43 protein-coding genes and 2 pseudogenes (1 of these 45 running past the window's edge) are annotated in these 57,671 nt (G+C 61.0%); 32 read left to right on the top strand and 13 right to left on the bottom strand.

The genetic code is table 11. The features are described 5' to 3' along the window. Positions 1–183 precede the first annotated feature (183 nt). A complete protein-coding gene (locus ORS3428_RS18595; RefSeq protein ID WP_071099765.1) occupies positions 184–1,191 on the bottom strand; it encodes a LysR family transcriptional regulator in 1,008 nt (335 codons plus the stop codon). A gap of 231 nt (positions 1,192–1,422) precedes the next feature. On the opposite strand from ORS3428_RS18595, the gene ORS3428_RS18600 reads away from it, so the two are divergent. The 6 genes from ORS3428_RS18600 (at position 1,423) to ORS3428_RS18625 (ending at position 7,143) form a co-directional block, all read left to right on the top strand. Beyond that, a complete protein-coding gene (locus ORS3428_RS18600) occupies positions 1,423–2,265 on the top strand; it encodes a transporter substrate-binding domain-containing protein (protein ID WP_201788330.1) in 843 nt (280 codons plus the stop codon). Between the two features lie 126 nt (positions 2,266–2,391). Next, the gene (locus ORS3428_RS18605; RefSeq protein ID WP_071099766.1) at positions 2,392–3,141 is read left to right on the top strand and encodes an amino acid ABC transporter permease; all 750 of its coding nucleotides are present in this window, start codon (positions 2,392–2,394) and stop codon (positions 3,139–3,141) included. Positions 3,142–3,155: 14 nt separating this feature from the next. Next, positions 3,156–3,842: an amino acid ABC transporter permease gene (locus ORS3428_RS18610; protein WP_201788331.1), complete on the top strand. Its 687-nt coding sequence runs from the start codon at positions 3,156–3,158 to the stop codon at positions 3,840–3,842. Between the two features lie 9 nt (positions 3,843–3,851). Continuing rightward, entirely contained in the window at positions 3,852–4,601 is a 750-nt protein-coding gene (locus ORS3428_RS18615; RefSeq protein ID WP_071099767.1) for an amino acid ABC transporter ATP-binding protein, read from the top strand. Positions 4,602–4,636: 35 nt separating this feature from the next. After that, entirely contained in the window at positions 4,637–6,142 is a 1,506-nt protein-coding gene (locus ORS3428_RS18620; RefSeq protein WP_071099768.1) for an aspartate ammonia-lyase, read from the top strand. After that, complete coding sequence (locus ORS3428_RS18625) at positions 6,139–7,143, top strand: asparaginase (protein ID WP_071099769.1); 1,005 nt, start codon at positions 6,139–6,141, stop codon at positions 7,141–7,143. The genes ORS3428_RS18620 and ORS3428_RS18625 overlap by 4 nt, the downstream gene beginning before the upstream one ends. A 283-nt stretch (positions 7,144–7,426) precedes the next feature. On the opposite strand, the gene ORS3428_RS18630 is transcribed toward ORS3428_RS18625, so the two are convergent. Both ORS3428_RS18630 and ORS3428_RS31630 read right to left on the bottom strand, forming a co-directional pair. Beyond that, positions 7,427–8,653 carry a tyrosine-type recombinase/integrase gene (locus ORS3428_RS18630; protein WP_244508029.1) on the bottom strand — a complete coding sequence of 409 codons (1,227 nt, stop codon included), beginning with the start codon at positions 8,651–8,653 and terminating at the stop codon, positions 7,427–7,429. Positions 8,654–8,665: 12 nt separating this feature from the next. Further along, the gene (locus ORS3428_RS31630) at positions 8,666–8,914 is read right to left on the bottom strand and encodes a hypothetical protein (protein WP_083355207.1); all 249 of its coding nucleotides are present in this window, start codon (positions 8,912–8,914) and stop codon (positions 8,666–8,668) included. A gap of 644 nt (positions 8,915–9,558) precedes the next feature. Here ORS3428_RS31630 and ORS3428_RS18635 point away from each other — a divergent pair. Beyond that, a complete protein-coding gene (locus ORS3428_RS18635; protein WP_071099770.1) occupies positions 9,559–11,763 on the top strand; it encodes a CHASE2 domain-containing protein in 2,205 nt (734 codons plus the stop codon). 173 nt (positions 11,764–11,936) lie between these two features. Here ORS3428_RS18635 and ORS3428_RS18640 read toward each other — a convergent pair whose 3' ends face one another. Further along, a complete protein-coding gene (locus tag ORS3428_RS18640) occupies positions 11,937–12,803 on the bottom strand; it encodes a FecR family protein (protein ID WP_071099771.1) in 867 nt (288 codons plus the stop codon). 671 nt (positions 12,804–13,474) lie between these two features. Between ORS3428_RS18640 and ORS3428_RS18645 the strand changes: the two genes are divergently transcribed. The 3 genes from ORS3428_RS18645 to ORS3428_RS18655 are packed head-to-tail and all read left to right on the top strand — an operon-like array spanning position 13,475 to position 17,128. Beyond that, entirely contained in the window at positions 13,475–14,689 is a 1,215-nt protein-coding gene (locus tag ORS3428_RS18645) for a glycosyltransferase family protein (protein ID WP_071099772.1), read from the top strand. 1 nt (position 14,690) lies between these two features. After that, complete coding sequence (locus ORS3428_RS18650; protein ID WP_071099773.1) at positions 14,691–15,935, top strand: glycosyltransferase; 1,245 nt, start codon at positions 14,691–14,693, stop codon at positions 15,933–15,935. Continuing rightward, positions 15,932–17,128, top strand: a complete 1,197-nt coding sequence (locus tag ORS3428_RS18655; RefSeq protein WP_071099774.1) for a glycosyltransferase family protein — start codon at positions 15,932–15,934, stop codon at positions 17,126–17,128. Before ORS3428_RS18650 ends, ORS3428_RS18655 begins: the two co-directional genes overlap by 4 nt. A 97-nt stretch (positions 17,129–17,225) precedes the next feature. Here the strand turns inward: ORS3428_RS18655 and ORS3428_RS18660 are convergent, their stop codons facing one another. Further along, a complete protein-coding gene (locus ORS3428_RS18660) occupies positions 17,226–17,900 on the bottom strand; it encodes a class I SAM-dependent methyltransferase (RefSeq protein ID WP_071099806.1) in 675 nt (224 codons plus the stop codon). Between the two features lie 80 nt (positions 17,901–17,980). Between ORS3428_RS18660 and ORS3428_RS18665 the strand changes: the two genes are divergently transcribed. From ORS3428_RS18665 to ORS3428_RS18680, 4 genes are all read left to right on the top strand, one after another. Then, the gene (locus tag ORS3428_RS18665) at positions 17,981–18,346 is read left to right on the top strand and encodes a hypothetical protein (protein WP_083355204.1); all 366 of its coding nucleotides are present in this window, start codon (positions 17,981–17,983) and stop codon (positions 18,344–18,346) included. A gap of 17 nt (positions 18,347–18,363) precedes the next feature. After that, positions 18,364–21,078: an ABC transporter transmembrane domain-containing protein gene (locus ORS3428_RS18670; RefSeq protein WP_071099776.1), complete on the top strand. Its 2,715-nt coding sequence runs from the start codon at positions 18,364–18,366 to the stop codon at positions 21,076–21,078. Positions 21,079–21,179: 101 nt separating this feature from the next. After that, the gene (locus tag ORS3428_RS18675; protein WP_071099777.1) at positions 21,180–21,629 is read left to right on the top strand and encodes a cyclic nucleotide-binding domain-containing protein; all 450 of its coding nucleotides are present in this window, start codon (positions 21,180–21,182) and stop codon (positions 21,627–21,629) included. 75 nt (positions 21,630–21,704) lie between these two features. Then, a complete protein-coding gene (locus ORS3428_RS18680; protein ID WP_071099778.1) occupies positions 21,705–22,553 on the top strand; it encodes an MBL fold metallo-hydrolase in 849 nt (282 codons plus the stop codon). A gap of 7 nt (positions 22,554–22,560) precedes the next feature. On the opposite strand, the gene ORS3428_RS18685 is transcribed toward ORS3428_RS18680, so the two are convergent. Further along, positions 22,561–23,325, bottom strand: a complete 765-nt coding sequence (locus ORS3428_RS18685) for a polysaccharide deacetylase family protein (RefSeq protein WP_071099779.1) — start codon at positions 23,323–23,325, stop codon at positions 22,561–22,563. Beyond that, on the bottom strand, positions 23,322–24,410 hold the full coding sequence (locus tag ORS3428_RS18690) for a glycosyltransferase family 4 protein (protein WP_071099780.1): 1,089 nt from the start codon (positions 24,408–24,410) through the stop codon (positions 23,322–23,324). The genes ORS3428_RS18685 and ORS3428_RS18690 overlap by 4 nt, the downstream gene beginning before the upstream one ends. A gap of 92 nt (positions 24,411–24,502) precedes the next feature. On the opposite strand from ORS3428_RS18690, the gene ORS3428_RS18695 reads away from it, so the two are divergent. From ORS3428_RS18695 to ORS3428_RS18735, 8 genes and pseudogenes are all read left to right on the top strand, one after another. Next, a complete protein-coding gene (locus ORS3428_RS18695; protein ID WP_071099807.1) occupies positions 24,503–25,663 on the top strand; it encodes a DUF3095 domain-containing protein in 1,161 nt (386 codons plus the stop codon). Positions 25,664–25,730: 67 nt separating this feature from the next. Then, positions 25,731–27,113, top strand: coding sequence for a nucleotide sugar dehydrogenase (locus tag ORS3428_RS18700; RefSeq protein WP_172833702.1), 1,383 nt, complete (start codon positions 25,731–25,733; stop codon positions 27,111–27,113). Positions 27,114–27,400: 287 nt separating this feature from the next. Further along, positions 27,401–28,740, top strand: a pseudogene (locus ORS3428_RS18710) (adenylate/guanylate cyclase domain-containing protein). A gap of 144 nt (positions 28,741–28,884) precedes the next feature. After that, entirely contained in the window at positions 28,885–30,780 is a 1,896-nt protein-coding gene (locus ORS3428_RS18715; RefSeq protein ID WP_071099783.1) for an ABC transporter ATP-binding protein, read from the top strand. Next, positions 30,777–32,675 carry an ABC transporter substrate-binding protein gene (locus ORS3428_RS18720; RefSeq protein WP_071099784.1) on the top strand — a complete coding sequence of 633 codons (1,899 nt, stop codon included), beginning with the start codon at positions 30,777–30,779 and terminating at the stop codon, positions 32,673–32,675. The genes ORS3428_RS18715 and ORS3428_RS18720 overlap by 4 nt, the downstream gene beginning before the upstream one ends. A 2-nt stretch (positions 32,676–32,677) precedes the next feature. Continuing rightward, positions 32,678–33,676, top strand: coding sequence for an ABC transporter permease (locus ORS3428_RS18725; RefSeq protein ID WP_071099785.1), 999 nt, complete (start codon positions 32,678–32,680; stop codon positions 33,674–33,676). Further along, positions 33,673–34,854: an ABC transporter permease gene (locus ORS3428_RS18730; RefSeq protein WP_071099786.1), complete on the top strand. Its 1,182-nt coding sequence runs from the start codon at positions 33,673–33,675 to the stop codon at positions 34,852–34,854. The genes ORS3428_RS18725 and ORS3428_RS18730 overlap by 4 nt, the downstream gene beginning before the upstream one ends. A 183-nt stretch (positions 34,855–35,037) precedes the next feature. Continuing rightward, complete coding sequence (locus ORS3428_RS18735; protein WP_071099787.1) at positions 35,038–35,517, top strand: class I SAM-dependent methyltransferase; 480 nt, start codon at positions 35,038–35,040, stop codon at positions 35,515–35,517. A 21-nt stretch (positions 35,518–35,538) separates the two neighbouring features. On the opposite strand, the gene ORS3428_RS18740 is transcribed toward ORS3428_RS18735, so the two are convergent. Then, entirely contained in the window at positions 35,539–36,954 is a 1,416-nt protein-coding gene (locus ORS3428_RS18740; RefSeq protein ID WP_071099788.1) for an adenylate/guanylate cyclase domain-containing protein, read from the bottom strand. A 304-nt stretch (positions 36,955–37,258) separates the two neighbouring features. Between ORS3428_RS18740 and ORS3428_RS18745 the strand changes: the two genes are divergently transcribed. From ORS3428_RS18745 to ORS3428_RS18755, 3 genes are all read left to right on the top strand, one after another. Continuing rightward, entirely contained in the window at positions 37,259–37,981 is a 723-nt protein-coding gene (locus tag ORS3428_RS18745; RefSeq protein ID WP_244508030.1) for a hypothetical protein, read from the top strand. 63 nt (positions 37,982–38,044) lie between these two features. Beyond that, on the top strand, positions 38,045–38,563 hold the full coding sequence (locus ORS3428_RS18750) for a GNAT family N-acetyltransferase (protein ID WP_071099809.1): 519 nt from the start codon (positions 38,045–38,047) through the stop codon (positions 38,561–38,563). A gap of 240 nt (positions 38,564–38,803) precedes the next feature. Continuing rightward, positions 38,804–40,138 (top strand): hypothetical protein, encoded by a 1,335-nt coding sequence (locus ORS3428_RS18755; RefSeq protein WP_244508031.1) that lies wholly within the window; start codon positions 38,804–38,806, stop codon positions 40,136–40,138. A 78-nt stretch (positions 40,139–40,216) separates the two neighbouring features. On the opposite strand, the gene ORS3428_RS18760 is transcribed toward ORS3428_RS18755, so the two are convergent. Further along, on the bottom strand, positions 40,217–41,989 hold the full coding sequence (locus ORS3428_RS18760) for an adenylate/guanylate cyclase domain-containing protein (RefSeq protein ID WP_071099790.1): 1,773 nt from the start codon (positions 41,987–41,989) through the stop codon (positions 40,217–40,219). 243 nt (positions 41,990–42,232) lie between these two features. On the opposite strand from ORS3428_RS18760, the gene ORS3428_RS18765 reads away from it, so the two are divergent. Both ORS3428_RS18765 and ORS3428_RS18770 read left to right on the top strand, forming a co-directional pair. Beyond that, positions 42,233–45,526 carry an adenylate/guanylate cyclase domain-containing protein gene (locus ORS3428_RS18765; protein WP_071099791.1) on the top strand — a complete coding sequence of 1,098 codons (3,294 nt, stop codon included), beginning with the start codon at positions 42,233–42,235 and terminating at the stop codon, positions 45,524–45,526. Between the two features lie 19 nt (positions 45,527–45,545). Further along, positions 45,546–46,226, top strand: coding sequence for a redoxin family protein (locus ORS3428_RS18770; RefSeq protein WP_071099792.1), 681 nt, complete (start codon positions 45,546–45,548; stop codon positions 46,224–46,226). Positions 46,227–46,360: 134 nt separating this feature from the next. Here the strand turns inward: ORS3428_RS18770 and ORS3428_RS18775 are convergent, their stop codons facing one another. Continuing rightward, positions 46,361–49,291: a trifunctional glycosyltransferase/class I SAM-dependent methyltransferase/polysaccharide deacetylase gene (locus ORS3428_RS18775; protein WP_071099793.1), complete on the bottom strand. Its 2,931-nt coding sequence runs from the start codon at positions 49,289–49,291 to the stop codon at positions 46,361–46,363. Between the two features lie 243 nt (positions 49,292–49,534). On the opposite strand from ORS3428_RS18775, the gene ORS3428_RS18780 reads away from it, so the two are divergent. From ORS3428_RS18780 to ORS3428_RS18805, 5 genes and pseudogenes are all read left to right on the top strand, one after another. Beyond that, the gene (locus ORS3428_RS18780) at positions 49,535–50,629 is read left to right on the top strand and encodes a branched-chain amino acid ABC transporter substrate-binding protein (protein WP_071099794.1); all 1,095 of its coding nucleotides are present in this window, start codon (positions 49,535–49,537) and stop codon (positions 50,627–50,629) included. Positions 50,630–50,707: 78 nt separating this feature from the next. Continuing rightward, positions 50,708–53,179, top strand: coding sequence for an adenylate/guanylate cyclase domain-containing protein (locus ORS3428_RS18785; protein ID WP_071099795.1), 2,472 nt, complete (start codon positions 50,708–50,710; stop codon positions 53,177–53,179). Between the two features lie 180 nt (positions 53,180–53,359). Further along, positions 53,360–53,738: pseudogene (locus ORS3428_RS31635) on the top strand (DUF5939 domain-containing protein); the annotation flags it as partial. Between the two features lie 194 nt (positions 53,739–53,932). Further along, entirely contained in the window at positions 53,933–55,060 is a 1,128-nt protein-coding gene (locus ORS3428_RS18800) for a threonine synthase (RefSeq protein ID WP_071099798.1), read from the top strand. 46 nt (positions 55,061–55,106) lie between these two features. Beyond that, positions 55,107–55,496: a RidA family protein gene (locus ORS3428_RS18805; RefSeq protein WP_071099799.1), complete on the top strand. Its 390-nt coding sequence runs from the start codon at positions 55,107–55,109 to the stop codon at positions 55,494–55,496. Between the two features lie 49 nt (positions 55,497–55,545). On the opposite strand, the gene ORS3428_RS18810 is transcribed toward ORS3428_RS18805, so the two are convergent. From ORS3428_RS18810 to ORS3428_RS18820, 3 genes are all read right to left on the bottom strand, one after another. Further along, the gene (locus ORS3428_RS18810) at positions 55,546–56,475 is read right to left on the bottom strand and encodes an asparaginase domain-containing protein (protein WP_071099800.1); all 930 of its coding nucleotides are present in this window, start codon (positions 56,473–56,475) and stop codon (positions 55,546–55,548) included. Between the two features lie 65 nt (positions 56,476–56,540). Next, positions 56,541–57,461, bottom strand: coding sequence for an ornithine cyclodeaminase family protein (locus ORS3428_RS18815; RefSeq protein WP_071099801.1), 921 nt, complete (start codon positions 57,459–57,461; stop codon positions 56,541–56,543). Positions 57,462–57,501: 40 nt separating this feature from the next. Beyond that, a protein-coding gene (locus tag ORS3428_RS18820) for a helix-turn-helix transcriptional regulator (protein WP_071099802.1) crosses the window boundary here: on the bottom strand, positions 57,502–57,671 show its end. It continues 487 nt past the right edge of the window; 170 of the gene's 657 nt are visible here — the last part of the coding sequence; the start codon falls outside the window, past its right edge; the stop codon is at positions 57,502–57,504.

Consider the following 57,671-nt stretch of genomic DNA (forward strand, 5'->3'; position numbering starts at 1 on the left):
GTAAAAAATAGATCACGGACGTTTACTAGGGCGTGGACTTATCGATGCCAAGCTTTTTGCAACGTTACTGACCCGCTAGGCTGCATCGAATTCCCAGCATTGACGTAAGCGCCGGCGAGGCGCCTCAGACTTGAACCGTGGTTGGCCGAATGTTTCGAAGAAAACTTCGACTACCTAACCAGATTACTCGAACCTGGCTGGTTCAGGATTGCTGTCGGAGCCTARCATCATCCACTCCACCTTGGAATCGAGCCAGGGAGCCAGCTTGAGAAACCGTGGCAATGCCCTCGCTTTGACAAGGGCTCGGGTGAGATCCGCGATGCGCGGCCCGAGCGTTGCAAACTCCTCGCGGCGGGTAACGAAGGTCAGCTCGCGCGAGAACCCCGGTCCCGGCAACGGCATCACCTCGACGCCGTCGATATAGGCAGCGCCCTGGAGCAGGCAGAGCGGCGTCGTGACGGCGACACCGACGCCAGTCGCCACCATGGCGACGAGCGCATCGGAGGTGTCAAATTCGAGCATGCGCGGCGGCTCCAGGCCGAGCCGACGCAGATGCCGCTCAATTTGCGTGCCGCTATGCGAGCGCGCACTGTGTCGAATAAGCTGATGGCGAGAGAATATTTCGCGCAGGTCGTGGTCCCGGCAATCGGGACCAAGGTTTTTCGGGACTAACAAAAGATAGGGGTCGCGAAACAGCGGATAGCGGATGACGTCGTCGAGGCCTTCCATAGGGTCGGAAGTGACGGCGGCATCGATCGCATGGCGCATCAGCGCCTCGGTATGGGAGAAGGCGAGGCCCGACCATGCGGTCAGCCRCAGGGCGAGCGATCCATCCATCAGTTCCTTGACCAGATAGGCGCCTATCGTTCCTGCAAACGAATCGACCAGACCGAGACGCAAGTCCAGGCGCTCTGGCATCGCCGCCGCCGACCGCACCGCGTCGACTGCCCGGCCAACCCGCTGGAGAACCTCCTGGACCTGGACAGCCAGCACGCGTCCCGCATGGGTCGGAGTCAGCGGCCGGCGGTCACGGTGCAGAAGCTTGGCGCCGATCTCCTTCTCGAGACGGAGCATGGCTTGCGACACCGCGGATTGGGTCAGGCCGAGTCGCGCTCCGGCCGCACTCATGCTGCCGCTTTCAATCGCCACTGCCGCAATTTCAAGCATTCTGAGGTCAATGCCGCCCTTCATCGGAAGCCCTCCATCCATTAATCGAGATCATACAATCCATTAATCTGGATACTTATGCTGAAAAGCAATTGCGGCCAATGGCCCGCGGCGTCATTCATGTCCGTGAAGGCCGCGACCAAGGCAGCAACCGAAAGAGGCCTTCGAGAAACAACAGACAAAAAAGAAAAGCGCCTGCGAAGCCGTCGCTTCGCGGAAGCGAGGGATATTGAACACTCAATGACGGAGATGACGATGAACGCTTTGAAGACTTTCGCAATCGGGCTGGCCCTCGGGCTTGGCGTGGCCGTCGCGCATGCCGAGACGCTCGACTGCGGCGACGATACCTTGTGCAAGATCGAGGCGACGAAGGTACTGAAGGTCGGCACCAAGGACGACTACAAGCCGTGGTCCTACCGGGCGGCCGATGGAAGCTTCGCCGGCATGGAAGTGGACCTCGCTAACGCGCTGGGCCAGCTCCTCGGCGCCAAGGTCGAGATCGTCAAGGTCAACTCGGCCAACCGCTTCGAATTCCTCGCCCAGGGGCAGATCGACATCATGATCGCCTCGGCGACCGATACTGCCGAACGCCGCCAGGTCGTCGGCTTCGTCCATCCGAACTACTATTCGTCGGGCTACAACATCCTGCTGCCGAAGAAAGTGAAGGCGACGAAGTGGGATGAAATGGCCGGCCAGACCATCTGCGCTATCCAGGGCGCCTGGTACAACAAGCCCGCGCAGGAGAAATTCAAGCTCGAATTGCTCGCCTTTGCCGGCACCGCGGAGGTCGAAAGCGCCTTGCAGCAGGGACGCTGCATCGGCGTGCTATCCGATGACAATCTGATCAATGTGCAACTCGCCGATCCGAAATGGGCGGACTATCACATGCCGCTGCCGACCCAGGACGATGCGCCCTGGGGCATCGCCGTCCGCAAGGCCGATCTCGACAAGCCGTGGGGCGTGCTGGTCGCCGGCGCGATCGCCAACTGGCACCGCTCGGGCAAGCTGCTTGAGCTGGAGAAGGCCAATGGCATCGCCGAATCCGCCTATCTGCGCAAGATGCACGAGGCCCTGAAGGATCACCTCGCCACGCAGTGAGCGGCAATTCCTTCAGGCCACGAATGACGTTCCGAAAGTCGCGTCAGTCTCGTCGCTCATGGTTCTGATCGCGCCGGTTCCTCAAGCGGGAACCGGCAACCGGCCACCTCTTCACCGGAGCGGGCAATGCTCGAACTCTTTCGTCAATTCGCACTCGACCTGAAGGCGTCTGGCATCAACCTGACGATCCTCTACGACGCCTTCGATTTTGAGCGCTTCGTGTTAGGGCTCGCCACCACCTGCGCGTTGGTCGTCATCTGCACGTTCTTCAGCATCCTGATCGGCGCCGCCGGTGCCGCCACACTGGGTCTGACCAGGGGACCGGCAGCGATGCTGGTGCGCGCTTATGTGGCGCTCATCCGCAACACGCCACTCCTTGTGCAGATGTACTTCTTCTATTTCGCGGTGGGCAGCYTGATGCCGGTCGGACAGAACGCCATCGGCCTCCCGGTGCCGATGATTGGAAACTTCACCTGGGCGGTGATCGCGCTCTCGCTCTACGCCGGCGCCTTCAACGTCGAGACCTTCCGATCCGGCATCAGTGCCGTGCACGGCTCTTACGAAGAAGCGGCGCTGGCGCTCGGCTACTCGCGCTTCAAAGCATTCCGTTACATCGTCGCGCCGCTCGGATTGCGCTTCTCCTTCGCCTCGCTCGCCAACAATCTGGTCGATCTCACAAAGTCGACGACGGTTGCCTATGCGATCGGCGTCGCGGAACTGCTCTACGTGTCCAACCAGATCTGGTCGGACTCCCTCAACACTTTCGAGATGATGAACGTGATGCTCGCCATCTATCTGGTGCTGACCGGGATCGTGGTGTGGATCATCGGCCGCGTGCAGGCGGCGATGCGCCTGCCCGGCTTCGGCGCGAATTGAACGGAGCGCGCGCTGTGCCCGAGACTTCGATCTTCACCGATGTTTTCCGTTGGCTGCCCTTCGTGCTCTGGGGCTTCGGGCTCAATGTGCTGATGAGCATTCTCGCGATCGCGCTCGGCACGACGGCAGGGGTGTTCCTCGGGCTTGGCCAGGTTTCGCATACCCGCCTGGTCGGCGGCACCTCGCGCCTTGCCACACAGCTGTTCCGCAACGCGCCCTGGCTGGTGTTGCTGTTCTACTGCATCTTCCTGATGCCCTATTCGATCGTGATTTCCGGCTTCACCTACAACGTGCCGAGCTGGCTGCGCGCAACGCTCGGCTTCAGCGTACCGGTAGCGGCGAACTTTTCCGAGATCGTGCGCGGCGCGATCGGCTCTGTCCCGAAGGGGCAATGGGAAGCCGCCGAGGCACTCGGCTATTCCCGATCCGTCACCCTGTTCCRCATAATCCTGCCACAATGCATCACGCGCATGTTGCCGCCGTGGATGAACCTTTATGCGCTGCTCATCACAGCGACGCCGCTGGCCTCGATCGTCGGCGTCGAGGAAGCGCTGGCCCGCACCCAGGCAGCCGTTCAATCGGAAGCGCAGGCTAGCTTCCTGATCCCGATGTACCTCACCCTGCTCGTGATGTTCTTCCTCTACACCTATCCGATTTCCCGCATCAGCAATGCGCTCGAGCGGCGCTTCCGAACCGTCTGAGGAGTTCTCATGCGAACCGCGATTGAAGGTCGAACCCTGGTCTCGCTGAAAGGCGTGCGCAAGGCTTTCGGAAGCTTTGAGGTGTTGCGCGGCGTCGAACTTGGCGTCGCCAAGGGCGAGGTCGCGGCCATCATCGGCCCGTCCGGCTCCGGCAAGTCGACGATCCTTAGGACGATCAACGGCCTGACGCCGGTCGATCACGGTATCATCCAAGTCGGCGACATAACGGTGACCGACCCCAAGGTCGACAAGGTGGCGCTTCGGCATCGCGTCGGCATGGTGTTCCAGCAGTACAATCTGTTTCCGCACAAGACCGTGCTGGAGAACGTCGCCATGGCGCCGATCCAAGTGCTCAGGGAACGGCGCAAGGAAGTCGAGGAACGGGCACGCGACCTTCTTGCTGGGATGCGGCTGCCGGAGAAGGCGCTCTCTTATCCGGGCGAATTGTCGGGCGGTCAGCAGCAGCGCGTGGCGATTGCCCGCGCGCTTTGCATGCAGCCGGAAGTGATCCTGTTCGACGAGGTGACGGCGGCACTCGATCCCGAGATGGTCAAGGAAGTGCTGGGTGCTGTCAGGAAAGTCGCCGAGGACGGCATGACCTGCATCCTGGTCACCCACGAGATGCGGTTTGCGCGCGAGGCAGCCAACCGCATCTATTTCACCGACAAGGGCGTGATCGTCGAACAGGGCGAGCCCAAGGCATTTTTCGCCAACCCTCAGGATTCGCGGACCAAAGAGTTCCTGGACAAGGTYCTCTGACGCGGCGGCCGTCATCCAAACCAAGGAAATTCGACATGAACCAGACTACGCCCCGGTCGGCGGGCATCGCCGGCGAGCGCACCGAGACGGACGCGCTGGGCAGCCGGCGCATCGACAACGCTCACTACTACGGCATCCAGACGGTCCGCGCGCTTGAGAATTTTTCGATCTCGGGCAAGACGATCGCTGACATTCCTGGATTCACCGAGAGCGTCATCCGCATAAAGCAGGCCGCCGCGCTCGCCAATCTGGCGTCTGGCGGGCTGCCCAGGGAGATCGCGGAGGCGATCGTCGCGGCCGGCGAACATTGTCTGGAAAACTTCGAGCCCTCGCAGTTCCGGGTCGATATCTATCACGGCGGTGGCGGCACCGCCGCCAACATGAACGTCAACGAGGTTCTGGCGAACCGGGCCAATGAAGCGCTGACCGGCCGCAAGGGTTACGACCGTGTGCATCCCAATACGGATGTGAACATGGCGCAATCGACCAACGACGTGATTCCGTCGGCGATGAAGCTCGCCGTGCATGGATTGTTGGGCCAGCTCGAGGGCACCGTGTCGATCCTCGTCGAGGCGTTGGCCGCCAAGGAGACGGAGTTCGCCGGTATGATAAAACTATCGCGGACCTGCTTTCAGGACGCGCTGCCGATCACGCTCGGCCAGCAATTGTCGGGCTACCGGCATGCCTTCCTGCGCGCACTGCTCGAGTTGAAGACCATGAAGAAGAAGTGCCTCAGCCTACCTCTCGGCGCGACCGCTGTCGGCACCGAATTCGGGGCGCTCGCCGGCTACAAAACGGCGATTTACGTGGAGCTCAGCCGCATCACAGGACTCRCGTTGGAGCCGGACGAGAACTTCTTCGAYGGACTRCAGAACGCAGACCAATGGATATCGATCTCCGGCGCGCTGAAATCGTTGGCGCTGTCGATGGCAAAAATGTGCACCGACTTGCGACTGATGTCATCGGGCCCGCGCGCCGGCCTTTCCGAGGTCACGCTGCCGGCAGTCCAGCCGGGCTCGTCCATCATGCCAGGCAAGATCAACCCGGTCATTCCGGAGATGGCCATCCAGGTCTATTTCCGTGTCCTCGGCAACGACRCCACCGTCACCCGCGCCTGCGAGGGCGAACTCGACCTCAATGTCTGGGAATCGATCATCCTGAACGCAGTTACCGAGTCGATCGTGCTGCTCGACCGGGCGATCCCCTTACTCGTTTCAAAGTGYATCGACGGGCTCACGGCCAATGAGGCGGAATGCCGGAAGGCTRCGGAGGGGTCGCTGGCATTGTCCAYGGCAATCGCGGCAGTCTTCGACTATCCCAAAGCCGGATCAGTGGCGCGCTTTGCCTCCGAGCGGGGCCTGCTGGTCAAGGATGCGGCGGTCGAGATGGCGCTTCTGTCCCGGCAGGAGGCCGAAGAGCTTTTTGAGGTCTCGCTTTTCGCCGATCCTTTGCGCTATCAAACGGTGATCCAGAAATATCGCCTCCTGGCGCAGAAAGGTGCGCTCGGCAGCCCTTCCGATGGAACTACCGGCAGCACATGACAACAGCAGTCCCCGAGGTGGCATTCATCGGAACCGGCGGGACAATCGCCTCAATCGGCAAGGATGCATTCGATATACTGGATTACGGGAACAACGATCATAGACTTCATGCCGACGATATCATCGCGGCGCTGCCGTCATTGGACACTCTGGCCCGCGTAACGCCGGTTCGCTTCAATACGATCGAGAGCACGGCAGTGACCGCCGGAGACTGGCGGGATCTGGCGCTGCTTTGTGCCAAGCTCGCCGGAGACAAGCCGGAACTCGCCGGCATTGTCATCGGCCACGGTACTGCCACGCTGGAGGAAACCGCCTACTGTCTCTCGCTGACGCTCAAGCTAAAAATTCCTGTGGTCGTTGTTGGGTCGCAACGGCCGCTGAACGGCATTTCGTCGGACGCGCAGGCGAACCTGGTCAATGCGATCAAGGTAGCGGTATCGCCTGATACAAGTGGCCGCGGCGTCCTGGTTGTGCTGAACGACGAAATCCATGCCGCGCGCGACGTTAGCAAGCGGTCGACTTTCCGCTTGCATGCCTTCCAGTCTCCGGATTTCGGCATGCTTGGCCAGGTCGACGGCGAAGCGGTCCGCTACTATCGCCGAACGGAACGATTACACACGCTGGACAGCGAGTTTTCGGATGCCGACATCGCGGCAATGCCACGCGTCGACGTCGCTTACAGTTATGCGGGCTCGGACGGAACAGCGATACGCGCTTTCGCGGCAGCGGGCGCCAAAGGCATCGTGCTCGCCGGCTTCGCGCCGGGTATGGGCACTCCGGAAGAAGTCGCGGCACTCGAAGAGGTGATTTCGAAAGGCGTCGTTGCCTTGCAGTCATCCCGCGTCGGAAGCGGCGGGGCGCTGGACAGCGCCAGGCATCGTTCCATCGGGATATTGGCGGCGGACAACCTTACCCCACAGAAAGCTCGAATTCTGCTTGGTCTCGCGCTGGCAAGAACGAGTGATCTAGGCGAACTGAAGAGAATATTCGAGACCTATTGAATGATGCGCAACAGGTGGAAGCGCCGGCTGTTCACGTAAAGCGGTCGGGTTTCTAGCCTAGCCACTCGAAAGCCGACAGGCGGCTCTCGGCCCCAATTCGGACATCCGCCGATGCACCAAGCAGCGGCAGCTACCGCACCAGTACGCCGCCCGGTCAGGGATGGCTTGGGCGCGCCATCTGCCAGACACCAGCAGGTTCGTCTGAGAATTGGGTTCGAGCGAATGAGCGGCGGAACCATACGGGACGATACGGGAAAGGTCTCGATTTCTGCCCACGAAAAGCTTAAACAAAATCAAAGATTTGAGGTCGTCCTCCGGGCCCACCATTGTCGTTATTTATCAATGCTTTATAGGGTGGTTCGCCACGAGGTTCGCCAACAGGTTCGCCAAGCATCGGCTTGCGCGTGACCAGACGCACGACTCGATCCATCCCCCGCACCGCCAGCCGAACCTGCGACGCCTCGCGCGAATAGAGCTCGGCATGATCGATATCGTCGTGACCGAGTACGTCCATGAGCTGTCTGGTTGAGGCCTCTGCCTCGGCCAGATAAACGCCAAGCGACTTCCGCAGCCCGTGCAAGGTCAGGCCTTTCGGTAGGCCGGCGAACTTGCACCAATGCGCCATCATCCCAGTCAGCGACTTGGCGGAGAGCGGCTCGCCATAGCCGTTGACTAGAACAGTTTCGGCACGCCTGTCGGCCGCATCCAGGATCTCGGACAGCATCGGTGTGATCGGCACGAAAAGCCGCTTGCCGCCCGTTCGTCCCTTGTTCTTGGCCTGAACGATATCAAACCCGTCGAAGCGACGTTCGACGCCATCGATAAAGACGCGGCGCGTGATCCTCTGGTCCCAACGCAGCCCGGCAACGTCGCCACGACGATTGCCAAGCCACAGCGCCAGCCCGTAGCAGGTGCGCGCCGCGGTGCCGAGCGGCCAACGGTTTTCGAATTGCGCCATCGCTTCGCGCGACCAGGCTTTCCAGCCGGTATAAGCGGGCCGCCATTCGACCGCAGCTGTCGGATCGATTTCGAGCCAGTCTTGACGTAGTGCGACATAGACCAGCTTGCGTATGCCTACTAACAGATGCTTGGCCTTATGGGGCGTGGCGATGAAGCGGCCAAGAAGCTCTTCAACGTGGATGCGTCTAAGATTCTTAACTGGTGCGTTGCGCCAGATGAGCGGGTGATCAGGGACCACCCGCAGTTCTAGAAACTCTTCGATCAGCCGCGAGTTCTTGCGCTTGCTTGCCTCATCAAGAGCCAGYCACCTCACAGAAATCTTCAACCGTTGAAAGGCGGCTCCAAACGTGCCGGGCAGGGCAGCTCCGGGCATCTGGACGACGGGGGCCTTGGGGACTTTCCGGCCCTCGACCGCTGCCAGATAAGCCTCCTTGAAACCTGGTTRATTAGGAGCCAGCAGGCTAACCACACGCTCCTTCGTCCGATCGCGCCAGCGACGTTTTCCATGGCGATCGGTGTAGGAGGAGAGGCCGGGATATTTGTCGGTCATGGCAGAATGAATCTATTCCCTGCGACGATTCCCTTGCAACAGGAAGTCGACGATATTCTCTTCATCGTCTCCAGGTAGTTCGGTAAACGCGGCTTCGAGTTTCAGGCGATCCCAGATCACGCGGCTGTCAACCTTCTTCGGCTTTGGCATGCGGCCGTCTGCAACCATTTGGTCAAATTTGGTCAGGCCCACGCCAACATACCGGGCGGCTTCCTCGCGTGAGAGACCCCGGGGAGGGTAGGAGAGGGAGTCGCTTTTCATGACCACGCCCACCTGCAGTGCCCGCGACTTGGCGGGTGGATTTCTGTGCACCGATCAGGATCTAGATCGTGGCAGCGACCTCCGAAGAGAGGTGAGCCGAACTGTGCGGTGAATTGTGGCCGAGGCGTATGAGCGGGATCGTTTGGCCGTCCTTTATGTGGCTTCGGGGGGTAGAGTCGGAGGACCGCTACATCGTGAGACGCACTATCGATGAGGCGCTCTTCCATTTTCGGCGAAGTTCAGCGTGAGCGCAGACGTCGCCAAATCAGACGAGCTGCGTTCTGAAGATAGAGGCATGTGCCCTGCGTGAAAGCCGCAACTTAACGCGCCTTTAAAGGTAAGCGCTTGTTTTCATTGAAAGCCGTTACCGGGCCRTTCGCGCGCATCAACAGACGCGCGTCGGTGAAGCTGCGCGATCAAATCTCAATTGATGCCCTTCGCGCCCGACTGTCGACCGTGTGGAGCTGAGTGAGTTCTTCGTGGCTACGCAAATCGCCAGCGCTGGAGCTGCGCTACTCCGTTGGGYGGTTGGCGATTGCACATTTGCTGGGAACAATGCAGCCTAGCCTTGGGGCTCGAAAAGCTAACTCCAGGAGCGGGGCCATGCACGAAGGATACGAGCCACAGTTACTGGTGCAGAAGTCATGAGACGCGCCCAGTTGGCCGGCGTCATCCTCGGTTTGTCGCTGGTAGCGGTGCTTACCATTGTCAGGGCGAGCGACCCGCAGTTGTTGAGACTCGCCCGCGAAGCGACGTTCGACCAATATCAGAGGCTGGCACCTCGCAGGTTCGAGGCGATGCCCGTCCGCGTGGTCGACATCGACGAGGCCTCATTGCAGCAGTTCGGGCAGTGGCCGTGGCCTAGGGATCGCATGGCGGCTCTGGTCGAAAAACTGACGAAGCTTGGTGCGGCAGTCATCGCATTCGACATCCTTTTCGCCGAGCCGGATCGTCTGTCGCCTCGCAGTGTTGTCCGCGACGTGCCAGGCATCGATCCGGCCCTGCTCGGCCGCCTACCCGACAACGACGAAATTTTCTCCCGATCGATCGCCGGCAAGCCAGTTATCCTGGGTTACGGCATCTCCAACGAAGGGAACTATCGGCCGCAAATCAAGGCTGGCATTGCCTTTACGGGCGAGAGCCCGGTCGCTGCTCCTCCCTATATCAGGGCAGCCACACCGCTGCGGCCGCAGCTTGAGGCCAATGCAGCCGGCATCGGACACATCAGCCTCAATCCGGGCAGATCGACGGCTGTGGTGAGGGCAGCCCCACTCTTTCTGACTGATGGCGAGCAACTTTATCCGGATCTTGCCCTCGAAGCCATAAGGGTTGCGCAGGGCGCCTCCACCTACCTCATTGCCGGCGTGCCGGATCGGCGGGGCATAATGACCTCCGTCAAGATCGGCGACTTCGTTATCCCGGTGACCTCGGCCGGTGAACTCTGGCTCTATGTCAGTCCCGACAGGGCGGAACGGTATGTTTCGGCGAAGGACGTGCTCGCACCCAGCGGCGTCTCGCCCGAAACAAGAGCCGCGATCGAGGGCAGCATCGCGTTTGTCGGCACTTCGGCCGCCGGGCTGCAGGATATTCGTGTCACGGCACTTGGTGAGAACGTGCCCGGCGTCTCGATCCACGCGCAGATCGTTGAACAGATACTGTCCGGCCACTATCTGTCGCGGCCCGATTGGGCAAACGGGCTAGAAATCGCGTCTTTCGCGATGCTGGGCAGCCTTCTGGTGATTCTCACGATTTTCGTAAGCCCCGCGATTGCCCTCGCCTGCGGCCTGGCGATCACGGGCCTGGCGCTCGTCGCATCATGGCTTGCCTTTTCGCTTGCGGGACTGCTGTTCGACCCGTTTGCGCCGATTCTCATGGGCACGATCACGCATTTCGCGACAACCTCTTTCCGCTTCCTGGTGACTGATCGGGAGCGGCGCGCGATCCGGCGGGCCTTCGGCCAATATTTGTCGCCATCGCTTCTCTACCGCATCGAACACACGCGCAACGCGCTTCGTCTTGGCGGAGACGACCGAGAGCTGACCGTGATGTTTGTCGATGTGCGAAACTTCACCGAGATCAGCGAAAGACTGCCGCCTACCGCTGTCGTGYGGTTTCTGAACACGCTTCTCGACGCGCTTAGCCGTCATGTCACCGCCAATGAAGRCACACTCGACAAGTTCATCGGCGATTCGATCATGGCCTTTTGGAATGCCCCGCTCGATGTCACCGATCATCCTGCCAAGGCCGTACGCGCGGCATTGGCCATGCGCGAGACGATTGCTCGCCTCAACGAAAGCGATGCGTTCGGATTCGGGGCCGGGCAGACGGTTCGCATCGGTATCGGTATCCATACCGGCGTCGCCTGCGTCGGAAACATGGGTGCGGAGTCGCGATTCAACTATTCGGCCGTTGGCGACGCGGTGAACATCGCAGCGCGTATAGAGACAGCGTGCAAGGCGGTTAGTTTCGATATCCTCGCGTCCGACGACACAGTACGATCGTTGGCAGACTGGGCCTTGCTCGACGCGGGATCGCTGGAACTCAAGGGAAAGAGCGCGAGGACGAGAATCAATGCCGTCGTCGGCGATGAAAATGTTGCGTCGTCRCCGGATTTTGCGGAATTGCGGCTTCTCCACGRCAAGCTCGTCGAGGCGTTRCAATCGCGCTTGCCAAGCACCCGAAAGATCATCGYGGYGGCCAAAGCCAAGGCCGCAGGCCTGCCGGCAGGCTTGCAGGACTTCTACGGCCGGATAGCTCGTAGATCGGACGATTTTGTTGCCAAACGGGCGGGAGCGGCGGTGGAAGTGAATGCCGGCTATGCGGAGCGACAATTCGGCTCCGGTTCCTGACCTGCATTCATACAGGGCAGTCGACTGCCCGAATCACTGCTGTTCAAGGGCAATGATTTCGTCCATCCCGACGTAGAAGCGAATTAGCCCCAACCGGCCTGCGAAGTCGAATACCCGATGCGCCAAGAAAAGAGCGGCTATCTGCTGCTCCTGCCGCTGCCACAAACCTTGCCCTATCCTTTGCTAGGGCCATTGGATTTTCCGGGATTACTGCGATCGTGCTTACCCGGATCATTGCCGTGGCCGTTGTTGCCGTCATCCATATCGCCCTGGGATGGCGGGCTCGGCGGATTGGGCGTGCCCGGACTGGGTGGACTGGGCGCCGGTGAGTTGCGCTGCTGCGGCCGCGCCRTATGCTCCTGCTGAATGGCAGCCGTAAGCCCGCAGCCGATTGCGTCAAAGCCTCCCGAAAGCTGCWGATTGCCGGTCAGAAACGGCAATGCCCGCGGGGTGYCGAGTGTGGTGAGCACAGATCGATTGACCTTGGTAACGTTGGTCATTGCGCCTGATGGCGTCGCGACCACACAATCGCAGCGCCGCTTCAGTTCCCTGCATCCGCCGCCGCTGCAGAATCGGGCCGACCCTCTCAGCAGCACGACCGCAGTTTTGCCGCTGGGCGCGATGTGGACATCGAATGCTGTTCCCCGCACACCTATCGTGCCGGCTGGCGTCACGATCTGGTAGGCCGACGAAGGYGAGCTTCCGCTTATCCAGCGAAACGTTCCCTTGGCAGCGCGGATGGTAAGGTTCTTCACCGAATTCTCATCGTTGAAGACGTACYTGTCGATAACGACGGAAGAACCCCACCCTACCGCCAGCTTGGAGCCATCCAGGAAGACGAATTGGCCAAGGCCGGTATTGGATGTTCTTATACGTTCGTCCCGATGAACGGGTGCGCTGACCACCAGCGGCCCGGTTGCGCCGGTAACGGCAGTCTTGATCAAGACTGCCTGGCCCACTGCTTCAGCGGCTATGGTCGGCGTCGCGTTGTTGAGAGTTGCGGCAAGCGCGGCAATAGCAGCCCACCTCAACGACGGCATAGCATCCTCCTGAAAATGCCTTTATTAGCACATGCTTGAAAGGCTGTCCCTTCGGAGGCATACCTCAATTTGAGTAGAACATAGCTCTTCGCTCAGGCGACGCGCGAAGGCACAATCGTCGACGGTAAGTTCTGCGCTTGGRCCACGCGGGTTGACCCCTCGCGCATCGAGTCGGAGGTGGGATACCGTCAATACATTGCTGTTACTGAATTCGTCTGCTGAGGGACAAGGTGATGATTTGCGTGGCCGATGCAAGAGCGCCAGCACCTGAGGGCATCGATAGTGGTTCGTCTCGGAGCGCTGTCTTCGAGATTTTCAGCCCGTTCTTGGGCGRCTTAGCCGCGTCGGCCATGGGGCCGGAGCGCCATCGGCCTGGCTGCATTCGGAAAGCAAGAACTTCGGCCAGCCCGCGATCTGTCTGGAGACAAGTGCATTTATGCGCCGTGATCCATGTACAGCGCACGAGTCCGACGAGACCCATGCGCTGGGCGTCGCATCTGATGGGCATGGCAGCTGAGCAGGCGCAGCTCAGCATATGGACCCTCTTGGGTAATACAATTGAAAAGATTGCTCCCTCATGTTTCAAAACAGGTCGATAGACCTGCGAGAGTGGCTTCGAATACTGCGGGCGCCCACGGTCTTCAAGGCGAAGTTCTGAAAGACGTTCAACGATGACCCAGCACGTACAGAACGCTCGAATTCTCATGTACAGCCACGACACGTTCGGRCTCGGCYACTTGCAGYGCTGCCGGACAATCGCGCATTCGCTGGTCGAGGATTTCCACGGACTYCAGGTGCTTATCATTTCGGGTGCGCCCATCGCCGGTGCCTTCGACTACCGCGCCCGCGTCGACTTCGTGAAGATCCCCAGCGTCATCAAGCTGCGCAACGGCGAATACACCTCGCTGGAAAAGGATATCGATCTGCATGAGACGCTAAGAATGCGCCAGTCGATCATTCGCCACACAGCCGAGAGTTTCCGGCCGGATATCTTCATCGTCGACAAGGAACCGCTCGGCCTGCGCGGTGAGATCGAGGACACGCTGTCCTACCTCAAGACGCGAGGCACCACGCTCGTGCTTGGCCTGCGCGAGGTGATGGACGCGCCTCAACTGCTCGAAGCAGAGTGGGCATTGAGGGATGTGATGCGCAAGATAGGCCTGTTCTACGACAAGGTCTGGGCCTATGGTCCGCCGGATTTTTACGATCCGTTGACCGGCTTGGATGTGCTGCCGGCTGTCRGGGCAAAGATAAAGTTCGTCGGTTTCCTGCAACGGAGCCTACCGCAGAACGAGTTGCCYGGCCATCGGCCTGAGGGCGACTATATCCTCGTTACCACAGGTGGCGGCGGTGATGGCGCCGAACTGATCCACAATGTCATCGACGCTTATCAGCAGGACACGCAATTGCAACATAGGGCGCTGATCGTACTTGGGCCTTACATGCCGGCGCGTAAGCGCAACAAGCTGCGCAAGAAGGGGGCCAAAATCCCCTATATCAAGATCATCGACTTCGACAACCGCATGGAAGAGCTGATTGCCGGCGCCAGGGCGGTAGTGGCGATGGGCGGTTACAACACCTATTGCGAGATACTGTCGTTCGACAAGCCGGCGCTGATCGTGCCGCGCGTCGAGCCCCGCCAGGAACAACTGATCCGAGCACGACGCGCAGCCGAACTGGGCCTCATCGAGATGCTTTTGCCGGAGGAAGCCGAGGATTCCCGGCGGTTTGCCGATGCACTGAAGGTGCTGCCGGATCGGCCCCGCCCATCGCAGAGCAATCCGCACCTGACGCTGGAAGGGCTGCCTCATATTTCCGCAATCGTGGYAGAACTGCTCGACCGGCGGGCCGGCCATCACCTTTCGGTCATTGAAGGCATGAACTGAGTTGCAGCGTCGCAAGATCGTCGTGGTTCTGAAGGGCTATCCGCGGCTGTCGGAAACCTTCATCGCGCAGGAACTGCTTGGGCTGGAGCGTGCGGGGTTCGAACTGATACTCGTCGCGCTCAGGCGGCCGACCGACGCAAAACGCCATCCGGTGCATAACGAGATCAAAGCGCCCGTCCATTATCTGCCGGAATATCTGCATGAAGAACCACTGCGCGTGCTTCGCTCGCTGTTTGCTTGTCTGYTGCGGCCGGGCTTCTGGCGCGCGCTCGGATCGCTGGCCACCGATATCCCCCGCGACTTTACGCGCAATCGCGCGCGCCGCTTCGGGCAAGCGCTCGTGCTGGCRGCCGAATGGCCGAAAGACGCGGGCTGGCTGTATGCACATTTCGCGCACACACCGGCATCGGTGGCGCGCTATGCCAGCCAGCTTCGTGGCCTGCCTTGGAGCTGCTCGGCCCATGCCAAGGACATCTGGACTTCGGCGGACTGGGATCTGGCTGGAAAGCTTTCCTCGGCGCGCTGGACGGTCACTTGCACGAAAACCGGCTTCGACCGTCTGAAAAAACTCGCCAACGGCAACTCGTCAGTGCATCTGAGCTATCATGGGCTCGACCTCAATCGCTTCGGCAGTTTTGGCGAAGCGCGGAAACAGCATGACGGCTCGGGGCCGGACGAACCGGTTATCGTTCTGAGTGTCGGGCGCGCCGTTGAAAAGAAGGGTTACGATATCTTGCTGGAGGCTCTTGCCCTCTTGCCTGGTGATTTGGCGTGGCGTTTCGAGCATATCGGCGGCGGCGAGGAACTGGAACGGTTCAAGGCGCTGGCGCAAAAGCTCGGCCTGGATGGTCGCGTCTCCTGGAAAGGCGCGCTTGCGCAGGAGGAGGTGCTTGAGCACTACCGCAGCGCCGACATCTTCGCCCTGGCCTGCAGGATCACCGCAAATGGCGATCGGGACGGTCTGCCGAATGTTCTGGTGGAGGYGGCTAGCCAAGGGCTTGCCTGCGTGTCGACCGATATTTCCGGCGTGCCGGAGCTTTTATCGCCGGATGAAACCGGGCTGCTGGTCCCGACGGAAAACCCAATTGCCCTGGCACAGGCGCTGGAGCGCCTGATCCGTGATCCCGTGCTGCGCGCCCGCCTCGGCGACGCCGCAGAGCGGCGCGTGCGCGGCAATTTCGATCATATGGCAAGCATTGGACAGCTCAAGGAACTGTTCGAGCGGGAGTGGCGGGCCGGCGAATGAAGCGGCTGCGCGCTTTCTTCTATGTCCAGCATCTCCTCGGTATCGGCCATCTCGCGCGCGCCAGCCGCATTGCGGCGGCTCTGGTCGATGACGGGTTTGATGTAACCGTGGTGACCGGCGGAGCGCCGATCGCGGGGTTTCCAGGACTGGGTGTAAAWTCTGTAGCCCTGCCACCCGTCACCTCCGGTGATGAAGGATTTTCCGGACTTGTCGATCTGCGGGGCCAACCCATCGACGATGCTTTCAAGAAATACCGTTCAGAAATGCTGCTGCAGGCATTCAGGGATTGTAGRCCCGATATCGTGATCGTCGAGGCGTTTCCATTTGGACGCAGGCAGATGCGTTTCGAACTCTTGCCACTGATAGAGGCCATCGACGCGACGTCACCCAGACCGCTGCTGGCGACGTCCGTGCGTGATATCCTTCAGGAGCGCGTCAAGCCGGGCCGAAACGAGGAAACGGTAGATCTCATCAACAGGCATTTCGACCTGGTCATGGTCCACGGTGATCCGGCTTTCGCGACGATCGACAAGACATTTCCACTGGCTGGGGCCATCAGGGCCGAGGTTGCCTACACAGGGCTCGTTGCCGCGCCGCCATCGCCCGCAGCTTCCGAACGCTTCGACGTTCTGGTGTCGGTTGGCGGCGGGGCTGCTGGAAAGAGCCTTGTCAGTGCCACTATTGCAGCGGCGCGGAATGCCAACAGCGCCTGGAAATGGTGTTTGATCACCGGTCCAAACCTGCCGAAAAACGAGTTTGACGCGATCGCACGCGATGCCACGCCGGCCCTGTCCATCTTCCGGTTCCGCGAGGATTTCGCCAGCCTGCTGACCGGCGCCCGCCTGTCAGTTTCGCAGGCGGGTTACAACACGGTCTGCGACGTCCTGRGCGCGGGTTGTCGCTCCCTGCTCGTCCCATTTGCAGCCGGCGCGGAAACCGAACAGACGGTTCGCGCGCTGATGCTCGAAGAACTCGGTCTTGCAACAGTGCTGAAGGAAAAGGACCTAACGCCCGAAGGTTTGGCGCAAGCGATCGAACAGGCGCTTGTAGGACCGACGCCATCCGCGCATCGTCTCGACCTGGAAGGCGCGCGTCGATCGGCGCAAATCCTGCGCGAGCGATATCGAGCATGGTCCCTAAAAGTGGGCCCGGTTTTCGGAAAAGTTCATGATCAGACAGACGATAGATGCTAACGCGCGTCGCATGTGGTGATGATCGCGCGACCTCCTTAAAGTCCTTGTTTCATGCATGTCGCCGTCCCAAAACCGCTACGCACTTTGGCGAAATGCATCAAACAGTTCCAATCAGCATGAAGCGCGTATAGTTTTTTGTCGGCAGTTCGCCGGAGAACCGCACGTCCCGCAGCGCCGCCATTGCTTCGAAGGCYGCCAGTGAAGCCACGCAGTTGATGTGCGTGGGCTCGCTGAAATAATCGTTCGATTGCAGCAGTACATTCGTGTCCCGTGGAAGCAGCGCAAGCCAGGCGCGCAGATCGGGTATGTGTTCGCAGCTCGTATTGAGCACCAGGTCGGGCCGCCCGGCCGCATAGTCGAGCGCGTACATATCTGCCGTCATCGCCCGGAACCGGTCGCCGGCTTCCCGGTTGAGGGTCCGGGCGACCAGYGCGACTTCGGGATCGATGTCGATGCTATCAATCGCCGCGATGTCGAAGCGAGCGTCGTTGAAAAGCATTGCCGGCAATACGCCGTACCATCCACCCAGAACCCACATGCGCCCGAACCGGCCGCCGTAGCTGTCGAACAGCCTGTCGAGCGCCCACTTTTTGCAGGCGACCTGCTTGTGGTTGAAGGCGTTGGCGATATCGGCCTTCGGATGCTTGGCGATGACGCGCGCCAGCCCTGCCACGAGAGGGCAGTTGACATAGGCAGCTATTCCCCTCGTGAGGTCCAAGGCTTGCTCGCGCCAGTCCATGCCCGCATTGCGTGGTTGCGTGACATCCATCATATTCGTCTTGTATGYTGGGATTTCGGGCGACACAACGCAATCTTGCCTCCCGCAAGGCTGGTTGGTTCGCGGACGTGATCATGCTGCAAGCCGCTTCGCCATTGCCCGGTGCCGGAGAGAGGCTGTTGCATCTGTCGGAACCATCGGCGTTCATCCGCCAGCATYAGCAGCGCAGCTGTCGCCTCGTGCCGCTCGACTGTTCGCCAAAACCCTACGGAAGCCGCGAACCGTTTGGCCAGCTGCTTTCTTCGCTGATCAACAATGCCCATGTCGTGGTCATCGACCATGCGCCGGAACTGGATCGCGCCGCCTCGCAGGTGCCTTTCATCGTTGAGCGCAGGACAATCTCCGTGCACTGTGGCCTCGAGCTTGTTGTTGGCGACGAAGAATTTGCTGATACGCCATTAGCCAGCAGGTGCTTCTACATCCTGCRACCTTCCAATTGAACGGTACATAATCGGATATGGAACCAAGTCTAGCCCGCTATATCTGGACGCACACCAAGAAGCAGCAGCTCTGGATATTGATGATCGTCCTGCTTTCGATGATCCCGTATTTCATATCCTTCGACCTGCCGAAGCTGATCGTCAACGGCCCGATCCAAGGTAAGGGTTTCKGCCAACCCGGCGCGACCCAGCCGTTTATGAGGCTACACTATGACCTGCCGTTCATTGGAGAGGTTCAGTTCTTCTCCGGTTTTCAGCTCGACCGCACGTCGACGCTGTTCGCCCTTAGCATTGTCTTCCTCTTGCTAGTCATCATCAACGGCCTGTTCAAACTCTACATCAACACCTACAAAGGCCGCCTCGGCGAACGCATGCTGCGGCGTATTCGTTTCGATCTGGTCGATCGCGTGCTGCGGTTTCCGCCGACTTACTTCAAACGCGTGAAATCCGCCGAAGTGGCGACCATGGTGAAGGACGAGGTGGAGCCGTTGGGTGGCTTCATCGGCGATGCCTTCCTGCAGCCGGTGCTGCTCGGCGGTCAGGCACTAACGGCCATGCTGTTCATCATGGTCCAGAACTTCTGGCTCGGAATGATTGCGGTCGTGATCGTGGTGATCCAGATCGTGCTCATCCCGCGAATGCGGCGGCGGCTGATCGTGCTCGGGCGCGAACGGCAGTTGWCGGCGCGCGCGCTTTCGGGCCGGGTTGGCGAAATCGTCGACGGCATCGGCTCGGTTCACGTCCACGATACATCAAACTACGAGCGCGCCGACATAGCTGCCCGRCTCGGGCTCATCTTCAAGATACGCTTCGATCTTTACCAATGGAAATTCATGGTGAAGTTCCTCAACAATTTTCTCGCGCAGCTTACGCCCTTTCTGTTCTACATGATCGGCGGGTATCTGGTCCTCCAGGGGCGGCTGGACGTCGGCCAACTCGTGGCCGTGATCAGCGCCTACAAGGACCTGCCCGGACCGATGAAGGAACTGATCGACTGGGACCAGGCGCGGCAGGATGTCCAGGTCAAATATCAGCAGGTCGTTGAACAATTCACCGTCGAGGGTCTCATTGCGCCGAAGATCGGAGCGTTGACGATCGACGATCCCGATCCGATGACAGGCCCCTTGTCGGCGATCAGTCTGTCCATAGCAGACGATGGCGGTGCAATGCTCCTCGACCGTATCTCCCTGCAGGTCAAGCCGGGCGAGACGGTGGCGCTGGTCAGTACCGCAACAGGTGGAGCGGAGGCGCTTGCAGAAGCCTTCGCGCGGCTGAGCTGGCCGGACAGCGGAAAGATCGTTTCGGGCGCCGACGACCTGCTTGAACTCCCCGAAGCCGTGACCGGCCGGCGCATGTCCTATGCCTCGTCGGATGTTTTTCTGTTCCATGCAAGCCTCCGCGATAACCTGCTCTACGGGTTGAAGCATGCGCCGCTGAGATCGGTGCCTTATGACGGTGCTGCGGCAGAGCAGAACCGCTGGAACGTCCACGAGGCGCGCCGGTCGGGCAATCCGGATCTTGATATCAACAGCGACTGGATCGACTATGCGTCCGCCGGCGCCACGGGCCCGCATGACCTTTTTGAAGCGGTGCGCCGGGTGCTCGACGCGGTTCTTCTGTCACGCGACATTCTGGATCTTGGCTTTCGCTCTTCGGCTGACCTCACACGTCACACGGAGCTCGCCAGGCGGATCGTCGAACTGCGGGTGGCGCTGCGAACCCGGCTGGGACACGAAGGGCTGAGCGAACTTGTGGTTCCTTTCGAACCGGGTGCCTACAATAAGGAAGCAACGATCGGCCAAAACCTGCTCTTCGGCGCTGCTGCCGGCCCCGAACTGGCCGACAAGGCTCTAGCGGCCAATCCCTATTTTGCTTCTGTGCTGAGGGAAGCCGGTCTCGACCGCACGCTCTACGAAATGGGCATGGAGATCGCCGAACAGGCGATCGAGCTGTTTGCCGACCTGCCGCCCGATCATCAGTTCTTCCAGCAGCTCGCCTTCATGAGCGCCGAGGAGATACCCGCCTACGAAACCTTGCTGCAACGGCTCAACAACCGTCCCTACGAGGCGGTTTCGGAGAGCGATCGCGCCATGATCGTGACCTTGAGCTTTGCCTATATCGAGCCTCGGCACCGCTTCGGCCTTCTGAGCGACGAGCTGATGAGCAAAATCGTCGCTGCGCGCAACCGGTTCTATGAAAACCTGCCGCCCGAGCTGCAAAATGCGATCGAACGGTATGATCCTGCCAAATACATTGCCGCGGCCACCGTCATGGATAATGTTCTTTTCGGGCGTGTGGGCAACAACCATCCCGACGCGCCGGACCGCATACGCTCCATCGTCTATGAAATTCTGGACGAACTGGGGCTTTATGCCGAACTTCTGGATGTCGGCCTGGACTTCAACGTCGGCGCCGGCGGCAGGCGGCTGACCGCTGGACAGCGACAGAAGCTCGATGTTGCCCGGGCCCTACTCAAGCGTCCTGATTTTCTCATTCTCAACCGGCCGCTGTCGGCGCTCGATCAGCGCGTGCAGGATAAGGTGCTGCGAAACGTGATCGAGGAAGCCAGGTGCGACGGCCATTCGCCGGCAATTGTGTGGGTTGTGACGAATCCGACGATGGGGATGATGTTCGATCGCGTTATTGTGTTCGACTCGGGTCAATTGGTGGAAGACGGAACACACGAGACACTTTTGGCAGGGAAGGGTATCTTCAAGGAACTGCTGTCATAGAGCAACGGGCGTTCAGGTGGGATTATTCTTCCGGTGGCAATTGCTGCAAGGTCACGGGATACGGCGTCTGGCAAACGCGAATTTTGAGAAGGTTTGCGACAATGCTRCTCAAGGATGAAGTTGGAATGCTGCAACGCGTTCCCTTGTTCTCTGGCATCGAACCGGCAAAGCTCAAGCTGCTTGCGTTCACATCGGATCGTGTGAGCTACAGCGCCGGCCAGATCCTTTTCCGGCAGGGCGACGAAGGAGACGCCGCCTATGTTATCCTTTCAGGCAGCGCGGATATTCTAGTCGATTCCGACAGCGGACCGATAAAAGTTGCCGAACTGGTGCCAAATTCGATTGTTGGTGAGATCGCCATATTGTGCAACAGCTCCCGGACGGCCACCGTCAGAGCAGCAAGTCCGCTGGAAGCCTTGAGAATCCGCAAGGATCATTTCCTGAGGCTTATGAAGGAGTTCCCGGAAATGACCATCGAGATATTGCGGGTTCTTGCCGATCGCCTAAGCCATACGACCGCGGATCTGATCGACGCACGGAGCGCCAAGTAACGAATGACGTGCGCTTGATCCTCGCCATCGTGATGGCTCTGGCTACTATGGGCGACTGGACTGCGAAGGAGCAGCATGGACGACGACGTTTTCCTGGTCAGGTTTTGGGGGGTGCGCGGCAGCATTTCGGTATCGGGGCCAGAATTCTCTCGCTATGGCGGCAACACAATCTGCATTGAGATGCGATGCGGCAAGCGTACGCTTCTGTTCGACGCGGGCTCTGGCCTGCGGCCTGCCGGCGGAGCGCTTCGGGYGTCGGGCGTGACCGATTTCGACCTTTTTTTTACCCATTGCCATTATGATCACATCATCGGGCTGCCGGCTTTTAAGCCGATCTATGACCGAAGCGTCAAAGTTAGGCTCTGGTCCGGGCATCTTGCAGGACGCATGACGACCCGGCAGATGGTCGATGAGTTCATGCGGCCGCCGTGGTTCCCGGTGAAACTCGATATCTGCAAGGCAAGCATCGACTGCCGCGATTTCATATCCGGAGACGTRCTTCGGCCGCGCGAAGGGGTGGTGGTCCGAACCGGCAGTCTTAACCATCCGGGCAGCTGCATAGGCTACCGGGTCGAATGGGGCGGTCGCGTCGTGGCGGTGATCACCGACACCGAACACGAGCCGGRCAAACTCGATCAGGCGGYGCTCGGCCTGATCGTAAATGCCGACCTCGTCATTTACGATTGCACCTACACCGAGGAGGAAATGGAACAACGCCGCGGTAACGGGCACTCGACATGGCAGCAGGGCGTCAAGCTCTGTGAGGCAGCCGGTGCGCGGGGGCTTGCGCTGTTTCACCACGATCCGACACGCACCGACGAGGAACTGGACGAGATCGAGAAACTGGCCAAAGACAGGTTTGCCGGTGCTTTTGCCGCGCGGGATGRCCAGACGCTTCAATTCCCGGTCTCATTGCACAAATAGCGCTGAGCTATTTTCCTCTACCGGCGCTGCGGGCGATCAATGTCCTGATCGGAAGCCATGTGCAGGCTTCAGTCTGTGCGGTGACTGTGAACAGCCGTTCGAGGAAAAGCCAAGCCGATTTATCATGGACGAGATGGTGGGCGAGCAGGCCGACCGGTTCGCCGCCGTCGAATGCATGCTGCAATTGCGCGATGATAGCCTGAACCAATAGGCCATGATCGCGGCAACCGCGCGTGCCATGCCACTCCATGATGTCGACATTGCTATTGATCACCGCCAGTGAAGCCGGCTTCGGCGGCCCAAAGACCGACAATGCCGCAAATCCTATCGATCCAAGGTCGTTTACCAAGCCAGCGTCGATCCTGTTCCAAGGTGGCACCAGCATCGGGACGGCACGTGCGCCGTGCAGGCCGGTTAGGTGCGACAGGCCGTGGGCCAGATCATCGAGCACCGTCTCGCGTGGCCGATGCGCGCCGAGCTCCTGCTTTTTCTGGTCCTGGGGCGCATGATTTCGGTGCGCCCAGCCATGGATGGCGACCGTGGCATGCGGCGCCTCGTCAAGCCGGACGACAAGCTTCTCATCAGTCAGGGCCGGAATGACAGCCAGAGTGACCGGAACCGCGAATTCACCGGTGAGGTCGAGCAGCCGATCAAGCGCAGGCGTCGGATCCACGGCGTCATCGTCGCGCAACCAAAACTCTGCCTTACGGTCCGCCCGTTGCCAGCACGCTAGTTCTTCCACCAAGGGTTGCCAGACCAGATCGGATGTCATGAAATCGGGAGCTTCGCAAGAAGTTCGGCCAGACGCGCCGCGGCAGCACGGAGGGAACGTTCTTCGAGAATGAAGCGTCTGGCTTCTGCGGCCATGGTGGCTCTTTCGTCGTTGCGGGCCAGAAGCCTTTCAATGGCAGAAGTGAACGCCCCCACATCGCCCGGCGGGGTAAGAAACCCGGTCTGACCATCCCGCACGACCTCCGGCACGCCGGCGATGTCCTGAGCCACCACCGGAAGGCCGGCGGCTTGTGCTTCAAGATAGGCAACGCCATAGGCCTCGCCGTAACCCGGCCAGACGTAAATTCCCCCACTGTAGAGGACATTCGGCACGGCGGCTGGCTCAATCGCGCCAAGCCATTCGATACGCTCGGCAGGCAAGCCGGCGAATTGCGCTTTGATCTCGTCACGGGCAGGCCCGTCCCCGACGACCGACATGGTCCAGGGCAGGTGACCGATCGAACCGAGCGCTTGCGCCAGCATGCGATAGCTTTCGACTTTGTCGCCCGGGCGCATCATGGCGACGGTTACGAGGCGCGTCGGACTACCCCGTCCCGGCGTTTCACGGAACGTGGATGTATCGATGAAGGGCGAAAGCATGCCGAGAGCGGCGCCCGGTATCGCATCTGCCAGTCCCTGACGATCCCTTTGCGTGAAGCAGATGTTCAGCGCCGCTTGTTCGACGGCCCGTGCCACCAACGATTGCGTATCGGCCCACAAACCGGCGTTGCGCCGCCTCGAATAGRAGGCTTCCGCTGTTAAGTAGGGGGCGCCAAAGGCCGACGCCAGCTCGGGGCCGATCAGGTCGGGCGCCTTGTAATAGGGATGATACGTAAACCAGAGATCGGGCTTGCCCTCACGATCCCAAAGCTTTGTCAGCCGCRCGGCTTCCTCTCGGGCTTCGATCTTGAGCGCATCGAAACTTTTCGGCTCCGGTTCGCGTAGATAGAAGCGTAATTCGGATGCTAGTTCGACGCTATGCCCCCCATGCTCCAGCGCCTTGACCAGCATCCGGGCCATCTGGCGGTCGCCGGAGACAACGGGATGATTGGGCGACTTCAGCGGCGCGTAGAAGGCAATTCGCATCGCCGGACCCTATCATGGGAAAGTCTGCGCAAGTCAATTTCGAAGCATGATCGACTTTCACTTCAAGCAGTGGAATGTGCTATCGCATGCTCATGGAAACAGCTGCAGCGTCCGACCCGTTCGTTGCTTCTTTGCCGGTCTTCGCAAAGTTCGAAAGCGTTGCCGATATCGATAACTATCGGCCTCTCCCGGATGGTTGGGCGCTGGCTACCGCCGACATCGTCGGCTCGACCAAGGCGATCGGGGCTGGACGCTATAAAACCGTCAATATGGCCGGCRCCAGCGTCATTTCGGCGCTGCTCAATGCGCTGGGTCGGCAAGATCTTCCCTTTGTCTTCGGCGGCGACGGCGCGCTCGTGGCGTTTCCGAGCTCGGCGCTGCAGATCGCTCGCAACGCGCTGGCGGCTGCCCAGAGATGGGTGGCGGACGAGCTGGACCTGACCTTGCGTGCCGCAATCGTGCCGATAGAGGATATAAGAGCGCAAGGCCTCGACGTGCGGGTGGCGAGGTTCCGGGCCTCCGAAGCGGTGTTCTATGCCATGTTCGCCGGCGGTGGCGGCAGTTGGGCGGAAGCCGAGATGAAAGCGGGGCGCTACCTGATCGATCCTGCGCCGGCCAACGCGCGGCCGGATCTGACCGGTCTCTCCTGCCGCTGGAGCCCGATCGAAGCCCGGCATGGCGAAATCGTCTCGATCATAGCTGTTCCGGGGGCCTCGCGTGATGTGCGCGGTTTTCAGGTTCTGGCTTCCGACATCATCGCCCTTGTCGGCCGACAGGAACGCGATGGCCATCCGGTGCCGGTGAACGGGCCGGCCTACGGTTTTTCGCCCGCCGGCCTCGATCTCGAGGCCCGGGCCGTCGCGCCGGCGGGAAGGCGGTGGTTGTCGAAGCTGTGGATAGTGTTCCTGCTGACGCTTGCGGCTGTCACCGATCGATATGGCTGGACGATCGGGAGGTTCGATCCGAAGATCTACAAACGCGACGTGGCCAGCAATTCGGATTTCCGGAAGTTCGATGACGGCTTGAAGATGACCATCGATGTAGATGCGGATTTGTTGCAACGGATCGAGAACCGGCTGCAGCAGGCGGAAGAGGCGGGCATTTGCAACTATGGCCTGCACCGCCAGAAATCGGCCTTGATGACATGCCTCGTCGCCTCGCCGCTGCAGCGCGATCACGTTCATTTCATCGACGGCGCCGCCGGCGGCTATGCGATGGCGGCCGCAAGCCTGAAGGCGAAGGTGTCGGCCTGACRACGGCTTGCGGAGATCCATTTTCCGCAATATGCCTCGGGGTTGTTGGGTCCACGTGAGCCTCGCCATGGAAGGGGATAGCCTGTCCGTTGGGGAAAACAGATTTTTGGACGCCTCACGATCGACATATGACCGTCTGCTGAACCGGATTTCGACGCGCACCGCGCAAGTCGGTGTGATCGGACTGGGCTATGTCGGATTGCCGCTGGCGGTCGCGATAGCACGCGCCGGCTTCCCGGTTTCCGGCTTCGACATCGAAGCCCAGAAGGTCGAGAACCTGAACAGCGGGCAATCCTACATTGAGGCGGTGACGTCCACTGCCCTTGCCGTCGAGGTGGCGAGCGGACGGTTCCGCGCCACTGCGGATTTTGCCGAACTGGCCGTCTGCGATGTCATCATCATCTGCGTTCCGACACCGCTGACGAAAAACCGCGAGCCGGACCTCTCCTTTGTCAGGAACACGGCAGGCACTATCGCGAAGCATCTGCGTCTCGGCCAGTTGGTCGTGCTGGAATCGACCACCTATCCCGGCACCACCGACGACGTGATCAAGCCCATACTGGAACAGACCGGCCTGCAGTCGAGGATAGACTTCTTCCTCGGCTTCTCGCCCGAACGCGAGGATCCCGGCAACCGCAGCTTTGAAGTCGCGACGATCCCCAAGGTCGTGGCAGGCGACGGCATTGAAGCGGCGGCGCTCGTGCAGGCCTTCTATCAGGGTGTGGTCAAGACCGTCGTTCCGGTTTCCACCACGGCGACCGCCGAGGCGGTCAAGCTGACGGAAAACATCTTCCGTTCGGTCAACATAGCCCTGGTCAACGAGTTGAAGGTCGTGCTCGGTGCGATGGGCATCGACATCTGGGAGGTGATCGAGGCGGCAAAGAGCAAGCCCTTCGGGTACATGCCTTTCTATCCTGGCCCCGGACTTGGCGGGCACTGCGTCCCGATCGATCCCTTCTACCTGACGTGGAAGGCGCGCGAATACGAACTGCCGACCCGCTTCATCGAACTGGCGGCAGAGATCAACACGGCTATGCCGCGTCATGTGGTCGACGAACTGGCGAAGGCGCTGGACCGGCGCTGCGGCAAGGCGCTCAGCCGCTCGCGCATTCTCATCATCGGGCTCGCCTATAAGAAGAATGTGCCCGACATCCGCGAAAGCCCCTCATTGCGGCTCATTGAACTCATCGAGGAATGGGGCGGTAAGGCGGAATTTCACGATCCGCATGTTACCGAGATTCCGACCACACGGGAGCATATGGCGATCAAGGGGCGCCGCTCGGTCGAATTGACCCACGCGGCCTTGAAGGATTTCGATGCTGTCGTCGTTGCAACCGATCACGACACGATCGACTATCAGACGATCGCCGATCACGCCCTTCTGATCGTCGACACGCGCAATGTTTTTGGCCGCCTCGGGCTGGCCCGAGAGACGGTGGTAAAGGCCTGACCGCTCGTCTGGGACGGCGAATTTTTGCCCGATGTCAGGATCGTGGTTGCACTCCGCTGGCAGCGTCGACACATAATGCCCAGGAGATAGATGCAGTATGCCCAGCAGATAGATGCAGTTGCACCTGCCGCTTGCCCGCAAGGGCAGTCATTCGAGAAATTCTTCGCCGGCTTTTGCCGCCGAAGCCGGGTCATTGACTTTGAGGGTCTCATCTTTGGGTCGTTGGCGGACTGTTTTGTGGGCAGATCAAAGGAGAATGGCTCGTCTTCGACGGGTTTCGAGATAGCATGAGCACAGCGCAAGCGGAAATTTCTACCATTCTCATGGATAAGGTTGCCGATTGGYTGAACCAGTCGGCGCTGGCGGGCAACGACCTGGAGACATTAATAAAGGCTTTTGCGAACGGCTGGCTGCTGCCGGCCTGCCGCTGAGGCGGGTGCATCTGAGCTTTTCGATGCTTCATCCGCTTTATGACGCGCTTGGCTTCACCTGGCTTCGCGGCCAGGGCATGGAAGTAGAAAGCTTCCGCAGTAGGCCCGGCGTGCCGTCTGACAGATTCCTGACCAGCCCATACTACCATCTGCTCAGCAATCAGCTCGACCATCTGCGGCGCCGTCTCGACCCGTCGGTGCCGTCGGAGTTTCCTGTTTTCGATGACCTCAGGCTTATGGGCATCACCGATTACATGGCTTTCGTACTTCCCTTCAGCGGCAACACCAGTCAGGGCATGATGGGGTCCTGGTCCACCGACAGTGCTGCAGGCTTCAGCGACAGCATGATTTCGGCGCTGCTGCGCATCCAGAGCCATCTCGCTATCGCAACCAAGATGGCGGTRCTCACCAAGCTCGCCGACAACATGATGATCACTTATCTTGGCGGYGACGCCGGCAGGCGCGTGCTGGACGGCCAGATCAAGCGCGGCGAGGGAGACACAATCCGGGCCGCACTGGTCATGGCCGATATGCGTGGGTCGTCAAAGCTTGCCGAAACCTCTGGCCGCGAAATCTATATCGATACGCTGAACCAGTTTTTCGACGCAGTTGCTGCACCTTTCAATCGCAGAGGCGGGCAGATCATGAGTTTCATAGGGGATGGCTTCATTGCCGTCTACCCTTGCGAAAGGCACCGCTCGCAGTCCGAGATCGCATGTCAAGCTGCTCTTGCGGCGGCGCACAAGGCCACCGTGCGCATGACGGATCTCAATCTGCGCAGAAAGGAGCAGGGGTTGTCCGACATAAAATTTGGTATCGGCCTGCATGTCGGCAATGTGATGTTCGGCAATGTAGGGCTTACCGACCGGCTCACATTCTCTGTCTTCGGCTCGGCTGTAAACGAGGTCCAGCGCCTCCAAACCCTGACCAAGAAATATCCGCACAGCGTTCTCGCCAGCAAAGACTTCGCCAGCTATTGCGGCGCCAACAGCTGGCTGACGCTCGGCAGCGAGGAACTGGCGGGCATCAAGCAGAAGCTGACGGTGCTTTCACCCGATCTGTCGGGTGCTCTCGCAGTAGATGAAGATGGTACGCTGGAGCCGATCTACGACCGAAGATCGGACGCCGAGCAGGTCATGCTGCTTCACCGCGATGCCGCGCGGCTGTCGGCGGGYGACCCGACGAAGGTTCAGTAGCGGCCACGATCTGATCCGAACGCCGTCGGTCGGCAATCCGGTCGCCTGTTTCCGCCACTGGCGACCGTTTCGAATCCAAGTTGCTCTAGGCTGGCAATGCGCTAGTCTCGCTTTCCGGACCTGCCAGAGTGGGGCTGGTGTGGAATGAATTCGGGTGTTGATCTGCTGCGGATCGAGGATGTTGGCATCTCTTTTGCCATCATCGGGGGACCTTTGCATGCCGTCAGGCGCGCAAACCTTCGCGTCCTGCCCGGCAAGGTTACCGCGCTTGTGGGCGAGTCCGGTTCCGGAAAATCGGTTCTCAGCCAGGCAGTGATGGGCATTTTGCCGAACATAGCCCACGTTCGCGGCCGTATCCTTTTTTCCGATCCCGAAAAGCCGGGCACGAAGCAGGATATCCTGCAGATGCCRCGCGATGGACCTGAAATCCGGGCGTTGAGAGGCAGCCGCATCGGCAAGATCTTTCAGGAGCCGATGACATCGCTGTCGCCGCTGCACACGATCGGCAACCAGGTCAGCGAATCCCTGCGGATCCATACGCCCATGGCTCGGGCGGAGCGCAAGGCGCAGACGGAGGAAATGCTCAGCCTTGTCGGCTTTCCCAATCCGAAGCGCGCCTATGACATGTATCCCTTTGAACTTTCGGGAGGATTGCGTCAGCGCGCCATGATCGCCATGGCTCTTATCTGCCGGCCCGCCCTGTTGATCGCCGATGAGCCGACGACGGCGTTGGACGTCACCATCCAGGCGCAAATCCTGCAATTACTGCGCGAGCTTCAGACCAAGCTGAACATGGCGATGCTGCTGATCACCCACGACCTCGGCGTTGTCGCGAATGTCGCCGACGAGGTGGTGGTCATCTATCAGGGCGAGATCATGGAAGCGGGACCTGTGGAGGCGATATTCCGCCGGCCAGGCCACCCTTACCTAAAGGGCCTGATGGCAGCCGTTCCGCATTTCGACCTGAAGCCCGGCGAAAGGCTGAAGGCGCTTCGCGATGTGCCGGTGAACGTCGGGAACCTGCTCGGCAAGCAGACGGCGCCGGCATCGAAGGGGCCGGACGACATCCTGCTGTCGGTCAGGGATCTGAAAAAGGTCTTCACCATCCGCAAGTCCGGATGGTTCGGCGGGAAGCATCAAACCTCTGTTCGCGCCGTGGACGGCGTGAGCTTCGATATCAGGCGGGGTGAGTGCCTGGGTCTGGTTGGCGAAAGCGGCTCCGGCAAAACCACCGTCAGCAAGATCCTCATGCGAGCTGTCACTCCTACTGGCGGATCTGTGATCTTCAATGGCCGCGATGGACCGGTCGACGTCCTGGCCGGCGAGGGAGAGGCCCTGCGCATGCTGCGCGCGAAAATCCAGATGGTGTTCCAGGATCCGGTTTCGTCGCTTTCACCTCGTATGACGGTGGAGAACATCCTGAGCGAGCCACTGGAAATCCATCAGCGCGGCGATGCCGCGTCCCGACTCGCCACGGTCAAGAGCCTTATGCAGGCAATCGGGCTCGATCCGCGCTTCATCAAGCGTTATCCGCACAGTTTCTCCGGCGGGCAGCGTCAGCGTATCGGCATCGCGCGCGCGTTGGCGCTGGGACCTGAACTGTTGATCTGCGACGAGCCGGTTTCGGCGCTCGACGTCTCTGTCCAGGCGCAGATCCTGAACCTTCTGAAGGACCTGCAGAAGGAACTGGGCCTGACCTACCTGTTCATATCCCACAACCTGGCGGTGGTGGACTACATGGCAGACCGCATCGCGGTGATGTGCGGCGGGCGTATCGTCGAGCTTGCGCCGCGCGAAATTCTGCTTAGGAAACCGGTCCACCCCTACACGCGCTCACTGGTCGCCGCCGTACCTTTCCCCGATCTCGACAGGCCGATGGATTTCAAGACGCTGAAGCTCGGCGGCGCCTCCGACACTAGCGCATGGGGACCGCAATTCCGCGACGAGGGCGACGAGGATGTGCTGTCGCCGCTCGATCTTGGTGGCGGCCACCTCGTGCTGGCCCGACGTTCGGCCGACGTCAGCGAGCTACGCCATTGATCAGCCGGCGCACCGTCCTTGGGCTCATGGCTTCGGCATTTCTGCCGGGCACGTTGCGCGCCGGCGATCTGGAGCCGGAGTTTCTTCAGCCGCGGCTGAAGGCCAAGGCGCTGCCGGTACTCGCCGAACGCCTGCCCAAGAGCCCGCGCGCGTTGAATCTCGCAGCGATGGGCCGGCAGCCCGGCCAATATGGCGGCACGCTGCGCACGATCATCGGCAGCCAGAAAGATATCCGGATGATGACGATCTACGGGTATGCTCGCCTGGTCGGCTATGACGAAAAGCTTAACATGCAACCCGACATTCTCGAAAGTTTCGACGTAGCGGATGATCGCGTCTATACTTTCAAGATACGGGAAGGACATAAATGGTCTGACGGTAGCCTGCTGACGCCCGAGGATTTTCGCTATTGCTGGGAAGATGTTTGGCTGAACGATGAGCTTTCGCAAGGCGGGCTTGCCCCGGCCCTGCTGGCGGACGGGAAGCCGCCGCGCTTCGAAATCGTCGATCCGCTGACGGTCCGCTATAGTTGGGATGCGCCCAATCCCGACTTCCTGCCCAGGCTCGCTGCTGCTTCGCCGCTATCGCTTGTTCTGCCGGCCGCCTACCTCAAGCAGTTCCACAAGAAATACCAGGATCCATACCGGCTCGCCGGCCTGATGAAGGAGAACCGGGTCCAGAAATGGACGCTCCTGCATATCCGCATGTCGCGGCAGTATCGCCCGGAAAACCCGGATCTGCCGACGCTAGATCCCTGGCGGAACCGCACCAAGCCGCCGGCTGAGCAGTTCGTCTTCGAGCGGAACCCGTTCTTTCATCGAATAGACGAGAATGGCCGGCAACTGCCTTACATTGACCGGGTTGTCATGAATGTCAGCTCGTCGGCGATCATTTCCGCCAAGACCGGTGCGGGCGAAAGCGACCTGCAAGGCATGGGAATTGACTTCGCCGATTATGTCTTCCTGAAGGACGCAGAGAAGCGCTACCCGGTGAAGATGCATCTCTGGAAACGCACACAGGGGTCGCGGCTGGCGCTGCTACCCAATCTGAATTGTGCCGACCAGGTGTGGCGTGGCCTTCTTCGTGACGTGCGCGTGCGCCGCGCACTTTCGCTCGCTGTGGACAGGCGCGAGATCAATCTGGCCGTGTTCTACGGATTGGCGCAGGAAAGTGCCGATACGGTCCTGCCGGAGAGCCCGCTCTACCGGCCGGAATTCGCGAAAGCCTGGATCACCCACGATCCTGACCAGGCCAATGCCCTGCTCGACGAGGTCGGGCTGCAGAGGCGTGACGATGACGGCCTGCGGATACTTCCCGATGGACGCCCGGCGCAGATCATAGTTGAAACGGCCGGCGAAAGTACGCTGGAGACCGACGCGCTCGAACTCATTACCGATCACTGGCGCCAGATCGGCATCGCCCTGTTCATCCGGACTTCGCAGCGCGACATTTTCCGCAGCCGCGCGCTTGGCGGCCAGATCATGATGTCGATGTGGTCGGGCATCGACAATGGCGTGGCGACCGCCGATATGAACCCGTACCAGTTGGCCCCAACCATGGACGACCAGCTGCAATGGCCGCTCTGGGGTGCTCACTACTTGTCTCATGGCACGCTTGGTGAGGCGCCCGATCTTCCGCCTGTGGTTGAGTTGATGGCTTTGCTCAAGCGCTGGAACGCATCGACCGAAGCCGCGGAGCGCGCCGAAATCTGGAATTCGATGCTGTCGATCTACACCGATCAGGTATTTTCGATCGGCACGGTGAACGCCACGCATCAGCCGGTTCTGGCATCCTCGCGGCTGCGCAATCTGCCTGACAAGGCGCTCTACGGCTACGACMCGACTGCCTATTTCGGTGTCTACATGCCGGATACATTCTGGCTTGGAGAGTCCTGAGCGTGCTTCGATATATTGTTTGGCGCATTGCTGTGATGGTTMCAACGCTGCTGATCATATCGGCGCTGGTGTTCACGATCATCGAACTCCCCCCAGGCGACTACTTCGACAGCTATGTCGCCGAACTTCGGGCTCAGGGCGAAGCCGTGGATTCCGATCGCATCCAGATGATGCGGAAGGAATATGGCTTCGACAAGCCGCCGGTCATTCGCTACTTCTACTGGGTCGGCGGGATGCTGCACGGCGATTTCGGCTATTCCTTCGAATATGAGCTGCCGGTTCGCGACGTGATCGGGGACCGAATGTGGCTGACCGTGCTGGTTTCCTTCGTCACGATCATCTTCACCTGGCTCATCGCCTTTCCGATCGGCATGTACTCCGCCACGCATCAATACAGCTGGGGCGACTACGGCCTGACTTTCTTCGGCCTTCTCGGCCTTGCCATTCCGAACTTCATGCTGGCGCTGATCCTGATGTATTTCGCCAACATCTGGTTCGGCACGTCCATTGGYCATCTCATGGACCAGCAATATCTCGGCGAACCGATGAGTTGGGCCAAGGCGAAGTCGATCCTCGCCCATCTCTGGATCCCGGTCTTGATCATCGGCACCGGGGGTACCGCGAGCATGATCCGGCGGCTGCGCGCCAATCTGCTTGATGAACTGCACAAGCAATATGTCGTGACCGCGCGCGCCAAAKGCCTTMATCCCTTCAAGGCACTGGTCAAATATCCGCTGCGCATGGCGCTCAATTTCTTCATTTCAGATATCGGCTCTATCCTGCCGGCCWTCATCTCCGGCGCCGAAATCACGGCGATCGTGCTGTCTTTGGAAACGACCGGGCCGATGCTTATCAAGGCGCTGCAAAGCCAGGACATGTATCTGGCAGGGTCGTTCCTGATGTTCCTCGCCTTCCTCACCGTCATCGGGGTGCTGATTTCCGACCTGGCGCTGGCGCTGCTCGATCCGCGAATTCGTTTGCAAGGCGGCAGCACCAAATGAACACGCAATCGCCGCTGCCCGCTCCGGGTGCTCCACTGCAACACTACGTTTCCATCGCGCCCTTCGACTTGCAGTCGGTCGAGGCGATGACGCCTGAGCAGTCGAAGGTCTTTCAGGCGTCGCAGTTGCGGCTGATGTGGTGGAAATTCCAACGGCACAGGCTTGCCCTTATATCCGGCATATTCCTGGCAGCGCTTTATTTCGGGATTCTGATCTGCGAGTTCCTGGCGCCCTACAATTTGCACACGCGCAACATGGACTACATCTATTCGCCGCCGCAGCGGGTGCACCTGTTTCACAACGGCCAGTTCGTCGGGCCGTTCGTCTATGGCCGCCAGATGACGCTGGATATGGACACGCTCAAGAGGAACTACATCGACAAACAGGATGATGTTCAGCGGATCCGTTTCTTCTGCAAGGGCGACAGTTACCGGTTCTGGGGCCTGATCGAAGGTGACAGGCATATTGTCTGCCCTGCCGAAAACGGTCAGCTCTTTCTGGCCGGCACTGACAGGCTGGGGCGCGATGTGTTCTCGCGCATCATCTATGGAGCACGCATTTCACTGACGATCGGCCTCGTCGGCATCAGTTTCAGTTTCCTGCTCGGCATAGTCATCGGCGGACTGGCCGGCTATCATGGCGGCATCTTCGACCTGATCGTTCAACGGATAATCGAAGTTCTGCAATCGATCCCCAGCATTCCGCTATGGCTGGCCCTGGCGGCGATCATGCCGATAACCTGGAGTCCGATCCTGATCTATTTCGGCATCACCGTCATCCTCGGGCTGCTCGATTGGACCGGATTGGCGCGAGCCGTGCGTTCAAAGCTTTTAGCGTTGCGCGAGGAGGATTACGTTCTGGCCGCGCAATTGATGGGCGCCAGCAGCGGCCGCATTATCCGGCGGCACCTGATCCCGGGCTTCATGTCGCATCTGATCGCGACGGCGACGATATCCATACCCGGCATGATCCTGGGCGAGACGGCGCTGAGCTTCCTCGGGCTCGGCCTGCGGGCGCCGATAACCAGTTGGGGCATCCTGCTCACCGAGGCGCGCAGCGTCAGCGTGATCGCGTTTTATCCATGGCTACTTTTGCCGATCCTCCCCGTCATACTCGTCATTCTGGCGTTCAACTTCCTCGGCGACGGCTTGCGGGACGCTGCAGACCCCTACAAGTGACATCGCCAGTCCGCCGCGCGCCAAGCCGCAGACTCCACCCGGTTCGTCGTCGGCCTGTTGCTGTGTTGAACGTTCGCCTTAATATGCGGCGACGCCGGATCGGGCTAACACGTTGCTCTCGGGTTTCATCCTGGTCGCGGGCATTGCCGGTCTCTTGAGCTGGTTCAGGACACACAAACGCATATGAGTCGCCTCGAAAGTTTCATCCGCAGGCTGACCGCGCAGCGCGACATTCTCGATCAAGTCTGCGCGGAGGTGGCGAAGATTGAGGGTCCCATCCTTGAACTCGGTCTCGGCAATGGCCGGACGTTCCACCACCTGCGCGAGCGCTTGCCCGGACGTCGCATCGTGGCGTTCGATCGCGCACTTGCCGCACACGCCAGCTCAATTCCCGAAGCTGAAAACCTAGTGCTCGGGGAAATCCGCGAGACGGCGAGCAGGTTCATTGGCATCGACGCCGCTCTTGTTCATGCCGACATCGGCACCGGCTATGAAGATCGCGATGCAGTGACCGCTACCTGGCTTCCCGAACTGACCGCGCGCCTGCTTCGCGTCGGCGGCATTGCGGTCAGCGGCACGCCGCTCGATCACCCGCAGTTGCAACGCCTTCCACTGCCGCCTTCGGTACCCGCCGATCGCTATTTTGTCTGCAGGCGCGTCTGAGGGCCGAAACGGCCCAAGTCTTCAGGGGATCGTGTATACCGCTATCTCCCGCTCGATGCCGCGCAGCGAGACCTCGTGGGGTACGGGCGTCAGCGCGTTCCTGTGCAACAGATCGGCGGTGAGATTGTCGTCGACCACGGCGCGCGTGGCGAAGATCGCCTGTGCGTTGGCAAGGTTCTGGACTCGCGAAGCAATGTTGACCGTTTGGCCGAAATAGTCCTGTCGCTCGTTCATAGACACGGCAATGCACGGGCCGGCATGGACTCCGATCTTGAGCAGCAGATCCTCGCGCCCGCTCTTCTCATTGAGCGCACGCATGGCGTCACGCATCCTGAGGGCCGCCGCAATCGCACGATCGGGCGTCGCGAAGGTCGCCATCACAGCATCGCCAATCGTCTTCACGACCGCGCCTGCTTCGGCCGCGACGATCTCGTGCAGAATCTGGAAATGCGCTCGCACGAGATCGAAGGCCGAAAGATCGCCCACCCGCTCGTAAAGGGCGGTCGATCCGCGCAGGTCGGTGAACAGGAAGGTCAGGCTAGTGATCTTCAGTCGCTGGTTGATGTCGAGCGTATCGGTGCGATAGAGATCGCGGAACGTCTGGTTGGTGAGCAGGCGCTTGGCGGTGAGGAAGGGCCGGCGCTTGCCCAGGAGATCATGCAATGCGTGGCCGGCGATGAAGACCGTCGGCAGCACGCGGGTGTCGGTCCTGTTCTCCAGCGAAATGCGCAACGGGCCGGGTTGCATCTCCAGCGTCTGGTTCTGGACATGCTCGCGGTCGAAGACCAAGGAGAGGCTTCGGCGCTCTTTTGTCGGTTCGCCCTTGACGTCGATGAACTGCACTGAATGGGTGACCGGCTCGAAGACGATGATGAATTCGGACGGAAGCTGTACGGGCAGAACAGCCTTTTCACCAGGCGCAAGCTCGATATCCTCCAGCGAGAACGCTTCCATCGTCTTGGCGAAATCCTCTTCCGGTAGATCGACGCCGGACGCCCAGTAGATCTGGCGGAAATATTCCACCAACGGCAGTTCGTGTGGATTGTGGGCGGCAATCTTGCGCACGCGAGGACTGACCGTGAATGTCACCTCGACCATCTCGTCGAGGGTCGGTGAATAGCCCTCGGAGCACAGCGCGCAGGTATATTCGTCCTTCTGCRGGGTTTTCAGCGTGGCGTTGCTGTCGAGCACGCCGCCACAGCCGGGGCATAGAACATTCCAGGAAATGTCGAACAGGCCCACCCGCGCCGCATGCAGAAAGGCGCCTATGGCGCGTTCCTCGTCGAGGCCATGCTTGCTGGCGAAGGCTAGAGCATTGATGCGGCAAAGCTCGCGGTCCTTGCCCTCCGCGATGGTTCGCTTGATCRCATCGATTGCCGCCCGATCGACATCGGTYGATTGCCGCAGAAGCGAGAACAGATCCTGACCTTCGTTCATCGTGCAGGCTCCGGAAGAAGTGCGCCGCCGAAACGTGTTGACCGGACTGGTCTTGGTCCGACTGTGYCATTTTACTTCGAAACGGACCCTACGGCCATTCGAATAGACAAGCCGGACGATAGCTCAATGCCGTTTGGCGGATTTTCGCCGGCCGCAAGCGGCACTATGATGATCCATGGGCATTTATCTATGCGGGCTCTCCATGCCGACATCCGACAATCCGCCATTTCCCGCTACCCTGCGCCTCTTTTCCTTGGTGGTCATTATCGTCCTGGCCGTAGGCGCCGGCCTGTTCTTCGCGCCCGTGCTGGTCAAGCCGCGCTGGCCGTGGGTCCTCACCCCGTTCAATGCCCGCTTCCTTGGCGGCTTCTACACCGCCGAAATGGTCGTGATGGCGGCGCTGCTGTTCTGGAATCGCTGGTCGCCTGGCAGGCTCGTGCTCGTCATGGCCCTCATCTTCACCGTCATCGTGTCGGTGGCCTCGTTCATCAATCTCGGCTATTTCAATTTCGCGCGCAAAGCGCCCTGGCTCTGGTTTTTGGTCTATCTTGCCTCGGTCGTAGTATCCGCACTGTTCCTGTGGCGGGCGAGGGATCGTCCTTCAGCAAAAGGCGTGACCTTAAATCCCGTATGGCGCGGCTACATGGCAGTGGAATCGGCGATCCTTGGGCTCTATGGCGCCGGCCTTTTGTTGTTTCCCCTGACGTTCAGCAGCATCTGGCCATGGCCGGTCGATGCCTTCCATGCTCAGGTCTACAGCGCCATCTTCCTCGCCGGYGCGGGCGGGATATATCTAGTCTGGAGAAGCGCGCCGCGCGAGGAATTGCTGGTGCTCGGCTTGGCGCAGTTTCTGGTTGGCCTGCTTGCCATCCTTGGCCTCGCCATCACCGACGCTGCCGTGCACCGGATCGATTGGGGGGCGGCCGGGACATTGTGCTGGCTCGCCCTTTTCGGTTGGATCGGCATCAGCGGCGTCTTCAAACTCTACGCCGCCTTCCGATATTTTAGCCCGCAATCGGCATCATGAATTGAGGAGAGAGCTGGATTTGCGGGTAATGTCCGGTGCATCGTGGCCTTCGCCGAGAACGCTATGACCAGCACGACTTCATCCGAGAAAATCCAGCCGCAGCTCCGGTCTGTCCGGCCAAGCGATGCGGAGGCGCTTTGCGCTATCTTCAACATGCCGGGCTTCCGCTGGGGCACGCTCAGGATGCCCTTCGAAAGGGTGGAGCAGGTCGAGCGGCGCATCGCCAAGGCCGGGCAGGAAACCACCTGGATCGTTGCGGAGATGGAAGGCAAGGTCGTCGGCCATGGCAGCCTGGTCGTGCAGGGTTCGCCGCGCCGTTCGCATATTGGCGAGATCAATATCGGCCTTGACGATTCCTTTGTCGGCAAGGRCATCGGCTCTGCCATACTTGGCGCGCTGCTTGACGTGGCCGACAACTGGCGCGCCTTGAAGCGGGTCGAATTGACCGTCTATGCCGACAACGAACCGGCGATCCGTCTCTATACAGGCCACGGGTTCCAGGTCGAAGGTCGACATGTCAAGGCCGGTTTTACCGACGGACAGTACCACGACGTCCTGAGCATGGCCCGGCTGCGGTTCTGAGATCTTTTGTTTGGGCTTATCTGTCTAGCCAATCTGACACTTCGCGCCGAGACGGCGAACACTGGTTACTCATGGACAACTCTGTAAGATACCGTCAATTTCGTCTCGTACCATTTTGATCGAGCTGACGATCCATGTGTGGAGCGATGGTCTCCCTTGGCGTTGCCCTGCAAGCGGCTGGACGGGACCATGACCGCTCTAGTTGACCCAACCGCTACGCCTCCGGCGGAAATTCTGGCTGTGCTGTCGCTGCTCTGCCCGGAAGTCGCGCGCGACATCAAGCAGAACTGGAATGCGCCGGTTTCCGATTACGCCCGCCATCTGTGGCGGCCGGTGGCAAGGCCTGCATCGGGCCCGGCAATCGCTGCCCGCTCGATCCTGCGCGAAGTCCTACATCAGCGCCTTGATGCGATCATGCAGCCCCAACAGATCGGCAGGGCCCTCGAAGAGTTCGAGCACAGGCCGGTGATTCAGTCCGGCCTGCACTGCCTGCTTCTAATGGACCGGATCACCTTCGATGCCCTCCTGCTTGCCTGGCTCGGCGCGGTCGAAAACGGGCTGTCGGCCTTCTTCGGCTTCATGGGAACGACGATGACCATGGAGACAATCGGCCGGGAGGGGCCGGGATGGCTAGATGTCGGCGACGACAAGATCAACCTGTTTGGCATGGGGCGCCACAAACTGTGCCGCAAAAGCGCCTGCGTGGCCGGTCCTGTCTCCCTCAACAAACGCGCGCTCGAAGCGGTGGGCGATGAAGCGGATACCAGCCGCTGGCTTGACACACTGCTTGCCAGCCAAGACAAGGTGTTTGAAACCGCTGCCGATGCGCTGACAGCCCTCAACGAGGATCTGGTCGCCAATTGGGATCGTTCCACTATGGCCCTGCCGGTTTTCATCGATGATCGGCTGGCCGCGGCCGCCATGGCTCGGCACCTGCAATATGACGGCAGCCTTCTTTCCAGGCTGCTCTTTGAGCCCGCAAGGCGCAAGCGTCTCGAACGTGCCTTGCAAGAGACCGCATCGAGACCATTTGGCAGATTCCTGCCCAATGCCACAGCCTATTTCTGGGGCATCCGCGACGAGCGTGTGCGCAAGCTCGTCCTCGAGAACGGCCACCTGATCGAGCCCGACAGGCCGCATGGTCTTTCCATCCCGTTCGAGCGAACACATCTCAAGCAGGCGCTGCTGGAAGGCGTGCTGCTGCCGAACTTATTCCTGACGTTCCTGGTTCTTGCCATATTGCCGCGGGTGCGGGTTGTGGGCGGGCTGAGACAGATTGGCTATGTGGCGCTTTTCCACTCGATCCTGCTGGCCGCGCTTGACAAGAATGCGCCGGAAGAGCGCGATCTGGCTCAGGAGCTGCAGGTTAGGGAAAATGCCTGGGGCGTGCGGGTCATCGATGAAAAGATCTCGGTCCGCGAGCAGCTTGCTGGCCTTCCGGAAGGGGCGCTCTTCCCGGATCTGCTGCGGCGGTATCGCTTGCAAACACTTGCAGAGACGACCGACGACCTGAAATTGGTTCGAGAAGACGCCCGATGGCGCAAGATCGGCCAGGCAGAGATCAAGGCCACCTGAGCCTCACTTCAGGCCTTATCGCGGAGGGTCCATCACGCTCGGCTGCAGTTCAAGCCTGACCTGACATGGCCTCACCTGTCATTGCGCGATGCCGGCCTTACGGAGCCCTTCCACCACAAGTTCGAAATCGGCAGGGTTCTTGTAGGGCAAAACTTTGCAACGGTACTCCAGTGAATAGTCGGGATTGACGCGAAGCACCTCCTGCCATGCCCCGCGCGCCTCGGCAAAACGGCCCAGATGGCCGTAGCTGGCGGCCAGAAGGGCGCGAGAGACATCGGTGACAGCGTTGCGAGCCAGGCGTTGCATCAAGAGGTCAACGGCCTCTTCGTACCTTCCGAGTTGAAACGATGCCAAAGCCTGGAAATGCAGAAGCACATCCGGAAAGTATGGGTTCAAAGTCTTGCCCCGGGCGTAACTCTCGAGCGCCTCCTCGGATCTGCCCGAATAGTGCAGCGCCTCGCCGAGGATCACGTGGCCTTCGGCGAAGTTTGGATTGAGGGCTATCGCGCGCTCGGCCTCGTTGATGGCCTCATCGTGCCGCCGTGTGAACAGCCTGACGATAGCCAGCGCCCAGTGCGCCCAGGGATCGGTGCCATCCAGCGTTACCGCTCGCGTTGCGGTCTCTTCCGCTTGCGCCATCGCGTCCGGCGGCGACGCGCTCCACCCGTTCAGGTAATCGAGTGCGTGGGTGAGCGCGAGGRACGCGTGGGCAGAAGCGAAGTTCGGGTCCAGTTCGATGGYACGTTGCAAGAGGTCGCGGGCTGCGATATTCGTCTCCTTCGTCAGCCGGTGCCACAGCTCCCGGCCCCGCAGGAAATAGTCATACGCCTCCGTGTTGCGCGCATGGTCGGGCGCCAGCCGCTGACGGTCGCCCTCACTCAGATTCAGTGCCAGYGCCTCGACGATCTGCTGCGTCACGTCGTCCTGCACGGCGAATATGTCGGTCAGGTCGCGGTCGAACCGCTCCGCCCAAAGATGGCCGCCAGAGGTTGCATCGATGAGCTGCGCGGTGATGCGCACCCTGTTCCCCGACTTGCGTACGCTGCCCTCAAGGACATGCCGCACGCCGAGCTTCGTTCCCACCTCCTGCACATGGACGTTCTGGCCTTTGAAGGTGAACGACGAATTGCGTGCGATGACGAAGAGCTGCGACAGTTTGGACAGCGCCGTGATGATATCTTCAGAGATGCCGTCGGCGAAATAGTCCTGCTCGGCGTCGCCGCTCATGTTGACGAACGGCAGGACGGCGATAGACAGCTCTGGCGGAGCTGCCGTCGCAGGTCGGCCCGTCGCGATTTCCGAGGTCGCGGCCGGCTTGGTCCCCGCGCTGCCGACTTGCAGTGAATAGACCCGGATCGGCTCGGCGATGTTCTTGAGGTGCGTGCTGCCGAGATCGCTGACCGAGAGGTCGAGCCTCGCCTTGACCTGGCGATAGGCGTCCTCGGACAGGCAGATGGCGCCGGGCGCCGCGACGCCCTCCAAACGCGAGGCGATGTTGACGCCGTCGCCCGTCAGGTCGCCGTCGCTTTCTTCGACCACATCCCCCAAATGGATACCGATCCTGAACTCGATGCGGCGGTCCTGCGGCACGCCGRCATTGCGCTCGACCATGCCGTTCTGAACCTCAACGGCGCAGCGCACGGCATCCACCACGCTGCGGAACTCAACCAGCGCTCCATCCCCGGTGCGCTTGATCACCCGCCCGTGGTGCACCGCGATGATCGGATCGATCAGGTCGCTGCGCAGTGCCCGCAACCGCGCCAAGGTGCGATCTTCGTCCGCGCTCGCGAGCCGGCTGTATCCGACCACGTCTGCAGCCAGGATTGCGGCTAGCTTCCGGTTCTCGCTCATGGGTACGTGTCCTCGTCTCCATGATAGCAGGAAGACGGAGGGTAAGAGGGAATTTTCGTGGACGACGGCTACGGAACCGCCGCGAACCGGCAGCGCTCTGCCACCGGACTTGGACCGATCGCTCGATGCCCCATTTGCGCTGCCGCTTGCTGGACGACGGCTATCGGTTCATTCTTGTGAATACCCTGGCCGTGAAGTGCGTGGCGAGATCACGCCGTCACGGCCCTTGTGAGGTCTTGCTCGATGGACTGTTCGGGCTGCGGTTTCGAGGTTGAGGCCGGTTACGCTTTCTGTCCGAAGTGTGGCAGGCGCCAGCCCGTGGCTTGCGCCAGTTGCGGCTATCTCTGCGCACCTGATTTCGAGTTCTGTCCGAAATGCGGGGCAAGCGTCGGTGCGCCGGCAAAAGCCATCGATCGGCCTGCTCCGACACCGGGCCGGACCATTGTGCCGCCTTCTCGAACTCCGTCGCTGCTTCCGAACATCGAAGGCGACGGACTGCCTGTCTCTGACGCCGATCGCCGGACGGTAACGGTCCTGTTCGCCGACCTTTGCGGTTTCACGACACTAAGCGAGCAGCTCGACCCCGAGGTGATGCAGGCACTGCAGAACGAACTGTTCAAGGAATTGACGGCGGYCGTGCGAAACGTCGGTGGTTTCGTCGACAAATTCATCGGCGATGCAATGCTCGCTTTGTTCGGTGCGCCGGTCGCGCATGAGGACGATGCGGAACGTGCGCTTCGTGCTGCACTCGACATGATGGCCCGGATGGCGCGGCTCGGCGACGGGACTCCCCACTCCGGTTCGCCGCTGTTACTCCACATTGGCATAAACACGGGTCCGGTCGTCACTGGCGGATTGGGTATCGGCACCRCCAAATCCTATTCGGTGACCGGTGACACCGTGAATACGGCGCAACGCCTGCAATCGCTGGCCGCACCGGGTGAGGTGCTCGTAGGCGAACTCACTCACAGGCTGACCCGGCATGCCTTCTCTTACGAGCCGCTGGGTGATGTAGTGCTTCGCGGCAAGGCCGGCAGTGTGCTCGTCCACCGACTGGATGCACCGCTTGCGGCGCCGCGTGCAGCGCGTGGGCTCGAGGCGCTCGGCCTCAGCGCGCCGATAATAGGTCGTGGCGCGGAGCTCAACAGAATGCTGGCGAGCCTTGATCAGGCTTGCGGCGGCTCGGCCCAACTTGTTCGCCTCGTCGGAGAGGCGGGTATCGGGAAATCGAGGCTGGTGAAGGAGCTCGTCGCCCGCGTCGGCGACGAGGATCGGTTTCGCAACGTCGCCGTGCGGCAGGCCACGTGCTCACCGCTGGGCGAACAATCGTTTGGCGCCTTAGGCGCAGTGGTGCGCAGCRCCGCCGGGATGATGCAAAAAGACAATGGCGACGAGATGCGGGGCAAGCTCGCAGGCTTGCTTGCCGACCTCGGCCTGCAGGGCGAGGAGGCGAAGCGGCTCATGCCTTTGCTCTACCATGTGCTTGGGCTTGGCGACCCCGATGCCACCCTGCAGCATGTCGAGCCCGAGCAGCTGCGGCGGCAAATTCTCTATGCGGTCCGCACGATCATCGAAAGGCGGCTTGCCTTGTCGCCACTGTTGATAGTCGTCGAAGACCTGCACTGGGCCGACRCCGTGTCGCTCGAGGCACTGCGTTTCGTGATGGACAGGTTGGAACGTACGCGTTTGATGTTGCTGGTCACGCAGCGCCCGGCGCCGCACAACGACCAGCTCGACTCAAGTCGGGTCAGTCACACAGCGCTCAGACTATCACCGCTCAACGGTGATGACGGACGGAGCCTGCTGGCGGCGCTTTTCGGCGAGAGCTGGGTAAAGTCCGCAGGAGGGCTTCTCGACCAGATCCTCGATCGCGCCGGCGGCAATCCCCTTTTTGTAGAGGAAATCATTCGTGGCCTTATCGATCGCGGTGTCCTGATACGCGAGGGCCAGCGATGGCGGACTGCAGCAAGCGAAGTCGAAACCGGCATTCCCGCCACAATCGAGGCAATGCTGCTTGCTCGGGTCGATCGGTTGCCCCAGGAGGTGCGCCGGTTGGCCCAGGAGGCCGCGGTAATCGGCCCGCGCTTCGATGCCACACTTCTGAAAACCGTGACAGCTGATCCCGGCCAGCTAGAAGCTGGCTGCGAACTGCTTTGCGATGCGGAAATCATCGAGGAAGTTGCTGGGTCTGGTTCGGTCTCGTCGCAAAGCTACCGCTTTACGCAAACCTTGCTGCAGGACGTGATCTACCAGAACTTGCTCCTGCAACGACGGACCGACAYCCATGGGCGTGTCGGTGCCGCCTTGGAGCAACTGTGYGGCGACAAGCCGGAACGGCTCGAGGATTTAACCGTGCTCGGTCATCATTTCGCACAGAGCGCCGACCGGGAAAGGGGCGCGCATTACCTGCAGGAGGCGGGCGATCGCTCCCGCATGATATACGCCAACGACGACGCGCTTCGTTTCTACGAGCGAGCACTGACGGCGTTGAGCGCGATCGGGCAAACACCGCTCAAACTGGCAATTGCAGAGCGGATTGCCGATTTGAGTGGCCCTGTGGGTCGCCGCGAGATCGCGCACCGACACTACGAGGCGGTGCTGCAGGCATATCGCGAGTCAGCCGATCGCGTCGCTTCGGCGCGAGTTTTGCGCAAGATCGGTCGGCTGCTCTGGGACGTCGGCAAGCGGGACAACGCGGAATCCCGCTATGCCGAAGCGGCAGCGCTCCTCGATGGAGYGGATGCCCCGATTGAGCAGGCGCATCWCTGGCAGGAACGGGGCCGACAGGCATTCCGTAGCGGAGATCACACCCTTGCGGCAAAATGGGCAGACGCGGCGCTGGATTGCGTACGCAAGCTGACGCCGGAGCATGTCTCAGTGGTAGGGAGTGATGCCACTCTTGTGACCGCCGAAGCACTCAACACAAAGGCTGTTGCGCTGGCCCGTCTTGGGCGAAACCTTGAAGCCGTGCGTCAGATCGAGCGTAGCATCGAATTGGCAGAAGCCGCCGGTCTGCTGGGAGCGGCCTGCCGCGGCTACACCAATCTCGGCGTGCTTTACACGACCATCAATCCGGCACAGGCGATCGAGGTCTGTCGGCGCGGTCTTGAGGTGGCGCGCCATATTGGTGATCTGGGTTTCCAGGCGCGCCTCCTCGCCAATCTGGCGGTCGCTTGTTGTACTTTCACGGATCGCTGTCCAACGGAGGGCGTGCCTGCTGCCGAGAAGGCCATCGAGATCGACCGGGCRCTCGACCAGCGCGAGCACCTGCCGGTGCCGTTGATCGTGCTTGGTCAGATCCACCAGTGCAACGGCCGTCCTGAATTGGCGGTTGGCCTGTTCAACGAAGCACTTGATGTAGCCCGCGAAACGAGCGAACCCCAACTGCTGTTTCCGTGCTATGATGGTCTGGCAACGCTTAATCTCGACCTCGACAATCTGGCCGAGGCCGAACGCTACTTTTCCCTGGCGCAGGGTATATGCGCCCAGCACGGGCTAGACCCGGAAGCGCTTGTGGTRCTGCCTTTTCTCGACTAGCCGGGTGGGAGGTTGAAAAATGTCCGCGCGTATTGACTTGGTACCGCTTCAACCGGGTGATCGTGCGCCGAACGTGGTGCTCGACGCCATTACCCAGGAAGGCAAGATCGCGCTTGACGACTTTCGCGGACAAAAGCCGGTCTTGGTCGGCCTGTTTCGAGGTTTGCATTGTGCGTTTTGYCGGCGCCACATTGCCGCCCAGGCGCGGCTTGATCCGGAACTGCGCGAAAAGGGCGTGGGGAGCCTGACAGTGGTCAATACGCCGATCGAGCGRGCGCGTCTCTATTTCCGCTACCACCCGATGCCGAATCTGCTTGYGGCCTCCGACCCTGAACGCGCTTCACATCGTGCTTTTGGACTGCCCAATCTCGAATTCACCCAAGACGAGACGAACTGGCCGTACAAGGTCTCGATGGCAGCGGCGAAGGATATGCGGGTCGACATACCAGGCGAGTTGCCCGCTCCCATGGATCCTTTTGCTGCCAGCGAATTCCTCGACAAGAAGGACCATTACGAAGTGACCGAGGCCGACCAGCAGATGATGGCAACGGGACACGGACAACTGATCGGTCAGTTCCTACTTGACCGACAGGGCGTGGTCCGCTGGAGCTTCACGGAGGTTCCAGAGGGTGGGCGACACATGTTTGGTGYGGCCAACCCGCAGGAGCTGATGTCAGCCGTGTCCCAAGTCGCCCAATAGACTTGCTAACGAGGTGAAGGACGGGCGCTGAACGAAAAGCGGAGCCAATTTGTCGCATATTGGCCCTTGGCAAGCCGGTTCTGGAAATGACCCTCAGGTTCGTGCGAGCACGCACCCGCTGACAAGTTCAACGTTCATTCGAGCACGGCCTCGACCCGGGCGACAAAGTCATCGAGCGAGCGATCTCCGCGAATCTCGATGCGCGGAAGGTCGACGGGATCGCAATCGAGGTCCGCCGGCCCATGCCTGCCGCCGAAGCCGATCCGATAGCCGCATTCCTTGGCCAGCCGGCCAAGTCGTCGGTCGGTGACAGAGAAGGGCGCCGCGAACGCCGTGGTTGGTCGACCGGTCCACCGTTCGATGAACATACGTGAGCGCAGCAGCTCGGCGGCCAAGTCAGAGCTCGACAGGCCATCGATCGCACGATGCGTCGCCAGATGGCTTCCGAAGAACGCACCTTCGCCGGCGAGGCGCCRCACCGTCCCGGCGTCCATAAGCTGTGTCGGCGGACCGCTGTCGATGTCCCACCGTGCGCTTTCACCCACCAAGTCCGTCACCAGGAACACTTCCGCGGTCAGGTCGTTCGCGCGCAAGATCGGCCAGGCATGATCGGCAAAATTCTGGAAGCCGTCATCGAAGGTGATGAGCACTGGGCGGCCAACGAAAGGCTGACGGTTGGCGATGGACCATTCCAGCTGCTCGGACATAATCGCGTGAAAGCCATTGGCGCGCAGCCATGCCATCTGGCTGTCGAAGGCGGCGGGCTTGAGCCGAAAACGGGCGAGCGCTGCCGGACCATCATCGGAGACGCCGTGATACATGAGGACAGGGATACGCTGCCGCCGCTCGCTCCGTGCGACGTCGCGGCGGAAGGCCCGTGCCCCACCCCAGACGATATTTCGCGCGATCCCAATACCGATGGGCGCACGGATTGGCACATGATCGATCACCGGTTCCGTCGCCACGTCGTCTGGCGACAGGCGGCGGAAACGGTCTATGCGATAGAGCTCGGTCTGGATCGATTGTTGGAGGACAAGGCCTTCGGTCCCTGCCAGCGTTTCCGAGATCGCTTGTGCACCGAATGTATTCCAGTCGAAGCCCGTCCTTTCAACATTGTCACGGAGCACGAATGCGTGAGCGCTGATGAGACTACCGCCAGGCGCCAACGCTTCAACAAATTTTTTGGCGATGCGCCGCAACTCGGCAAGATCATCCAGGTAGTAGAGCACTTCCGAACAGACGATCAGATCCATCTCACCCGGAAGCGTATCCGCAGAGAAATCCAGGACGCCGAACTCAACATTCGGCTGATCGCTGCATCGCCCGCGTGCGCGTGCAATGGCTACAGTGGAGATGTCAGTCGCGGTCAAATGGCCCACTCGCGGCGCCAGCTGCCGCGTGAAGTGGCCTTCGGCGCAGGCCAGCTCAAGCGCCCGTCCGATCGGACCGGCAGGCAGAATTTGGAGCTGCCGCTCATATTTTTCCTGCTCATAGGGTGAACCGTAGTTCCAGGGGTCCTCGGTTGCGAAATGGCGGTTCCAGAATGACGTGCGATCACTGTCGTGCCTATCCGCGGCCCGTGTACGGCGCGGCGCGGCAAGAGGCTCTGCAATTTCGGCGCTCGACCGAACCAGCTCCTGCGCTTCAGTGGCCAATCGCGCGAGTTTGCCGAAGTGGCTGTCCGGATCAGACCGGCGTTCCRCACTGGACAACAATGCGTTGGCTGCAAACCTGTTTGAGTTGTCGGCACCGGTGTCCGTTTGCGGTGCGAGCCGCTCAGGGGGCACGAAATTCAGGGCCAACTCGATCCAATGACGTCTCGTCACTTTCCCGAGCACGCCGAACTGTACGCGAGCCTCGATACGGTCATCGATCATCAGATAGGCATAAATTTGGTCGATTCCTTCCGGCAATTCGATAGCGGTCGGATTTCGAGCGTCGACTCGAATTCCGAGGGTCCGCGCCAGTCTGCGCGGCGCGGCAAGATCGTCGGAGTCGAGAAGCATTTGCTCAAGGTGATACTGGACGCGGCGACCCGCTGCGGGATCGCCCCAGAGCTTGCCGAGTTCGATGATCAACTCGGTGAGGGAGCCGCCAAACCTGTCCCACCTGGCAGCCAATTGGGCTGGTGCCGWTAGGCTCCCTACCATAAGGCCATCGAAGGCCACCTTGGCGATCTCACGCGCCCACTTCCGTCCTGCCGGAAGCGCGCGCAGGAACTGCGGGTTGATCGAGCGCGATCCGCGGCCGCAATCCGACGCGGCGTTCCACAACGCGAACCACGCGAATGCTTCGGCAGCGGTGCGGCCGTTCGCCTCGATCGCTCCATTGGCGTGAGCCGACGCTGGGTCTTTGACCCTGGGATCGGGAGAAAAGCCGCGGGCGATCACGATTTCCGCATCTACCAGCATCTGCGTCGAATTGCGGCTGAGCGAGTCGGGGCTGGTCCGACTGAAAGCGAGCGGCTCGTCGACCATCACCCAACCTTTGCCTAGACGCGCGAGGCGCTGCCACAGATCCCAGTCCTCGCAAGTGCGCAGCGACACATCGAAACCGCCCAAGTCGACAATTGTCTGCCGGTCGACCAGCAGCGCGTGAGTGCGGATGGCACAGCGTCGGGCGAAAGTTTCGAAGGGCTGGCTCGCAACATCCGTTGCGATGCTCGACAGCGTGAGTTCGTTATCGGGCATTACGCGCCGAGAACCGCAATAGGCGGCCACTGCATCGGGAGCGGTTTTCAGTGCGGCCAGYATTTTCGCAAGGAAGCTGGCATCCACCCAATCGTCCGCGTCCAGAAACATGAGCCAGTGGCCGCGCGCTGTCGAAATCCCGCTATTGCGCGCGCCGGCGACGCTACACGCGCAAGAGCTCAACGTCCGAAATCGGACATCGCGCTCCACATAACCGGCGATGATCGCGGGGGTGCGGTCCGTGGAGGCGTCGTCTACGATGATCGCCTCCCAATCCACTAGTTCCTGATCGAGAAGGCAATCGAGTGCGCGCGCCAGCGTTGCCTCGGCGTTGTGCGCAGGAACCACGATTGAAACCAAGGGATTATGCAACACGCTATCTTACCCGCGCCTGGTTCGAAGGTAGGAACAAGAGGCCCGAAACATAGCCGGCGATTTCCTGCAGGCAAATAAGACTTGAAGACAGGCTTGAATGGAAGTGCTCATGCCCGACGGTTTGGAGTTAGACCGATGCGCCGGGGCGCTGTTTCCCGTCACATCCGAGACACTCGCGCTTACCGAAGGGGCTGTCGGGTCTGACTGGATTAGCGTAAGCTACTGTCCACAGGGGGTGCAAACATGCACCGTATCATCGCCCTAGCGATCGTAGTTCTGGCGGCCGTGTTCAGTTCCGCGAGGGCTGAAGTGCTGATCGGGGTCTCGGCTGCGATGACAGGACGGCTTGCCTGGATCGGCGAGCAGGGGCAGCGCGGCGCGGAAATGGCGGTGGCCGACGTCAATGCGGCGGGCGGCGTGCTCGGCCAGAAGGTGAGGCTCATCTCGGTCGACGATTTCTGCGATCCCGAGCAAGCGGTCGCGGCCGCCCAGAAGCTGGTGGCTGACGGGGTGGTGCTCGTCGTCGGGCATTATTGCTCCGGGGCCTCGATCCCCGCATCAAAAGTGTACGAGGAGGCGGGCGTCGTCGAAATATCTCCAGGCTCGACCAATCCGCAACTGACCGAACAGGGCCGTAGCAATGTCTTCCGCACCATTGGCCGCGACGACGCGCAGGGCTTCATCGCCGGCAACTACCTTGCCGATCACTGGGGCGACAAGAAGATTGCAATCCTTCACGACAATTCGACCTATGGGAAGGGTCTCGCCGACGAGACCAGGAAGCAGCTGAACAAACGGGGCGTGACCGAAGCTGTTTACGACGCATACACGCCTGGGAAGGACGATTATTCAGCCGAAGTCGCTGYGTTGCAGACCGCCGGCATTTCGGCCTTGTATGTGGGTGGGTATCATGYCGACGTTGCGCTCATTGCTCGCGCTGCACACGACCGCAACTACACGGTTCAGCTCATATCCGGAGATGCTTTGGCTACCGAGGAATTCGCCCTGATCGCAGGCTCAGCGGCGGAGGGAACCCTGTTCACCTTCCCGGCGGACCCGCGGCGAAATGCCGGCGCGGCCGCGATCGTGGAGAAGTTCCGTGCGGAGAATTTCGAGCCGGCTGGCTACACGCTATTGAGCTACAGCGCAGTCCAGGTCTGGGCCCAGGCGGTCGCGAAGGCAGGTTCGCTGGTGCCGAAGGYGGTCATAGCGGAACTGCACGAACAGCAATTCGACACCGTCATCGGCCGGGTCGATTTCGACGACAAGGGCGACCTCACGAGGCAGAGTTGGGTTTGGTACGTCTGGCGGGGCGGGGAGTACGTGCCGCTTGAATAGGGTTCGCCGAACGGCGTACCGCCTGAGACATCTAGTCTGATGAAGACCAGTGTGGCTGGATTGTTCCGACTCACCACGATGCTTGAACGCCTCGGCGTACGTGGTCGGCTGTTGCTCGCCTTTTTCGGGATCAGCGGCCTTGCGGTGCTGGCAACCGCTGCGGCGCTTTATGYCTTCCTCCAAGTCGGCGACGTCGTCGACCGAATCACCACGGATCGGGTGCCGTCGGCGCTGGCCGCTCTCCAGCTGTCGCRCCAGGCCGAACGGGTCGCTGCTGCCGCGCCATCGGTGCTGGCGGCGACAAGCAGGGCTCAGCACAGCGAGGTCTCGGCGGCCGTCGCGCTTGAGATGTCCCGGCTCGAGGCCCTCCGCACGGACCTCAGGGATGCTACGCTGGGCACAGTGCCTTTGGCTGAGATCGAGGAAGCCGCGGTTGTTCTGAGGCGCAACCTGAAGGAGCTCGACTCTCTGGTTGTCGCCCGCCTCGATGTGATCGCCCGCAAGGAGGAGCTGCTGAACCGCCTCGCCGCGACGACGACCGGAAGCCACCGCCTTCTGGCCACCGGCATCCTGGTGATGGATTCCAGGCTCCCGCAATGGCGGGCGGTCGCGGCCGATACGTCGCTGCCGCCCGATCGACGCGCAGCGGCAATGGCCGACATGGTCCAGGCGATTGCGGCTTACATCCCCCAGCAGAAAGCGCTGCTGGAGATCTCGGCGGTCAACGACGCGCTGGTGAAGGCCGCGACCGCGCCGACGCGGGGCGACCTGGCGTTGATCCTGTTTCCACTGCGCCGCTCGCTCGCTGCTCTGGAAGCGGCTTCCTCGGAGATCGACGAAAAGCTGCGGACCCGTTTCCGGCAGCGGGTGGACGAGTTCAAGGCACTAACCGATGGTGAGAGCAGCATCCCGAAGGCACGTGAGGAGGAGCTTGCGGTCCTCGCGCAGGGCGAAAAGCTTCTGGCCGAAAACAATCGGCTGTCGCGCAGTCTCACCGCTGCCGTCGACCGTCTTGTCGCCGCAGCGGACCGCGAGATCGCTGCCTCCGGTCGCGAAGCCGCGCTGGTTCAGCGCTACGGCACCGGAGTTGTCCTCGGCTCCGCCTTTCTCAGCCTGTTGAGCTCGGTTCTGGTCGTCTGGCTCTACGTCGACCGCAGCCTTCTCGCCCGCCTGGGAGCGGTGAGCCAGGGCATGCTCGCGATCGCGGGCGGCGATCTTCGTGCGTCGCTGCCGGCCGCGGGCAGCGACGAAATCGGGCGCATGGCCGAGGCTCTGAGCCTCTTCCGGGATACCGCTGTCGAGGTGGAGGAAAAGAACCTGCGCGACGTTGCAGAAGCGCGTCAGCGGCTAGTCGATGCCATCGAAAGTATTTCCGAGGGTTTCGCTCTCTATGACAGAGAGGATTGGCTTGTCCTTAGCAACAGCCGCTACCGCGAACTGCTATACGCCGGTCTTGAGGCAGAGCTGACCCCTGRCATGGCATTCGAGGAGATCATTCGCCGATCCGCGGAGCGCGGCTACATCAGGGATGCCGAGGGACGGGTCGACGAGTGGGTTGCCGAGCGCCTGTGGCGGCACCGTAACCCCGGCGAACCATGGGTGCAGCGGCGGGGCGACGGACGATGGATCATGATAAGCGAGCGGCGGATCAGCGCCGGCGGCACGGTCGCCGTCTATTCGGACATCACCGAGCTGAAGCAAAGRGAGGAGAACCTTGCCGAGAAGTCCGCTGCCCTAGAGGCGCTTTCCAGCAAGCTGGCCAAATATCTGGCGCCCCAAGTGTACAGCTCGATATTCACCGGCCGCCAAGACGTTAGGATCGCCAGCCAGCGTAAGAAGCTGACCATATGCTTCTCCGATATCGCAGATTTTACCGAGACCACCGACAAGATGGAATCCGAGGATCTCACCCAGCTCCTCAATCACTACCTGACGGAAATGTCGAAAATCGCGTCGGATCATGGTGCCACGATCGACAAGTACGTCGGCGACGCGATCCTGATGTTTTTCGGCGACCCTGAGACGCGTGGCGTCAAGGAGGACGCGCTGGCTTGCGTAGAGATGGCGCTGGCCATGCAAAAACGGATCAGCGAGCTTACCGAGGTCTGGCGGGACATGGGGATCGAAACACCGCTGCGCTGTCGCATCGGCATCCATACCGACTACTGCACCGTCGGTAATTTCGGCAGCGAGGACCGGATGGACTACACGATCATTGGCGGCGCCGTGAATCTCGCCTCGCGCCTGGAACAGGAGGCGGCACCGGGGGCCATCCTCATTTCCTACGAGACGTTTGCGCAAGTGAAGGAGACGATCGATTGCGAGGAGATGGGGCACGTCCAAGTCAAGGGGATCGCCTATCCCGTCGCCACCTACCGCGTCATCGATCTGAAGGCCAATCTAGCGGGCGCTTGTCGCGCTGTTCGAACCGAGCTGCCGCACTTCAGGCTGGAACTTGAACCGGAGCTGATGTCCGCCGACGAGCGTGGCGGTGCCGCCACYGCGCTTCGAGATGCGCTGGATCGGCTTTCCCACAAGGCCGAGCAGTAGGGCTTAGGGGCATCTACGCCTGACGGCACCGCCATCTGCCGTTCCGAGCCTCCAGATCGACTGTCGTACAAAAAAGGAATTCAATCCCATTCGCATCGCGCTGGTTTTTAGTAGGCTGTCGCGAGGCTAGCGTGAGGATCCGGCGTGACGGTAGCCAACGATCAACTTCTCGAAAGCAAGATGACCAAGGTGGAGCAGGCGCGAGCCTGGAGCCCACGCGTCATCTCGAAATTCGAGGCGCTGATCAAGAGCGCCGACGATCACTCTATCGCGTCAATCCGCTGGCCTTTGTTCGCGACCGGGCAATCGCCGAGCCTGAAGCAATCGACCTCTTCCTTCATGCTGCCCGCTGTGGCTTGTTCGACATGAGTTCGAATGTGCTCTGTCCACAGTCCGGATGGTGCTCGATAGTTTCGGCGCCCTGCGCACGCTGAAGACCCACTATGTTTGTGGTCTGTGCGATGTATCGGGCGACACCGAGCTCGACGACTTCATCGAGGTCACCTTCTCGATATCGCCGAAGTTCCGGCGCCTGCCGTACCACAGTCCCGAGACGCTCCCGTTTCCGGCGACTGTACATTGCGAGCCTTGAGGCGTGAGAAGACGCTTGGCCATATGCGCCGTCTCTTTACAAAACGTATAGAATCGTACTATTTGTCTACTTCATCCGAATAAAGTTACCCCCTCATCTCGCATGGATGACAATCGGCCACTTCAGAGCTCCCACGTCTAGGTGAAATCAGGTGAAGCCAAATGACCAAATCGACCTACATTGATCCGCTCACCGGCCGCACCTACCCACTGGATGTTCCGCGCTGGTGCTCTGACGAGCAGAATCCCCTATTGATAACGCCGCAGAGGGGGATTTCGCGAGACGAGATCGAGCGTGGCACGCGATCCCTCTGGCGTTATCGCGCTTCCCTTCCTGTCGAGATCGCCGAACCGATCTCGATGGGTGAGGGCTGCACGCCGATGGTCCAGCATGCCTGGGACGACCACCGTCCGTTCTTCAAGCTGGAATGGTTCAACCCAACYTCCAGCTTCAAGGACCGCGGAACGACGGTGATGCTGTCCGCGCTGAGGCAGCTCGGTGTCGATGCCGTTCTTGAAGACAGTTCGGGCAACGGCGGGGCCTCCGTCGCGGCTTTTGGCGCCGCCGGCGGAATGCGGGTGCGCATTCTGGCGCCTGCCTATACGTCCCCGGCCAAGATCGCGCAGATTCGAGCCTATGGCGCCGAGACCCAGCTGGTGGAAGGCCCTCGCGAAGAGTCGCAGGCCGAGGCCATCCGACAATCCAGGCAGATTTTTTATTCCAGCCACAATTGGCAGCCCTTCTTTCTTCAAGGCACAAAATCGTTTGCCTATGAGCTGTGGGAAGATTTCAATTATTCCGTTCCCGACAACATCATTGTTCCCGTCGGCGCCGGCAGCAGCCTGTTGGGCTGCTACCTAGGATTCACTGAACTCAAAGCTGCCGGACAAATCGCGAGGCTGCCGCGCCTGTTCGCCGCGCAGCCGTTCAACTGCTCACCGGTTGACGCCAGCTTCAAGGCTGGAGCGAACGGACCGGTCGCCCGCGAAATCAAGAAGACCCTCGCGGAAGGCACCGCGATCAAGGAACCGCTGCGCCTCCGGCAGATTCTGGACGCTCTCCGGGAATCGGGCGGCGCCTCCGTTGCCGTCTCGGAGGACGAAATCGTGGCGGCCCTGAAGCGGCTGGCCAGGATCGGGCTTCTCGCGGAGCCGACTTCGGCGACGGCAGCCGCTGCTCTGGGACACCTCATTCGAAACAGGATCGTCGATCAGCGCGAGAAAACGGTGGTGGTTCTCACCGGAACCGGCATCAAGAGCGCGCAGGTCATCGCCGAAATCTTTGAATGACGAGATGTTTTGCCGTGTTTCGGTACCCCGGGGGCAGGCCGCAGAAATGACTCCTGAACAGATCGCGTGCCTGGACAGCAACGCCATTTCTCCTCCAGCCGGCCATTATTCCCATGTCTGCGTGGCTGGGTCCTTTGTTTATGTGTCCGGGCAATTGCCGATTGCTGCGGACGGTACGCCTCTTCGGGGCAGTCCGTTCGTTGCGCAGACCAAGCAAGTTCTCTCGAACCTCGACGCGTGCCTGAAAGAAGCGGAAACAAGCCGCGAGAGACTGGTTCAAGTGAGGGTCTTTGTGACCGACATAAACAACTGGCCGGCCTTCAACGAAATCTACAAGGAATGGATCGGCGCGCATAAGCCGGCCAGGGCCGTCGCCGGCGTGTCGGAGCTCCACTATGGGCTTGCCGTAGAGGTCGAGGCCATCGCGCTCGCATAGCCGGCGGCCGCGGTTCGCGAACCCGGAGGAGCCGCCGGCGAAGGCGGCGTCAAACGCGGCCGGAACGTTGGCGCCTCGTCAAACCGAGTTCCACGATAAGTCGGATTCGCGCCTTCGACGCGTTGAGCCCATCGTAGCCTTTGGTAATGAGTCCAAGATCGTGRGCCCGGTCGTAGGTGTATTTGCTGACCGCTGGGTTGACGCGGATGCCATGAGCGCAGCGGGTCGACAAAACTACGGGGATGCGCATGGCGGCCTCGCGTAGAACAGCATCGCTCCCGGTCGAGAAACCGCCGGCGCCCTTACTGGCCAGGACGATCCCGTCGAGGCCGGCTATATCCGGAAAGCCAACGATAGGCCCGAACGTCTCCGTCACGATCGCCACGCGGGCCCCGAGATCGGCGACCTCCAGATCAGCATGGCATTCGGCGCTGTTGCCGAGCCCGTTGAGCGTCACAAGATCGGCATCGAGGACGCCCCGGATAGCCGTCTCCGGCCCGAAGGGCTGGATGGCCTGCGGCCAGACCTTGACGATGGCACCCGGGTCGAAGATCCGCCCGGCAAAGACCACGAGGGGACCGGCGCCATGCGGCATGGYCTGCGCCAGTTTGGCGGCATCGGCAAGGTTGCGGGCGCCGTCGGAATGGGCTTCGCCACCCGGGATCGCAGCACCAGTCAAGACGATCGGCCGGTCGCGGTCCAGCAGCAGCGTCGCTGCGTATGCCACATCCTCCATCGCGTCCGTTCCGCAGCAGAGCACGAAGGCGCCGCACTGACGGTCCTGCCGGATCACATCGCGGACCCGGCACAGCGAAGCAAAATTCAGGTTGCAGCTGTCGACCGGGTCGACGTCGTATGCCACCCAATCTGTCGGTCCCGAAAGGGCGATCAGGTCGCTCGCCTGCAGGCGATCGTATGTCCCGTCATCGCGGTAGCGCTCGGTGATGGTGCCGCCACAGTTGAGAAGGCCAATTTTCATGACAGGAGCACCTATGACGATCGGTTCGGATTTGTTGCGGGTTAGGCTGGAATAGGGCGCGCGCCCTACCAGGGCCAAGGGACTTGGGTTCCGTGCCCCTGTTCGACGGCACGGCGATAGAGCATGCGAGCCACGGTCAGGTCCTGCAGGGCAAGCCYGGTCATGTCGAACACCGTGACGTCGTCGGCTGCCCGTGACACCTCTTCCCGGCCGGTCAGAAGGTCGCCGATTTCAGTCACCTCGTGCTTGTCCATCCACTGGCCCTCGCCAATCTGCCGGTACTGTTCGCGGTCGTCGACGAAGACGCGGGCCCTGCTCAGGAGACCCTCCGGCAGTTCCTGCTTGCCCTTGGTGTCGGCGCCTACGGCGTTGAGATGCGTGCCGGGTCGCACAGCGTCGGCTGAAAACAGCGGTCCGCCACCTGGAGTCGCCGTGATGACGATGTCGCTCGATGCGACGGCCGCATCCGGATCCGTGGCGTGCAGCAGGGCGCAGCGCCCGGCGAACGCGGCCTCCATTGYGGCATCGGGGACGCGGCTGGAGGTGACGTAAGACACTTCTTGCAGCGCCGGCAGCAGATCCAAGGCCAGAGCGAGGTGGATCCGCGCCTGGACGCCGGTGCCGAAGACGCAGAGACGCTTGCTCTCCGGGCGAGCGAGCAACTCGAGCCCAAGCCTGCCGGCCGCGCCGGTGCGGGCCGTGGTGATGGCGTTGCCGTCGATAATGCAGGTCGGTCGGCCCGTGGCGGGATCGAACAGCATCACTGTCGCCTGGTGCGGCTCGCCTCCCATGGAACGGTTGGACCGCCAGAATCCGGCGGCCTTGAAGCCCAGCAGGGCCTGAGCCTGGACGTCGCCCGCCTTAATGCCGAAGATTCCGCCGGTGGCGAGCCGCTCGCGGACGACGGGAAACACGCGACCCTGCCTCTCGCTATGCAGCACGAACGCCTCTCGCACGGCGGCCAGCACGTCGTCCGGCGCCAACATGGCTTGAACCTGCGGAGCCGCGARCAGAAGAAGGCGGGCGTCACTTCGCACTTGTGTACACCGTGGCGCGGGAGACCCCCAGATGGGCCGCGATGACCTCCGAGGCGTGCCGCACCTGCAGGAATCCGGCGTCCTTCAACTCGCGCATCAGAATTTTGCGCTCTTCGGCCTTGAGCGACCGCGGCGTTGTCGAGCGTCGCGCCGAGAACT

Source organism: Mesorhizobium sp. ORS 3428 (assembly GCF_001854785.1).
Taxonomy (GTDB): Bacteria; Pseudomonadota; Alphaproteobacteria; order Rhizobiales; family Rhizobiaceae; genus Mesorhizobium.

Bases quoted from the DNA above. Each gene is read 5' to 3' on its own strand.
- ORS3428_RS18600 (WP_201788330.1), top strand. From the start codon at position 1,423: ATGAACGCTTTGAAGACTTTCGCAATCGGGCTGGCCCTCGGGCTTGGC.
- ORS3428_RS18625 (WP_071099769.1), top strand. From the start codon at position 6,139: ATGACAACAGCAGTCCCCGAGGTGGCATTCATCGGAACCGGCGGGACA.
- ORS3428_RS31630 (WP_083355207.1), bottom strand. From the start codon at position 8,914: ATGAAAAGCGACTCCCTCTCCTACCCTCCCCGGGGTCTCTCACGCGAG.
- ORS3428_RS18685 (WP_071099779.1), bottom strand. From the start codon at position 23,325: ATGACATCCGATCTGGTCTGGCAACCCTTGGTGGAAGAACTAGCGTGC.
- ORS3428_RS18700 (WP_172833702.1), top strand. From the start codon at position 25,731: ATGGAAGGGGATAGCCTGTCCGTTGGGGAAAACAGATTTTTGGACGCC.
- ORS3428_RS18730 (WP_071099786.1), top strand. From the start codon at position 33,673: ATGAACACGCAATCGCCGCTGCCCGCTCCGGGTGCTCCACTGCAACAC.
- ORS3428_RS18735 (WP_071099787.1), top strand. From the start codon at position 35,038: ATGAGTCGCCTCGAAAGTTTCATCCGCAGGCTGACCGCGCAGCGCGAC.
- ORS3428_RS18805 (WP_071099799.1), top strand. From the start codon at position 55,107: ATGACTCCTGAACAGATCGCGTGCCTGGACAGCAACGCCATTTCTCCT.